Origin of the sequence: Castellaniella defragrans 65Phen (assembly GCF_000612685.1) — a bacterium.
GTDB classification, from domain to species: domain Bacteria; phylum Pseudomonadota; class Gammaproteobacteria; order Burkholderiales; family Burkholderiaceae_B; genus Castellaniella; species Castellaniella defragrans.
In genome coordinates, this window is sequence record NZ_HG916765.1 from 3,510,144 (window position 1) to 3,565,765 (window position 55,622).

Genomic DNA, 55,622 nt, shown 5'->3' on the forward strand with positions numbered 1-55,622 from the left:
ACCGGCGGCGGGCGCGAGTCCGGGTCCGACGCCTGGAAGGCCTACATGCGCCGCGCCACCAACACCGTCAACTATTCCCGAGACCTGCCCCTGGCGCAGGGCATCCGATTTGGATGAGTCAGGACATAGGTCAGTCCCTGCGGACTGACCTATGCCTGACGAATCGGAGCGGCCTGCAGGCCGCGACGTGGAAGACCCCCGCCTACCGCAGCAGGCGGGCGAGATCGACCGCCGTCCGGACGCCCATCTTCTCCAGGACGTGCGCGCGGTGCACCTCCACGGTGCGCATGCTGATGCCGAGGATGTCCGCGATCACCTTGTTCATCTTGCCCTCCAGGATCAGGTCCAGCACCTCGCGCTCGCGCGCCGACAGCGCGGCCAGGCGCCGGTCCACCTGGGCGCGGTCGCCCGCCTCGCGCGAGGCCTGCAGGGCCTCCTGCACGCGGTCCATCAGCTTGTTGTCGTTGAAGGGCTTCTCGAAGAAGTCGAAGGCGCCGCGCTTCAGACTGTCGACGGCCATCGGCACGTCGCCATGGCCGGTCAGGAAGATGACCGGCACGCGCCGGGTGTAGCCGCGCTCGGCGAGCGTGTCGAACAGCAGCGTGCCGCTCATGTCGGGCATGCGCACGTCCAGCAGCAGGCAGTCGCCGGCCGGATCGAACGGATCGTCCGCCTCCAGCGCGCGCAGGAAGGCGTCGGCGCTGCCGTAGCTCGCCGCGGGAATGGCGCGCGAGTACGCCAGCCAGCTCAGGGAGTCTCGGATGACTTCTTCGTCATCGACGATGTGCAACATGGGTGTCCCTCGGGAAGTCCGCTTGGCGCCGGCCGGCCGGCCGCCTCCGCGGTTTCTTGTCATGAAAACATGGAAACATGGAAAGAAGGCCGCCGGCCGCTCCTGCGGCCGCCGACGGGTCTATTTTTCACCGGGAAGGGGTGTTTGCGCCAGCCCGCGTCCCGGCGCGCCGCCCGCCGGACGCCGGCACGGCCCGAAAACGCTCCGGCAGGCGATCCGGGACGCGGCCCCTCAGGCGGCCCCGCCCGCGTCCCGCACCGGCAGCGAGAAATGGAACACCGTGCCTCCCCCCGGATTGTCGCGATAGGCCAGCGTGCCGCCATGGAATTCGATCGTGGTGCGGCAGATCTTCAGGCCCATGCCCATCCCGTCGGCCTTGGTCGAGAAGAAGGGCGAGAACAGCCGCTCGCCGACCTCGGGCGCGATGCCGTGCCCCCGGTCGGCGACGCTGACGGCCACGCTGCCGCGGGCCTGCGGATCGACGCCCGCGCCGATGCGCAGCAGGCGGCGCGCCGGCTCCACGTCGCGCATGGCCTCGATGGCGTTGCGCGTGAGATTGAGCAGGACCTGTTCCAGCATGGCCGGATCGGCCAGCACCTGCGGCAGGCCGGGCTCGATCTCGGTCTGGATGGCGACGAAGTGCTGGCGGGCCTGCAGTTCGGCCAGCTGGATCACGTCCGCGATCAGCGCGGCCAGGTCGACCGGCTCGCGCTTGGGCTCGCGCCGCTTGACGAAGGTGTGGACGCTGCGGATGATGTGGCCGGCGCGCTGGATCTGCGCATGGGCCTTCTCCAGCGCCGTCCTGATCGGGCCGACTTCCTCCAGCCCGGCCAGCCGCGCATGGCTTTCCAGCAGATTGAGCGCGCCGGTGGTGTAGCTGGAAATCGCCGCGAGGGGCTGGTTCAGCTCGTGCGCCAGGGTCGAGGCGATTTCTCCCATGGTCGCCAGCCGCGCGCTGGCCTGCAGCTTCTCCTGCTGGCGGCGGTTCAGTTCCTCGAAGCGCCTGCGGTCGGAAATGTCCAGGATCGATCCCATCCAGCCCGTCTGCCGGCCGCTTTCGTCCAGCAGCGGCGATTCGTAGACCAGCACCGGGATGCGCTCGCCGTCGCTGCGCTGGAAGATCGTCTCGAATCCCTGCGAATTCCCGACCCCGGCCTTGCGCTCGGCCAGGCGGTGCTCGTATTCGTTCATCACTTCCGGCGCCCAGTACGGCATCGGCGGCATGCGTCCGACCAGTTCCTCGGCCGGCATCCCGACCATGCGGCAGAAGGCCGGGTTCACGTAGGTCATGCGGCCTTCCAGGTCGCGCGCGCGCAGGCCCGTGACCAGGGAATCCTCCATCGCCGCGCGGAAGGCCGCCTGCGCCCGCAGCGCGTCCTCGGCGGCCATGCGGCGGTTGATGTCGCGCCACAGCGCCGCCAGGCTCCAGATCAGGCCGAGCGAGAGCGCGATCACGGAACCCACCAGCAGATTGGGCAGCAGGTGCGGCGCGCTCTTGACGCTGTTGGTGCGCAGCGTGATGTCGGCGTAGGGCAGGTGCAGGTCGCGCGAATGCGTGTAGACGCCGCGCCCGGGCCCGCCGGCCGCGCGCAGCCCGAGCACGTTCTCGTGGCGGTCGATGAGCAGGATCTCGTTGTCCTGGGCGAACCACCAGGGCACCATCTGCTCCAGGATGCCGGCCACCGAATAGGTGGCCACCAGGCTGCCCAGGTAGCGGTCCCCCTGGAACAGCGGCACGTAGTAGTCCATCAGGACCGGCCGCTCCAGGCCGGGCGGCGGCGCGGGCTGGCCGTACTGCGGCGTGCGCGTGCCGCGCGCGCGTTCCAGGCCGGAGGGCGAAGGCGGCGGCAGCAGGGCGCCCGCGCCGCGGCCGCCGTCGCTGGCGACCTCGATGCGCCCGTCGGCGTCCAGCCGGGCGATGCGCATCAGTTCCGGATGGCTGCGGCCGAGGAAGTCCATGCGCGCGCGCAGGCGCTCGTCCGGCAGGCCGCCGGCCGCGATCTCGTTGGCCATGAGGCGCAGGTTGTCCTCGTTGCGGCCGAGCTGGAAACGGATCGTCTGTTCCAGCCAGAGCGTATCGGCGATCAGCTGCTCCTGGCGCTCGTCGGCCTCCATCTGGCGCGCCCGGCCCGGCAGCCACAGCAGGGACGCCAGGATCAGCAGCACGAACAGCATGGGCACCAGCCACAGCAGCACGCCGCGGCGGGTGAACGAGAGGCGGGTCGGACGGGCGTTCATGCGGGATGATCGGCGAGGATGTCCTGGGGGGCCGATTCGCGCGCGTCCCGCGGCGCGCGAGGCGGCCGGGACGAACCGGAATCCCAGTGTAGCCGAGGCGGCGCGGCGGCCGCGCCGCGCCGGCATTGTGGTTATCCACAGTTGATGCCCGCCCCGCGGCTGCAGACAATGGCTCGCGCACGGCGGTGGCGCGGATCCCACGCGGATTCCCCGCGCGCCTCCGCCCTCTTCTTCCGGATCGTCCCATGAAGCCGTTCTTCCTCCTGCTGGCCTGCGTCCTCGCCTGGGCGTCCTTCCCCGCGCGCGCCCAGGAGCCGATCCTCATCCGGTTCAGCCACGTGGTGGCGCCGGACACGCCCAAGGGCAAGGCGGCGGAGCGGTTCAAGGAACTGGCCGAGCAGGCGACCGAGGGGCGGGTGCGCGTGCTCGTCCACCCGAACAGCGAGCTCTACCAGGACCGCGAGGAGCTGGAGGCGCTGCAGCTGGGCGCCGTGCAGATGCTGGCGCCCTCGCTGTCCAAGTTCAGTCCGCTGGGCGTGCGCGAATTCGAGGTGTTCGACCTGCCCTTCTTCTTTCCCGACAAGGACGCGCTGCACCGGGTCACCGAGGGGCCGGTCGGCAGGGAGCTGCTGCGCCGCCTGCAGCCCAAGGGGCTGATCGGCCTGGCCTTCTGGGACAACGGCTTCAAGGTCATGTCGGCGAACCGGCCCCTGCGCCTGCCGGCCGACTTCCAGGGCCTGCGCATGCGCATCCAGCCCTCGCGGGTGCTCGACGCGCAGATGCGGGCGCTCGGCGCCAGCCCCATGATCCTGCGGTTCGGCGAGGTCTACCACGCGCTGCGCTCGGGCGTGGTGGACGGCACCGAGAACCCGCCGTCCAATTTCTACACCCAGAGCATGCAGGACGTGCAATCCCACCTGACGGTGTCCCGCCATGGCTATCTCGGCTATGCGGTGGTGGTCAACCGGAAATTCTGGGAAGGCCTGCCTCCGGGGATCCGCTCGGCGCTGGAGGAAGCCATGCGCGAGGCCACGCGCTACGCCAACACGATCGCGCAGGAGGAAAACGACCGGGCGCTGCAGGCGGTGCGCGCATCCGGCAAGACCGAGATCCACATGCTGAGCGACGAGGAACGCCGCCAGTGGCGCGACGCGCTGGCCGCGACGACCGCCGAAATGGAGGCGCGCATCGGCAAGGACCTGGTCGAGGAGATCCGCCGCGAGATCGGCCGCTGAGCCGGGGGCGATTGCGGATGTCCACAATTGCCCCGCCGGCGGCGGCCTGGGCATAATCGCCCCGGAGGCTCGCCCCGCAGAGCGCGGCCGCGATGGGTTCCAACGCAGTTCCCACACGAATCATTCCGGAGAGGAGTCAAGCACATGAAGATCAAGTCCATCGGTTTGCTCGCAGGCCTCGCGCTGGTCGCGAGTTCCGGCGCCTTCGCCCAGAAGTACCCCGACAAGACGATCACGATGATCGTCCCCTTCTCGGCGGGCGGGCCCACCGACACGGTCGCGCGGCTGATCGCCCAGTCCATGTCCAACGACCTCGGCCAGCAGATCATCGTCGAGAACGTGGGCGGGGCCGGCGGCACCATCGGCGCGGCGCGCGTCGCCAAGGCCGAGCCGGACGGCTACACCGTGCTGCTGCACCACATCGGCATGTCCACCGCGCCCAGCCTGTACCGCAAGCTGAGCTTCAATCCGCTCACCGACTTCGAGCCCGTGGGCCTGGTCACCGACGTGCCGATGACCCTCATCGCGCGCAGCGACTTCCCGGCGCAGAACTTCGGCGAGCTGGTCTCCTACATCAAGACCAACAAGGACAAGGTCTCCTACGCCAACGCCGGCCTGGGCGCCGCCTCGCACCTGTGCGGGATGCTGTTCATGAGCGCGCTGGACACCAACATGACCACCGTCCCGTACAAGGGCACCGGTCCCGCCATGAACGACATGCTGGGCGGCCAGGTGGACGTGATGTGCGACCAGACCACCAACACCACCAGCCAGATCAAGGCGGGCAAGGTCAAGGTCTACGCGGTCACCACCCCGACCCGCGTGCCGTCGCTGCCGGACGTGCCCACCACCAAGGAAGCCGGCCTGCCGAACTTCGAGGTCGCCGTCTGGCACGGCGTGTACGCGCCCAAGGGCACCCCGAAGGACGCGGTCGCGCGCCTGTCCAAGTCCCTGCAGGTCGCGCTCGCGGACCCGAACGTGGTGAAGCGCTTCGCCGAACTGGGCACCGAGCCCGTCGCCCAGGACCGCGCCACGCCCGAGGCGCTCGGCTCCCACCTGAAGGCCGAGATCGACAAGTGGGCGCCCGTCATCAAGGCCGCGGGCACGTTCGCCGACTGACGCGCCAGCCCCCGCCCCAGGGGCGGGCCGCCGGACGCGCCGCCGCGCGCCGGGCGGCCCGCCGCTCCCCTTCCGTCCGCAACGGCCCGGCTCCGCGGCGCCGGCCGTGCGCAAGGAGTTCATCGTGTTCCAATTCATCCGCCACCCCAAGGATTTCTGGTCCGGGGTCATGTTCATGTTCTTCGGCCTGGCGGCCGTGGTGATCGGACAGGACTACCCGATGGGCACGGCCGGCCGCATGGGCCCCGCCTACTTCCCCATCGTCCTGGGCGGACTGCTGTCCCTGATCGGCCTGGCCACCACCCTGCGCGCCCTCTGGCTGCGCGGCGAGGCGATCCAGCGCTTCTCCGTCCGCGACCTGGCCCTGATCCTGTTCGCGGTCTTCCTGTTCGGCCTGCTGGTGCGCAACGCGGGCATCGTGGCCGCCGTGGCCGCCCTGGTCATGGTCAGCGCCTACGCCAGCGACAAATTCCACTTCAGGGCCTCGCTCATCCTCTCGGTCGGGGCCATCTTGTTCTGCGTCCTGGTGTTCGTGAAAGCCCTGGGCCTGCCGCTGCCCGTGTTCGGCCCCTGGCTCGCCTGGCTCGGCCGGTAAGGAGAGACATCCATGGAACTGCTCGGCAATCTCGCCCTCGGCCTGGACGCCACCCTCACGGCCGCCAACCTCTTCTACTGCCTGGCCGGCGTCTTCCTCGGCACCGCGGTGGGCGTGCTGCCCGGCCTGGGGCCCATCGCCACCATCGCCATGCTGCTGCCGGCGACGTTCTCGCTGCCGCCGATCACCTCGCTGATCATGCTCGCGGGGATCTACTACGGCGCCTCCTACGGCGGCTCGACCACCGCCATCCTGGTGAACCTGCCGGGCGAGTCGTCCTCCGTGGTGACGGCCATCGACGGCTACCAGATGGCGCGCAAGGGGCAGGCCGGCAAGGCGCTGGCCATCGCCGCCATCGGTTCGTTCTTCGCCGGCACCGTGGCCACGCTGGTGCTGGCCATGTTCGCGCCGCCGCTGGCCGAATTGGCGCTGAAGTTCGGCCCCGCCGAATACTTCTCGCTGATGACGCTGGGCCTGGTGGCCGCCGTCGTGCTGGCGCGCGGCTCGCTGCTCAAGGCGATCGGCATGACGGTGCTGGGCCTGCTGCTGGGCCTGATCGGCACCGACGTGAATTCCGGCATGGCGCGCTATACGTTCGACCTGCCCGAACTCGCCGACGGGATCGATTTCGTCATCGTCGCCATGGGCATCTACGGCCTGGGCGAGATCATCCTCAACCTGGAAAACAAGGAAGCCCGCTCGCTGGTGATGAAGAAGGTGACCGGCCTGATGCCTTCCCTGGCCGACCTGAAGCGCTCGGTCGCCCCGATCCTGCGCGGCACCGGCATCGGCTGCGTCCTCGGCATCCTGCCGGGCGGCGGCACGATGCTGTCCTCCTTCGCCGCCTACTCGATCGAGAAGAAGCTGTCGAAGAACTCCGCCGAATTCGGCAGCGGGGCGATCGAGGGCGTGGCCGCGCCCGAATCGGCCAACAACGCCGGCGCCCAGACCTCGTTCATCCCGATGCTGACGCTGGGCATCCCGTCCAACCCCGTGATGGCGCTGATGATCGGCGCGCTGATCATCCAGGGCATCCAGCCCGGCCCGGCCGTGATGACCGAGCAGCCGGCGCTGTTCTGGGGCATCATCGTCTCGATGTGGATCGGCAACCTGTTCCTGATCGTGCTCAACCTGCCGATGATCGGGCTGTGGGCGCGCATGATCCTGGTGCCCTACCAGTACCTGTATCCGCTCATCCTGATGTTCTGCGCCATCGGCGTGTTCAGCCTGAAGAACAGCACCTTCGACATCTACCTGATGGGGCTGTTCGGCCTGTTCGGCTACCTCTGCGCCAAGCTCGAATGCGAGCCCGCGCCGCTGCTGCTGGGCTACATCCTCGGGCCGATGATGGAGGAATACCTGCGCCGCGCGCTGCTGCTGTCGCGCAGCGACCCGATGGTCTTCATCGAACGCCCCATCAGCGCGACCATGCTCGGGCTTTCCGCCATCGCCCTGCTCGTGGTCCTGAGCCCGGCGCTGCGCAGGAAGCGCGAGGACGTATTCGTGGAATGACCCTCCGGGCGGGCGCCCGCGCGGGGCGCCCGCCCCGCCTCACTGCCATCCCCAGCGGCGGACGTAGTAGCCCTTCATCGCCTGCACCAGGCCCATGTAGCCCAGCAGGATCAGGGGCAGCAGCGCGAAATACAGCGGCGGCAGGGCCTGCAGCCGCAGTTCCGGCGCAAGCGGCCCCATCGGCAGGAACACGCCCGCCGCCATGATGGCCGCCGTCATCGCCAGCAGCGGCCAGGCCGCCCGGCTCTGCACGAAAGGCACCTTGGGCGTGCGGATCATGTGCACGATCAGGGTCTGGGTCAGCAGGCCGACCACGAACCAGCCCGACTGGAACAAGGTCTGCCGCGCCGGCGTGTCCGCGCCGAACACGAACCACATCATGGCGAAGGTCAGGATGTCGAACACCGAGCTGATCGGACCGAAGAACAGCATGAAGCGGCCGATCTCGCCGGGCTGCCAGCGCTGCGGGCGGCGCAATTGCTCCTCGTCCACGCGGTCGAAGGGGATGGCCGACTGGGACACGTCGTACAGCAGGTTCTGCACCAGCAGGTGGATCGGCAGCATCGGCAGGAAGGGAATGAAGGCGCTTGCGACCAGCACCGAGAAGACGTTGCCGAAGTTCGAGCTGGCCGTCATCTTGATGTATTTCAGCATGTTGGCGAAGGTGCGGCGGCCCTCGACCACGCCCTCCTCCAGGACCATCAGGCTCTTTTCCAGCAGGATGATGTCGGCCGCCTCGCGGGCGATGTCCACGGCCGTGTCCACCGAGATCCCGACGTCGGCCGCGCGCAGCGCGGGCGCGTCGTTGATGCCGTCGCCCAGGAAGCCGACGACGTGGCCGTTGGCCTTCAGCCGCCGCACGATGCGCTCCTTGTGCATGGGCGTGAGCTGGGCGAACACGTCGTGCGACTCCACGGCCCGCGCCAGCGCGGCGTCGTCCATGGCCTCCACGTCCCCGCCCAGCAGCACGCCGCGCGGGGCCAGGCCCACGTCGCTGCAGACCTTGGCCGCGACCCGCTCGTTGTCGCCGGTCAGCACCTTGACCGGCACGCCGTGCGCGGCCAGGGCCGCCAGGGCCTGGGGCACGGACTCCTTCGGCGGATCCAGGAAGGCGACGGTGCCCGCCAGCACCAGCCCTTGCTCGTCGGCCACGCCATAGGCTTCGCGCGCGGGCTCCGGCATCCGGTACGCCACCGCGACCACCAGCAGGCCTTCGTCGTTCAGCGCCGAGGCCACCGCCCGCACCCGTTCCAGCCGTTCGGGCGTCAGCGGCGTTTCCACCCCGTCGTGCAGCACCCGGTCGCAGGCCTTCAGGATCCCTTCCACGGCGCCCTTGGAGATCAGCAGGTGCCGGCCGTCGGCGCCGGCCACCACCACCGACATGCGGCGGCGCTCGAAGTCGAAGGGAATCTCGTCGATCTTGCGGTACGACGCGGCCTGGCCGGGCGGCGCGCCGGTCCCCACCCGTTCCAGGACGGCCTCGTCCAGCGGATTCCTGAGCCCGGTCTGGTGGCGGCTGTTGAGCCAGGCCAGTTCCAGCACCCGGTCCGAGGCGGCGCCCCAGGCGTCCTCGTGCCGCGCCAGGACGATCCGGTCCTCGGTGAGCGTGCCCGTCTTGTCGGTGCACAGCACGTCCATGGCGCCGAGGTTCTGGATCGCGTCCAGGCGCTTGACCACGACCTTGCGGCGCGACAGCGCGACCGCCCCCTTGGCCAGGGTGGAGGTGGCGATCATGGGCAGCATCTCGGGCGTCAGCCCCACCGCGATGGACAGCGCGAACAGCAGGGCCTCGCCCCAGTCGCCCTTGGTGTAGCCGTTGATGAGCAGCACCAGCGGCGCCATCACCAGCATGAAGCGGATCAGCAGCCAGCTCACCTGGTTCACGCCCATCTGGAACGAGGTCGGCCCGCGGTCCACGGCCTGCACGCGGCCGGCCAGGGCGCCGAAGTACGTCCGGTCGCCGGTGGCGAGCACCACGGCCGTCGCCGAGCCGGACACCACGTTCGTGCCCATGAAGAGGATGTCGTCCAGTTCCAGGGGGTTGCGGGTCGACGCGCCGGCCTGTTCAGCGAACTTTTCCACCGGCAGGGATTCGCCCGTCATCGCGGCCTGCGCCACGAACAGGTCCTTGGCCGACAGCACCCGGCAATCGGCCGGGATCATGTCCCCCGCCGCCAGCCGCACGATGTCGCCCGGCACCAGCATCCGGACCGGCATTTCGACGTCGCGCCCCGGGTCCACCGCCAGCCGCACGCCGAAATAGGTCTCGGCATGGGGCGCGGCATCGGCCGAGGCCGGGCGCCGCGCGACGGTCGCGGTGTTGCCCACCAGCGCCTTCAGCGCATCGGCCGCCCGGCTGGAGCGGGCTTCCTGCCAGAAGCGCAGCAGCGTGGAAAACACCACCATCGTGCCGATCACGGTCACGGCCTCCAGGTCTCCGGTCCACCAGGAGATCGCGGCCAGCAGGGTCAGCAGCAGGTTGAAGGGATTGCGGTAGCAGTGCCACAGGTGCCGCCACCACGGCAGCGGCTTCTCGTGGCCGACCTCGTTGAAGCCGGTCCGCGCGCGGATCGCCTCGGCCTGCCGTTCGGTCAGGCCGTCGGCATGGCTGCCGAGCCGGGCGAGCAGCGCGTCGCGGTCGGCCAGGGCCGCTTCGGCAAGGGTGCGGGACAGCGTGTCCGGCGCTTCGCGGCCGACACCCGTGCGGACGACGGTATCCAGCATGATCCGCCGGCCGAAATGCCGGGTCATGCGGCGGGCGCGCAGAAAGCCCGCGAAGAGGTTCTTCAGGATGGTGATGTGCATTCTTGTTCTCCTTGGGCTCTCCCGGACGCGTCACCGCGCCGCATGCGGCCGTACGGGTCCGGGAAATTCCTTTGACGCCACCATCCCGCGGAAATCAGGACGGTGGCTTGCGAGGCTGAGGGTCGGGGTTCATGGCATTCGTGGGGTTCTGGATTTAGGGGAAGTACGCGGGACGCCCGCACGCCGGCACCGCCCGGACGCGCGGCGCCCGGGCGCATTCCATGGAACGCGGCCATCCGGCCCGGGACGCGCCGGGGCGGACGGAAGCGCTTCCGGGGAAGCGGCGATACGGATTCAGGGGGAAAGAACCGGAGGCCTGGAAGGGCCGTCCGGACTGCCGCCCTGCCCTGCGGGCAAGGCGGCGAGAAGACTCGCGGTTACCTTGCCTGCGGGAAGTCGACCAGGAATCGACAACTGGGTAAGTCCACAGGAGGAACTCCGGAAAGTGAAGACGGCGGAATTTTAATGCGGGCCGGGGCGCGCGGGCAAGGAAAACTCGGACAGGAAAACTCGGGCACACTCAGTCCGACCCATGCACGAACCGCTCGAACAGGTCGGGCGTCCCCATCTGCCCGCCCTTGAGCATCACCTCCATGCCGTCCAGGGCGGGCGCGTCGCTGTGCAGCCGGCACAGGGCGACGCCCGGCGCGATCCGCCGCAGGTAGGACAGTCCCCAGGCGTCCAGGGCCTGCATCGCCAGGCTGGAGCTGTCCCCGCCCGCCACGCCCAGGCGCGCCGGCGGCGTTTCGCGCAGCACCGCGTCCAGCAGCCGGCCGCCGGCGCGAGCCAGCCGATGGCTCTGGACGCCGGCCGTGCGCATGCCCCGCGCATTGCCGATCCAGGCGAGCACATGATCGCCGTCCCGCAGATGGGCGGCCAGTCGGCGGGCGGTCCGGTCACAGTAAACGGGATCCTCGTCCGCCAGCCGCCGCGGGTCCAGACGGACCCGGCGATAGGATCCGGCGGCCGCCACCTGCCGCGCCGTCATGGGCGACAGGCTGCCCGCCAGCAGCAGGACCGGTCCTTGCGCCGGCGACACGCCATCGGCCGCCGCGTCCGCGCCCGCGCTCCACTGGGTGCCCAAGGCCTCGATCACGCTGCTGGGCCCGACCGCCAGCACGGGCTCGCGGCCGGCCAGTCCGGCCAGCGCCGCGCCGATCGGCGCCAGATCCCCGGCCTGCGCCACATCGAACAGGACGGCCGCCGCGCCGGCCGCGCGCAGTGCGCCCAGGCGCTCGATCACGGCGGACGCGCCCGCGGCGCAGGTCCGATAGTCCAGCGATGCCACGCCCTCCAGGCCCAGGCGGGAGAAATGGCGCCGCAGGTCGGCCTCGTCCATGGGCGTGACCGGATGGCGGCTCATGGTGGGATGGCGGTCGATCCGGTAGACCTCGCCGTCCGCGGCCGCGAACAGCTGGGCGTACAGGCAATAGCGCCCCAGGCTGGGCTGGCCGCCCACGACGAGCACGGGACCGGCCCCGGGCGCCGCCGATCGCAGCGCCTCCACGGCCACGGCGATGTTGCCCGCCTGCGGCGCGCTGTCGAACGTGGAGCAGACCTTGTAATGGATCACGCCCGGCGCCAGTTCGCGGAAGAACGCCGCGACGGGAAGCAGGGCCGCCCGCATCGCCTCGGGCGCCAGGGCCCGCGTCGCCCCGGCGATCCCCAGGCAGTCGAGGGGGCCCACGCGCCGCAGCTGCGCGGGAGTCGGCACGCCGAAGAACAGCAGGGCGCGCAGGCCCGCGCGCGCGGCCGTGGCCAGCGCGTCGGTGGCGCCCGTGAAATCGTCGCCGTAGAACGCCAGGCGCGGCGCGGCCGCGCTCATCGGGAGCCGAAGAACGCCAGCGCCCGGGCCAGTTCCGGCGCCTGGCGGGCCTGCTCGGCCAGCGGCACGCCGGCACGGACCGCCGCCCAGGCCTGGCGGATGCTGGCCACCCCCGCGGCGGGCCCGTCCGGATGGGCCAGGATGCCGCCGCCCGCCATGAACAGCAGGTCGTCGCGGCCGATCGCCTCCCAGGTGGCCGGCACGGTGCCGGCCCACTGGCCGGACGAGAATGCCGGCATCACCGTATCGTCGCGCGCCGATCCCCGCGCCAGCGGCGTGTAGCAGTCGCGCGCCGCCTCGACGACTTCCGCGTCCGACTGGGAAAACTTGCCCCGCAGGCCATGGACGTGCATGTGGTCCACCCCCGCCAGGCGCCACAGCGTCTGGTAGGCCTGGAAGCCGATGCCCAGCAGCGGATGGCGCGACAGGGCGCCGAAACCGTTGCGATGGCCGTGCAGGGCCAGCGGCGTATGGCGGCGCAGGCTCTGGATGGCGGAATAGCCGCAGGCGTTCAGGCTGGCCATGACGCAGGAGCCGCCTTCCCGTTCGACCAGGTCGGCATGGCGCCGCATCGCATCGGTTTCGCCGGTGATGTTGAACGCCACCATGACCCGCTTGCCGGTGCGCTCGGCATGCGCGCGCACCACCCGCATGACGGCGGGAATGCGCTCGGCCAGCGGCGCATGCGCCGGGTCGGCGCAGACTTCGTCGTCCTTGATGAAATCCACGCCCGCCGCGCACAGGCGCCCCACCAGTTCGGCGGTCTGTCCGGCCGAGAGGCCGACGTTGGGCTTGATGATGGTGCCCACCAGCGCGCCCTCGGGCAGCCCCACGGCGCGGCGCGTGCCGGCGATGCCGGCGCGCGGAAAGTCGAAGCCGGCCCGATAGGCCGCCGGCACGCGCAGGGTCTCCAGGCGCAGGCCCGTGACTTCGCCCAGGTCGTACAGATTGCCCGCCACGGTGCTGGCGAGCGTCGGCAGGTTGGCGCCGATGTTGGCCGTCGGAAACGAGATCTCGATGCGCGCCCGGCGCCACGGCCCCTGCACCCCCCGGCGCTCCAGGAAGGCATTGGACAGGCTCGGCCGGTCCGCTTCGTCGAGCGGCCGGACCGATTCCACCGTGGCGCGCGCCCGCGCGCGCAGTTCGTCGGTCTCCCCGGCCACGCGGGTGAAGGTGCCGCAGGACTGTTCGCCGGCCATGACCTCCGCCACGGCGGCGGGATCCAGGGGCGTCTCGATCACGTAGCCGGCCAGGATGCGGTCTTCATTACAGCTCATGTTGCCCCCTTGGCGCTACGCGCCTTCCCCCCGAGGGGGAATTCGCGCTTGGGGCGGCCCGGCGCGCTCATGCCACCCCCAGATCGGGAAACGGGCGCACCGGGTCGCGGCCGTCCCACCCTTCCGCCGCCTCGCGGATCGTCTGGAACAGGCGGCCTTTCGGGCCCGCGACCTCCGACAGCTCGATCACGGTCCCCGGGTGGTATTCCGTGTCGAAATAGACGAAGCGCCCGCGTTCGCCGACCTCGCCGCTCATCTTCGGCCGGAAGCCCTGCGCCAGGAGGCGTTCGAGGTCGGCGTCGTACTCTTCCGTCCAGTAGGCCACGTGCTGCAGGCCGATGCGTCCGGCGCGCAGGAAGTCGCGGTACATCGACGGCACGTCGTTGCGCGTCTGGATCAGCTCCACCTGGACGAAGCCGGAATTGGCCAGGGCCACGGAATTGTGCGGCTCGTAGGCCTCGCCGCCATAGCGGTAGTTGGCGATGGGCACGCGCGGGTTGTAGTACCAGGGGCCGACGCCCAGCGTCTTGCTCCAGTATTCCATGGCCGCCTCGATGTCGGGCACCACGTAGCCCAGCTGGCGGATCTGGCCGAAGAACCGGCTCATAGACATGCTCCCAGAAAAGGAATCAGGAATCGAAAATCGGGAATCAAAAATCGGAAATCGGAAATCGGGAGGAATCAGGAATCGAGGAAGCCGATGGAGATCCACGGAATGGCCGCGACCAGGATCAGGCCGACGATCAGGGCGGACATGTATCCCCAGATCGGCCCGACTCCTTCCTCGGGGTCCACCTTCCCCACGGCGCAGGCGCCGTAATAGCCCACCCCGAACGGCGGCGCGAACAGCCCCACGCCCATCGCCAGGACCACGACCATGGCGTACTGCACCTCATGGATGCCCACCGCCCGCGCAATGGGAAACATCAGCGGGCCGAACAGCACGATGGCGGGAATGCCCTCCAGCACGCTGCCCAGCACGATGAACACCACCAGGGAAACCGCCATGAAGGTGTATTTCCCGCCCGGCAGCCCGGTCATGGCCTCCGCCAGGTCGTGGGCGAAGCCCGATTGCGTCAGCGCCCAGGCCATGCCCGTGGCGCAGCCGATGATGAAGAGGATCGCGCCCGAGAGGGTCGCGGTCTCGACCAGGATGGCGGGCAGGCGGGAGAAATCGAACTGGCGGTACAGCAGCAGCCCCGCCAGCACGGCATAGGCAATGCCGATGGTGGACACCTCCGTGGCCGTCGCCACGCCTTCGACCACCGCGGCGCGGATCACGAACGGCAGGGCCAGCGCCGGCAGCGCGACGAGGAAGGTCCGGCCGATCTGGCTGCGGGAAATCGGCGGCACATTGCTCAGATCCTCGTTCCGGTAGCGCCGCCGCACGATGACGCACAGCGCCAGGCCCAGCACCAGCCCCGGCAGCATGCCGCCCGTGAACAGCGCGGAAATCGACACGCCCGTGACCGAGCCGATGGTGATCAGCACGATGGACGGCGGAATGGTCTCGGTCTGCGCGCCGGTGGTCGACAGCAGGGCGATCAGGTCGCCGGGCCTGGCGCCCCGCTTCTTCATCTCGGGCAGCAGCACCGGCGCGATCGCCGCCATGTCGGCCGTCTTGGACCCCGAGATCCCCGACACCAGGTACATGCCGCCGATCAGCACGTAGTTCAGGCCGCCGCGCACGTGGCCCAGCAGGCTGGCCAGGAACTGGACCATGGCGCGGGCCATGCCGGTCATCTCGATCAGCATGCTCAGCAGCACGAACAATGGCACCGCCAGCAGGATCAGGTGCGACATGCCCTCGTCCAGCCGGCCCGCCAGGACCACCATTGGCGTGCGCGTGGTCAGCGCCAGGAAGCCGAAGGTCGCCAGGGCGAAGGAAAACGCGATAGGCACGCCGGCAAAGACGCAGGCGCCGACCACCCCGGCAAAAAAGATCACCAGGTTGAGCTTGCCCAGCGGCATCAGCAGCGGCCCCATCAGCCAGAAGGCCAGCGCCAGCGCCACGGCCGCCAGCACCGCCGGCAGCACCTTGCCGGCCGGCCCGCAGCGCAGCAGCCGCACCACGCATACCGCCAGCATCAGCACGGTCCCCGCCGGCAGGGCCGAGGCCCGCCAGGCGTTGCTGATCTCCATCGCCGGAGTCACGATGACGGCCTCTTCCGCCGCGTACTCCCAGGCCGGCATCAGCAGCAGCGCCAGGAACACCAGGGCGGCGGCCAGGGCGAAGGCGTCCAGGAACAGGCGCGTCCCGGGCGCGCAGCGCGATACCAGCGCGGTCATGCGCATGTGCGCGCCGCGCCGCAGCGCGATGACGGCGCCCAGCATCGACAGCCACAGGAACAGGATGGCCGCGAGCTCGTCGGACCAGACGATCGGCTCGTGAAAGACGTAGCGCGCCACGACGCCCGACAGCAGGACGCAGACTTCGGCCAGCACCAGCAGCATCGCCGGCCATTCGGAGACGATGCCCAGGGCGCGGTCCAGCCAGGCCAGCGCGCCGGCGCCGGCCGACGCCGCCTCCCTTCCAGGATCGCCCGCCTCCCAGGCGGCGGGGCGTCGTGGCTCGCCATCATCAGGACACCTTGCCGACCGAGGATTCCAGCAGGCCCCAGGCCTCGTCGCCGAACTTCTGCTTCCACTCGGCGTAGAACCCGGCCTTGCGCAGCTGCTCGCGGAAGCTCTGCGCGTCGGCGGCGTTGAACTGCATGCCGCTGGCGCTCAGCTTGTCCTGCAGCGTGGTGTTGAGCCGGGCTAGGTCGGCGCGCTGCTGCAGGCCCGCCTCGTTGAAGGCGCGCGTGTAGATCGTCTTCAGGTCGTCGGGCAGGGCGCGCCAGGCGCGGCCGTTGATCACCAGATGGTAGCCATCCCAGCTGTGGTTGGTCAGCGAGCAGTATTTCTGCACCTCGTACAGCTTGGCGGTCTCCACGATGGCCAGGGGATTTTCCTGGGCATCGACGACCTTGGTCTGCAAGGCGGAATAGACCTCGCTGAACTGCAGGCTGGTCGGCGCTGCCGACAGCGCCTTGAACAGCGAAATGCCCATCGGGCTGACCGGCACCCGGATCTTCATGCCTTCCAGGTCGGCCGCGGTCGCCACCGGCCGCGTGCTGGTGGTGATCTGGCGGAATCCGTTGTCCCACATCTTTTCCAGCGTATGCAGGCCGACCTTGGCGAAGGCGGCCCGGATGCCATTGCCCAGATCGCCATCGACGGTCTTCCAGACCTCCGCATCGTCGGCGAAGGCGAAGCCGATGGCCGTGATCGCGCTGATCGGCGCCAGGGTGGCGATCACCATGGTGCCGGCATTGAACATCTCGATCCCGCCGCTGCGGACCTGGGCCAGCATGTCGGTGTCCCCGCCCAGCTGGTTGTTGGGGAACACCTTGACCGCCATCCGCCCCTTGCTTTCCTCCGCGACGCGGGCGGCCGCCTCCAGCGCGCGGATGTTCAGCGGATGGCTGGTGGGCAGGTTGTTGCCGAACTTGAACTCGTATTCGGGCGCGGCGGCGCGCACGAACCGGGGCAGTCCGATCATCGAGGCGGCCAGCGGCAGGCCCGCCAGCGTGCGCAGCGCGCCGCGGCGCGTGTAGGTCTTCCGGGATTGATTCATGTCTCCGTCTCCTGTGGGGTACCGCGTGCCGGCGTCGAGGCCGGCGATATCGAAAGTTGCAAGGCATCCGGTCCGGCCATCCGGCGCCGGCCGGGATCTCCTCGATGGATGTGAACGGGCCCTAGTTGCAGCGGGCGTGCAGGCCGCCGTCCACGAACAGCTCCACGCCGTTGATGTAGCGCGCCTCGTCCGAAGCCAGGAACACGGCCGCATGGGCCACGTCCCAGCCGTCGCCCATGCGGCCGGTGGGCGAAAGCCGGTTGCGCGCCGCCACCATGTCCTCCGCATCCGGGTAGAACCCGGCGATCTGCTGGTAGATGTGCGGCGTGTCCATGACGCCGGGCAGGATGCAGTTGGCCCGGATGCCCTTGGCCGCGTACTGCAGGGCCACGCTCTGGGTCAGCGAATTGACCGCCCCCTTGGAGGCCGCATAGGCGCAATAGGCATAGCCGGCCCAGCGGACCCCGCCCAGGGCGCCGATATTGACGATGGCGCCGCGGCCGCGCGCCTCCATGTGCGGCAGCACCGCCTTGCAGGTCAGGAACATGCTCTTGACGTTGACCGCCATCACCCGGTCCCAGACGTCCTCGCCGGTTTCGACCGGCCCGCCCCGGGAGGTGATGCCGACATTGTTGTGCAGCACGTCGATCCGGCCGTAGCGCGCCAGCGCCTGGTCCACCACCGAGCGGATCTGGTCCAGGTCGATCACGTCGGCCTGCAGGTCCAGGGCGTCGCCGCCTTCGGCCCGGATCAGCTCGCAGGTCGATTGCGCAGCCTGCGGATCGCGGTCGACGGCCACGACCCGCGCCCCCGCCCGCGCATAGGCGACGGCCGCCGCCTTGCCGTTGCCCCAGCCTTCGCCCACCGATCCCGCGCCGAACACCAGCGCCACCCGGTCCGCCAGCCTGCCTTGTGTCTCCATCCTGCTTTCCTTGTCTGCCTCGTCTCGCGTCCCGCTGTCGTCCCGGGACTGTTGTGGTTAGGATAGGGGCGCCGCGGCCAAAACGGAAAGCCGGTTTCTTGATGTGTTTTGAGGTGTTCATCGCGGATCGCGGTATTCTGTCCCGGGGCGGCATCGGTGCAACACCGGTACGGTATCGGTGCTGCGCCGGTGCCGTCCCGCCCGCGGGCCGCCGCGTCCGCGGGCGCATCGATCGACAGGAGCCGCCCCATGCCCTCTTCCCTGCCCACCCTGCTCGACGTCGCCCGGCTGGCCGGCGTTTCCCCGGCCACGGTGGACCGCGTCCTGCATCGGCGGCCGGGCGTGCGGCACGCCACCCTGCAGCGCGTCATGAAAGCCGCCGCCGAGCTGGAATACCTGCCGCAGGCGCAGCTGTACGCCGCCATGGCGCCGCCGCCCATGCGCCTGCTGTTCATCCTGCCGGACCGCAGCAGCCGGTTCCTGCAGATGCTCGGGGAATGGGTGCGGCACTCCCAGGAGCACTGGGCGCCCTTCAACGTCGGCTGCCGCGTCGCGCCGGTGGACAGCTTCGATCCCGACGCCCTGGCCCGCATCCTGCGGCGGCGCGGCCGGCAGAGCGACGGCGTGGCCTTCATCGCCCTGGAGGATCCCAAGGTGCGGGACGCCGTGGCCGAGCTGGCCGAACGCGGCATCCCCAGCGTGACGCTGGTGTCGGACCTGACGCACTCGCGCCGCGCCGCCTACGTCGGCCTCGACAACCGGGCGGCCGGGCGCACGGCCGCGCACCTGATCGCCCGCTTCGTCGGGCCGTCGCGGCCCGCCAGGATCGCCCTGATCGCTGGCTCGCTCAGCTACCGCGCGCACGAAGAGCGCGAGGCCGGCTTCCTGAGCCTGTTCGCCGAACAGTACCCGCACATGCGCGTGCTCGGCCTGCGGGAAGGCTACGACGACACGCGGGCCAACTACCGCCAGACCGCCGCCCTGCTGAAGGAGCACCCGGACCTGGCCGCCATCTACAACATCGGCGGCGGCGCGGAAGGCATCGGCCAGGCGCTGAAGGAAGGCGGCCGGCAGCACGACATCGTCTTCATCGGCCACGGCCTGACGCCTGACACCCGCGCCCTGCTGATCGACGGCAGCATGGATGCCGTCATCAACCAGACGCCGCTGACCACCCTGCTCAACAGCATCCGCATCTTCACCAACCTGCGCGAGCACCGCAGCGTGCTGTCCGGCGTCGAAGCCACGCGCATGGACGTGATCTTCCGGGAAAATCTGCCGTAGTATCTGTCCAGTTCCCGCGCACCCGAACGGAGCCTCCCTTGTCCATCAGCCCGATCACCAACGAACTCCTGCACGCCCTGTTTCTCATCGCCATCGCCGCCGAGGCCATGACCGCCGCGCTCGCGGCCGGGCGGCGCGAAATGGACTGGCTGGGCGTGTGCCTGCTGGGCTGCATCACCGCGCTGGGCGGCGGCTCGGTGCGCGATCTGCTGCTGGACCACCACCCCCTGTCCTGGATCGCTCACCCGTCCTACCTGCTGATCACCGGCGGCGCGGCCCTGGTCACCATCGCGCTGGCCCGCTTCATCCATCCGCTGCGGCACCTGTTCCTGTTCCTCGACGCCGTCGGTCTGGTGGTCTTCACCGTGATCGGCTGCGACATCGCCCTGGGCCTGGGCCTGCCCTGGAGCATCGCCATCGTCTCGGGCATGATCACCGGCTGCGTGGGCGGCGTGCTGCGCGACGTGCTGTGCAACGAAGTCCCGCTGCTGTTCCGCGCCGAGCTCTACGCCACGGTGTCCATCGTCGCGGGCGCCCTGTACGTCGGCGGCCTGGCGCTCGACCTGCACCAGGAGACCGTCACCGCCGGCGCGCTGGCGGTCGGCCTGGCGCTGCGGCTGCTGGCCCTGCGCTTCGGCTGGAGCATGCCCAAATTCGTCTACACGCGCGACCTGCATTGACGCGGGGCGCGCCGGGCGCCAGTACCGCCCCCCGGTGCGCCGCGCAGTCCGCAGCGCGCGGCCGGCGTCGCGCATCGGGTGCCGACCCGGGCGGCGCGGGATGTGACGGCGCCCGATGCGCCGGAGCGGCGTTTGCGCGACAATCATTCCTTGTCCGCCCTTCCCGTCCCTGGGGATCCCCATGTTTCTGCACACCCTGCTGCTCGTCATGACGATCCACGCCGTGGCCCTGGTCTCGCCCGGCCCCGACTTCGCCGTCGTCACCCGCCTGTCCATCGTCTCGGGCCGGCGCGCCGGCCTGTGGGCGGCGGCGGGGGTCGCCAGCGCCATCGGCGTCTACACCCTGGTCAGCCTGCTGGGCCTGACCCTGGTGCTGGCCGCCCTGCCGGGCCTGTCGCGCGCCCTGTCCATCGCCGGCGCGCTCTACCTCATGTGGCTGGGCATCCAGTGCCTGCGCTCCAAGGGCCACATGCCCGAGTCGGGCTCCGCCGCCCTGGGCGGACGGCGCGCCTACGTGACCGGCTTCTTCACCAACCTGCTCAACCCCAAGGCCATGCTGTATTTCGGCTCCATCCTGTCCCAGGCGGTCACGCCGGACCTGGGCGGAGCCCACCTGGCCGTGGTCTGGACCGTGCTGGTGGCCGAATCCCTGCTGTGGTTCGCCCTGGTCGCCACCCTGTTCTCGGCCCCGCGCATGCTGCAATGGCTGCGCACCCGCCTGCGCTGGTTCGACCGCGCCATCGGCGTGGTGCTGCTGGGCCTGGCGGCCAAGGTCGGCAGTTCGGGGATGTAGCGCGCGCGGCGCCGGCGCGCCGGCGCCGGACGCCCTGCCTTGGGCGGGCGCCGCGGCGGGGCTGGTCCGTGCCGCGCCGCTGGCCCGGTCCGCGCCGCCTCAGGCCACCCTGCCGTCCCGGCCCGCTTCCATGGCGGCCGGGCAGCCGCTGTGAAAGCGGAATTCCGCGTCCGGCGACTCGATCAGCTCCTGTTCCACCGCGCGGATCCGAAGCACCGCGCGCTCCACGTCGCGCGCCTCGCCGAAGCGGCGGGCGAACCGCAGATAGCCCTGGTAGTGGCGACTTTCCGATTGCAGCAGCCCGGCGTAGAACGCGGCCAGTCCCTCGTCCAGGTGCGGCACCAGCGCGGCGAAGCGCTCGCAGGAGCGGGCCTCGATGAAGGCCCCGACGATCAGCGTATCGATCAGTTTCGCCGGCTCGTGCGTACGCACCGCCGCCCGCAGGCCCGACGCATAGCGGCTGGCCGTCAGCGGCCGCAGCGCGATGCCGCGCCGCTTCAGGATGCGCAGCACCTGCTCGTGGTGCACCAGTTCTTCGCGGGCCAGCTTCGACAGCGCCGCCGACAGCTCGGCGTCCTGGCCGTAGCGCGCGATCAGGCTCATCGCGGTCGCGGCCGCCTTCAGCTCGCAGTTGCGGTGGTCCAGCAGCAGCACATCCTGCTGCGCCAGGGCGGCCTCGACCCAGGCGGCGGGCGTGGGGCACGGCAGGAATTCAATCAGATCGGCGGGCAGTTCGGGCAGGTTCATCCGGGACTCGGGATTCAACGGTCGGTGGAGGATCCGGGGCGAGGCGCCCCGCTCGCCACAGGCGACGGCGCGGGTCCGGGCATGAAGCGCCAGGCGATCAGCCACCCCAGCGCCTGCACCGCGCACAGCGTGGCCACGGTGCCGGGCCAGCCCCCCAGGGTATAGGCGACGCCGCAGCTCCAGGCGCCCGCGAAGCCGCCGCAGTAATACGCCCCGTAGTACAGGCCGCTGGCCAGCGAGCGGCCGCTGGTGACCCGGTGGGCGATGAAGCTCATCGTCGCCGACTGCGTCACGAACACCCCGCAGGCCGTCACGGCCAGCGCAGCCACGATGGCCCAGACCGGCGCCGCCAGCGAGCCCAGCACGCCCAGCGCCGACACGGCCACCGCCGCCAGCACCGTGCGCCGCGAGCCGATGCGCGGGATCACCTGCCCCGCCAGCGGCGTGATCACCACCCCCAGCAGATAGACGCTGAAGATGTTGGCCAGGTCGCCCGGGCTGAAACGATAAGGCGCCGCCGCCAGGTGCAGGTTGACGAAGGTGAACAGCCCGACCAGCGCGAACAGTACCGTGAAGCCCAGCGCGCACGCCACCTGCAGCGCGGGATTGCGCAGCAGCCGGCCCAGCGACGCCAGGTTGTCGGCGATCCGGACATTGGCCACGAAATGGCGCGAAGGCGGCAGGCCGCGCCACACCAGCCAGGCGCCCACCAGATTGATCGCCGTCATCGCCCCGAACGCCGTGCGCCAGGCCATGAACTCGGTCAGGTGCCCCATCAGGAAACGCCCCAGGAAACCGCCCAGCACCGAACCGGTGACGTATCCGGTGACCAGCCGCACCATCGCGGCGCCGCGGAACTCCTCGCCGATGTAGGCGATCGCCACCACCGACACGCCCGGCACCGCCAGCCCCTGCAGGAAGCGCAGCACCAGCAATCCGTGCACGGACTGCACCTGCGTCATCAGCGCCGTGGGCACGGCCAGCGCGAACACCGACACCGTGATCAGCCATTTGCGCCCCAAGGCGTCGGACAGCATGCCGATGAAGGGCGAGATCAGCGCCACCGCCAGCACCGTCATCCCCACGGCATTGCCGATCTCGACCACCGTGGCGTTCAGGTCCCGCTGCAATTCGGGCAGGATCGACTGCACCGAGTACACCTGGATGAAGGCGAACACGCCCACCAGCGCCACGGTCAGCAGCAGGGGCACGGTGAGGCGATAGTGGTCGTCGGCGTCGGGGGATGGAGAGGCGGGCATGGAGAAAGGGCCTGGGAATGCGGGCGCGGGTTCGTTCGCCCGCAGCCCTTGGACCGTTAGATTAACAGTTGGCGCGGCCCGCTCGCTGACGACACCCTGACGCCCGTGGCCCGGGGTAAGCTCATGCTCGACATCCCGCAACCACCCCGCCCGGACCGGACCGACACGCCATGCTGACCATTCTCGGAAAACGCGCCTCCATCAACGTCCGCAAGGTCATGTGGACCTGCGACGAACTCGGCCTGGACTGGCGGCAGGAAGACTGGGGCGCGGGGTTCCGCGATACCCATGTCGATGAATTCAGGGCGCTCAACCCCAACGCGATGGTGCCGGTGCTGCTCGACGGGGATTTCGTGCTCTGGGAATCGAACAGCATCATCCGCTATCTCGCCAACCGCCAGGGCGACGAGGCCCTGTACCCGCGCGAGGCCCGGGCGCGCGCCCGGGTGGACCAGTGGCTGGACTGGCAGGCTTCCGACCTGAACCGGTCCTGGAGCTATGCGTTCATGGCGCTGGTCCGGCGATCGCCCAGCCATACGGATGCCGATCAGGTCGAGGCATCCCTGCAAGCCTGGACCGGCTTCATGAAAATCCTGGACGGCCGCCTGACCGAGACTGGAGCCTTCGTGGCCGGCACCGATTTCAGCCTGGCCGACATCGCCATCGGCCTGTCCGTGAACCGCTGGTTCGAGACGCCCTTCGACCATCCTCCGCTGCCGGCGGTCGAGGCTTATTACCGGCGGCTGGGGGAGCGGCCCGGGTTCAGGGAACATGGGGGGAATGGGGTGGCTTGAGGGGAGGCATGGTCACTGCGGTTCATGATGTGCCTCAATCGATCACGCCCAAGAACTCTCCGACCACACGATAACGATGTTCGTCGTCGCTGCTGATCTCGAGCGTCGCCATGTTGGGATTGTATGAGCGGGGTTTCAAGAGAATTCTCTGGTGCTGCCATCCATCTTCGGTGTCAATCTTGAGGCTCTGGTATTCCTTGACGGTATATCGTGAACCTGAATCATCATCCTGGACCTCGGCGCACTCGACCAGCACGATCTTTCCGTTCCGGCTGCCGCCAGGGTTCAGACGGAAAAGGCAGATGGCACCGTTCGGAATGATCTTGTTCATCGACTCTCCGACCACCCGACAGGCGAAAATATCTCTTCCCACCGGCAAGCCCTGCGGCACGGCGACCCAGTTTTCATGCTCGACATGCTGAAGCCCGCTGAAACCGCCTGCGGCGGCCTGCAAGTCGTAGAGAGGAACCGCATTGACGTAGTCGTCCCTGAAAAATTCATTTGTCCTGTTTCAGGCCGAATTTCCGGCGATCCGAGGCCACGGATTTCGATAGGGCAGGCAGCCCACCGGATCAACCCAATCGCCTCTTGAGCCCATCATGGGCATCAGGCGTTGAATCTGACGACCAATCCACGCAATAAATCGGCACAAAAATAAAGGGCCGATGCCCTTGCGGGCAATCATGCGCAGCAGCCACTTGATATTGAAGCCTGCCGCGCACAACACCGCATGGATCGCATCACCCGTTTGGCCTTTCAAATGACAGCGATTCATTCCATGATCGCTTTTCAGATGCCCAATGACCGGCTCCACCGCCTGGCGCCGTTTAAGCATTCGGCGCTCCTGGTCGGTGAGACGTTTGAATTTGCCTCGGTGTTTAAGGCTATATTCCGGGATCTCGGCATCAACGCCTCGATAGCCCAGATCCGTGTAGACGGTCTGCGGAGCCACGTCCACCGCCTCCATCAGGATGCGGGACTGCTCCAACTGCTCGGCCAGTGTGTGGCCATCGTACGGATTGCCAGGGAAGCTGCGTGCTCCCACGATCAGATTCCCCTTCAAGGTGGTGACAATGCCCACCTTCACTCCAAACTCATAGGGCGTACGGGCCTTGCCCTTGCTGATGCACTCCACCTCATCGGCGTGCCAGCTGTAGACCTTGTCTTTTCCCTTCACCTTCGCGCCCCGACGGCTCTGAGCCGCGATCTTATGTGCGCGAGCCAATAACGGGTCCAAGGCGTCCTGGATGCTCTGCGCCAGCACCGTCTTGTTGCGCTCAATGTCACGCGCCAGACGGCCCAGAATCGTGCGCTGGCGCTTGATCGTCTTATGCATGCGCCGATACTGCTTGGCATGCGCATAGCGGCCCGCTTTCCTGGCCAGCTCCCGGCCTTCCTTGGCGTAGCTCTGCTTTAACGCAATGCCGTGCGCCTTGGCCGCGCAGGCGATCTTCTGGCGCGCCACCTCCAGCAAACGGCTGTCGGTGGGATGCGCCACCGCCTTGGCTTGCACGGTGCTGTCCACTATCACCGACTGCATCGCCGTGCGCTCGATCAGCCCCAGCTTGATGGCCACCACCAAAGTCTGCACCAGCAGCTCTTCGACGCCTTCCTCACCCAACAGCCCCCGGAATCGGCTGATGGCGCTGGGATCGCACGGCAGGCGATTCTCGAAATACTCCTGCCCCGAAAAATACTGCCAGGTGGGTGCATCGCTCCAGCGTTCGCAGACGCCTTCATCGCTCTCGTTGAAGGTGTGCTTCAGATACAGCAGCGAAATCATCAGCCGCATCGGCAGCCGGGGACGCCCCGCGTTTGAATGGCCGGCCCCTACCACGGCCATCGTCGGGCCAAACAGATCAATATCCTCAACCTGCCGGCCGGTGCGCACCTGACGCGCAAAACGGTGTGCGACAGCCGCCTCCAGTTCCTGCCAAGGAATATGCGTGGCAAGCACCGCCAGGGGTTTACGCAGATCAATCATCTGGTCCAGGCGGCTGCGGAAAAAATCGTCAATCTGACTCATGCGGTTTCGGGGCAATCTCCCAGAAAATGAGCCCCAGCGGGCTGTTTTTGGGGGATTTGATAGTCTGGAGTGGCTTTATTTTACAATAAAATCAATGAGTTATTTATAATTCAGGGCCGATGATGTAGCGGCCCACGGCATAGTCGAACTGGTAGAGCAGCAGCAAGGTCAACAGGCGAGACATGCGACCGTTACCGTCGGGGAAGGGGTGGATGCACAGGAAGTCGAGCATCGCCAGTGGCACCAGCACCAACGGGTCAGCCAGGTGCTGGTCCAATGCGGTGGCGTAGCGCCCGGCCAGATCGGCCATGGCCATGGGCGTGAGGTGCGCAGCGACCGGCTGAAAGCACAGCCGTGACGTTCCATTGGGATGGCGCTCGATGATGTCGTTGTTGGTCGCCTTCCAGCGGCCGCCCGCCTGCGGCATGTAGCGGTACAGCAGGATGTGCAATTGCAGCACCACGCCCTCATTGAAGGGCATGTGTGCGGCGGACTCGTGGATCAGCGCCAGGGCATCGCGGTAGCCGGCGATCTCCTGCTCCGAGCGGTTCTTTGGCGTTGCGTTGCGGATGACCAGAGACTTCAACCGCGAAGGCGCAACCACAACGCCTTCCAGCCGGTTGGATGACTTGGTGGATTCGACCGCAGCAGCCTGGCGCAAACCTTTGAGGGCTTCAGGAGACTGCGCAGCATAGAGCAACTGCTTACCCCGGCACTCACCCAGTGAGCGCAATGTGGCTACCTGAGTGCTGTCAAAGCGAAGCGCAGCAAGATACTCGACGGTAAGCGAGTGCATCTACCTGTAACCCCAAGCCACTCAAATGGGGTAATCATAGCCTCAAATGGGGCATTGTCTCTGAAAATGCCCTATTAAACCCACCCGATTACCCCATTCTCACACATTAAACGGGAAGAACGGGCTGAAAACCGCATCATTGCTTGCTGTACTGGCTGGCATGGTGATTTCATACCCTCTTTCATACCCGCTTTTGAAAATCCCCCCTGTTCAAGCCAGGGCTTCGATCACAGCTTGCGGGTTGTGTTCGATGACGTTGAGCAACACCAGTGCCGGGCCATGCGGGGTGCGGTCGCCGCGTTCCCAGTGCCGCAGGGTGGCCGTGGAGAATCCGAATCGGGCCGCGAACTGCTCCTGAGTCATGCCCACCTTGGCGCGCACGGCCTTCACGTCGATGGCACGCGGGCGATTCATGCGCACGCCGCTCTCGTCGCCCTTGGCGTGAGCAATAGCCTCTTGCAGGCCCTGCTTGATGCTTTCAAATGCGGTGGTCATGATTTTTCTCGTCCTTTCCAGAGGTTCACCAGCACGTCTACCAAACCGGCCAACTCGTTGCGTTCGGCCTTGGTCAGGTTGGCCTTGTCGCCCTTGGCGAAGAGCGTCAGCAGGTACAGTGGCATGAGGTCGTCGTGGTAGTAATAGATGATCCGTACGCCGCCGCTCTTGCCTTGTCCGCCACGGCGCCAGCGCAGCTTGCGCACACCGCCCGTGCCTTCCATGATGTCCCCGGCCTTGGGATGCTCGGCCAGGTAGCCGATCAGGTCTTGACGCTCTTCGACGCTCAGGAGCTTGTTGACCAGCCGGATATAGGTTGGCAGCTCGGCGATACCGTGCAGGATTTCATTCATGATCCATAGTAATCCATTGGATTAGTCATGGCAAGAAAAGAAGTCATTGGGCAGCCAAAAATGGGAACTCAGCGTAGGCCATACGGCTGATCTCATCGTGAATTTTCTGGTCGCCGGCCTTGTCGCGTGGATGGATGTCCAGCGTCAGATAGTAGTTTTGACCGTGATGCCGGGCGAACACAATCCATTCGCCGGTTAGGTTGCCATGGTTCGCCCGCTCCTCAAGGGCACCGTGCGACAAAGCATGCGCCCACTCCTCAATCATCTCTCGGGTAACCGTCGGCGACCGTGCAGGGTCGAAAATGCGCTCGGCAAGCTCACGCAACCGCTTCTTGGGCATCTGGACAGCGATGTTGTGAGGGATAAAACGAGCATCGAAGAAGTGTTTATGCCAGAGGCCTTTGAGTGGCACATTCGTGAATTGGCTTTCCGGCTTGGTACACATGTCAATGTGAGGCAAACCTTCCAGCGCCTTCAGTTCCTCAACGATGCATTCAGGCCCAACGCCTTGCCATTGATAGAACGCCATCTTAAGCATGAACAGCCTGGAATAACGGCCCGGTGCAATGCTGTCCAACCCAAGGAAAGCCGCAAGTTTAGCCAGACTCTCTTCCGTTGCACGAAATACCTTGCCGTCGTCCATATTGATACCGTAGGTGCCCATTTTTGCTTTACCGAAGCATTGCGACTTCATTCTCCGTACAACTCTTCCGCCGTGGGCGCCTGCGCGTAGATCGCTGCCAGGCTATGGCATTCGCTCAGGGCCACGCTCATCAAACCCACGGCCTCGTCCAGTTGGCCCCCAAGTTCCAAGGTGCGTTTGTCGCTCACTTGATATCCGCCGCCGGACTCGTTCTCGCGGGTCGCCTCCATTGCGACGCTGCGCTGTACCTCTTCAACCAGAGCAAGACCCCTGGCAAGACGATGGGCTGCCCGGCCATCCATAGGGATCAGGTGCGCCAGCATGTCTAGGGAAATGTCGGTCGCAGCGGCATCCAACTCACGCTTGAAGCGGATGAAATTGGGGGTATGGTGCTCCAGGTCGTCGAAAAAAACCCCGGTGCTGGCCGTCCTCAAGGCATCCATATATCGCTCCAGCTTCGCGGCAATGTAGGCGGCATACAGTCCAGCCCGATCTTTCGCCTGTTCCTTTTGTATATGTCTACCCCATAGCGCGGCCCACAGAGCGACGATGACGGCGCCGACGGTTCCCACGCCGTGAGTGCGTTGAACCATTGCGTGGATTGCTGTGTGGCGGCCGCCATCAGCAGCGCCCCGGCAAGGCCGCCCAGGGCGAGTGCGAATCCTTCCCGTGCAGAAACCTTGGGGAGGCGGAGCCGTATCACGTCCCGGCCCTCAGCACGGCGCGGTTGATTTCGAATCCTTCGCGCACCACTTGGCCGCAACAGGGGCACACGGCTTTGTCCTGCCGGCGCCCAAGCGCCCGGTACACCGTACTGGGGGCAATCCCCATTTCCTGAGCGGCGGCATAGGGCGTCTTGCCCTTGTCGATGAGTTCCAGGGCGGCCTGGGTCTTCGATTTCGTCATGAGTTCGGCTCCTTCGTCGGTAGAAGTATGCCAGTAGCAGGAAGTGCTTGACAAATATATATGCCAGTTCCTACTATAGGCACTCAAGTCAATAAAGAAGAGGGCCTGTCATGGCACGAAACAAAAGCACGTCGGACGACACCCAGGCTGCACGGGAACAAGCGGAAATGGTGGGCCTGGTGACGCCTGCACCTCGCAACCAATCCGTCGCCCGTGCGGAAAAGGGGGTTCAGGATTTGCGCTGGGTTTAATGGGTATTCTGAACTTGTCTGAACGTGGATAAACAGTACGTTCTACTTAGACATTAAACAAAAAATTCATCACATCCCCATCCTTCACCACGTATTCCTTCCCTTCCGCCCGCATCTTCCCGGCTTCCTTCGCGCCCTGCTCGCCCTTGCAGGCGATGAAGTCGTCGAAGGCGATGGTCTGGGCGCGGATGAAGCCGCGCTCGAAGTCGGTGTGGATGACGCCGGCCGCCTGGGGGGCGGTGGCGCCGACGGGGATGGTCCAGGCGCGGACTTCCTTGACACCGGCGGTGAAGTAGGTCTGCAGGCCCAGCAGCTGGTAGCCGGCGCGGATGACGCGGTCCAGGCCGGGCTCGGTCATGCCCATGTCTTCGAGGAAGACGGCCTTGTCCTCGTCGTCCAGGTCGGCGATCTCGGCCTCGATGGCGGCGCAGACGGCGACCACGGGGGCGTGTTCGGCCGCGGCGTAGTCCTGCACCGCCTTCAGGTGCGGGTTGTCCGTGAAGCCGTCGTCCTTGACGTTGGCGACGTACATGGCGCGCTTGGCGGTGATGAAGCAGTAGCCCTTGATCAGGGCCTGCTCGTCCTCGTCCAGGCCCAGGCCGCGCACGGACTTGCCCTGGTCCAGGGCGGCCACGATGCGCTCCAGCAGGGCGACCAGGCGGATGGCTTCCTTGTCGCCGGAATTGGCGAGCTTGCGGTTCTTCTGCAGGGCCTTGTCGGCGGTGGCCAGATCGGCCAGGGCGAGCTCGGTGTTGATGACTTCGATGTCGGAGATCGGGTCGATGCGGCCGGCGACGTGGACGACGTTCTCGTCCTCGAAGCAGCGCACGACGTGGACGATGGCGTCGGTCTCGCGGATGTTGGCCAGGAACTGGTTGCCCAGGCCTTCGCCCTTGGAGGCGCCCGCCACCAGGCCGGCGATGTCGACGAATTCGACCACGGCAGGCACGATGCGCTCAGGCTTGACGATGGCGGCCAGCTGCGTGAGGCGCGGATCCGGGACCTCGACCACGCCGACGTTGGGTTCGATGGTGCAGAACGGATAGTTTTCCGCCGCGATGCCGGCCTTGGTCAGGGCGTTGAACAGGGTGGATTTGCCGACGTTGGGCAGGCCAACGATGCCGCATTGCAGTGCCATGAATTCGATTATCCTTGTGTTCGGAAGGCGGGATCGGGGTCCGGCCCGGAGGAAACTGCGATTGTACCCCGCCCATCGACACCCTCCCCCCTCTGAAGGCAGGGGGTTCCGGCCGCGTCGAAGTGCTGCCCGAAATCGCCTGACCCTTCCTCGATCCTTCCACCATCCTTCCACCCATCGCCATGCCCGGACATCCCATGCTGCCCACCCTCACCGCTCTGCAAGCCGCCCTGGACCGGGGCGAGACCACGTCCGTCGACCTGACGCGGGCCGCCCTGGCGCGCATCGCCGACCCGGACGGCGAAGGCGCGCGCACCTTCACCGCGGTCTGGGCGGAGCAGGCCCTGGCCGCCGCCCGGACTTCCGACACCCTGCGTGCGGCCGGACAGGCCCGCTCGCCGCTGGAGGGCCTGCCCGTCTCGATCAAGGACCTGTTCGACGTCGCCGGACACGTCACGCGCGCGGGTTCCCGGATCCGCGAGCACGCCGCCCCCGCCGCGCGCCATGCCGAGCCGGTGCGGCGCCTGGCGCGGGCCGGCGCCGTGCTGGTCGGGCACACCAACATGACGGAATTCGCCTTCTCCGGCCTGGGCCTCAACCCGCACTACGGCACGCCCAGCAGTCCCTGGGACCGCGCCCGCCGCCGGATTCCGGGCGGCTCGTCCTCGGGCGCGGGGGTCTCGGTCGCCGACGGCATGGCGGTGGCCGCCCTGGGCACGGACACGGGCGGCTCGATCCGCATCCCTTCGGCGTTCTGCGGGCTGACGGGCTTCAAGCCCACCGCCGCGCGGGTGCCCGCCGCCGGCGCCTTCCCGCTGGCGACCAGCCTGGACTCGGTGGGGCCGCTGGCGGCCTCGGTGACGTGCTGCGCGATCCTGGACGGCATTCTTGCGGGCGACGAGGCGCGCCGGCTGCCGGCCGCCCCGCCGCCCGCCCGGCTGCGGCTGGCCGTGACGGACACCCTGGTCCTGGACGGCGCCGACGACACCGTGCGCGGCACCTTCGGCGCCGCGGTGGCGCGGCTGCGCGCGGCCGGCATCGCCATCGACACGCTGGAGATCCCGGAATTCCAGGAACTGGCGCACATCAACCGCAAGGGCGGCCTGGTCTGCGCGGAAGCCTACGCCGTCCACCGCGACCTGCTGGACGGGCAGATCGAGCGCTACGATCCCCGGGTGTCCTCGCGCATCCTGCGGGGCCGCGACATCGACGCCGCCGACTACATCGAACTGCACGCCCGGCGCGCGCGCTGGATCGCCGCCGTCGAGGCCCGGCTGCAGGGCTACGACGCGCTGCTGCTGCCCACCGTGCCGGTGATCGCCCCCACCATCGAATCGCTGCAGGCCTCGGACGAGGCCTATTTCGCCGCGAACGGGCTGATCCTGCGCAATCCCACCCTGATCAATTTCCTGGACGGCTGCGCCCTGAGCCTGCCCTGCCACGCCCCGGGCGAGGCGCCGGTCGGCCTGATGGTCGCGGGCCCCGCCCACGCCGACGCGCGCATCCTGGACGCCGGCCTGGCGATCGAGCGCATCCTGGGCGCGCGCTGAGCCGGGCGCGGCGCGGCGGCGGGCTCAGCCCACCGCCAGCTCCGGCGCCCAGTGCAGCACCAGCCCGATCAGCAGCAGCGGTCCGCCGTTGAAGATGGCGTGCAAGGCGATCGAGGCGCCCAGGCCCCGGCGCACGCGCATCCAGCCCAGCACCAGGCCGGTGACCCACTGCGGCAGCACCAGCAGCGGCAGCAGCACCAGCGCCATGGCGTTGAGGCGGAAATTGAACAGGTGCACGGCGGCGAAGGCCAGCGCGGCGCCGTGGAAGAGCCAGGGGTAGGCGCGCCGCGCCAGCCGGCGGCCGCGCCAGGACGTGCGCCAGCCGGCCCGCCAGCGGTGGTCGGCCGGGTACCAGGCCGGCGCCAGCGCCAGCAGCGCCGCGGCCGCGGCCATCAGGCCCGAGGCGATGCCGGCGCCCTGGACCAGGATGGCGGCCATCAGGGGAACGAACCACCACAGCATGGCCGGGCGGCGCAGCGCGTGGCGGAAGGTCAGTTCCTCGACGATGGGCGCCCAGATCAGCGCCGTCATCCAGGGCAGGTTGTGGATGTCCAGCCGGTGCTGCGCCCCGCCCGCGTCGGCCGCCGACAGGGCCAGCGGGGCGAACACGAAGACGTTCACCGTCCACAGCAGCACGGCCCAGTGGGCCAGGCGCCACCAGGGCGCGTTCAGGCTGAGGTCCACCCGCATGCCGGAGCCGGCGCGCCGCCCGCCCAGGCGCGGACCGGGGCGCGGACGCACGACGAAGCGCAGGAAATCGACGATTTCCTGGCCCATGGTGGGCAGGCCGGCGGGACGCTGGAAAAGGGGCATGGCCGCCGCGTCAGGAGTGGTTGGCCTGGTGCAGGCGTTCGGTGGCGCGGTCGAAGGCGCCGTCCAGCAGCTGCGGCAGGATCACGCGGCAGCGGTTGATGACGTCCTCGATGCCGGGCATGTCGTCCTTGCGCGGCGGATGCAGCACGAAGTTGACCACCTGCTGGGCCAGGCCCAGGCTGCGCGGATGGCCGATGCCGATGCGCAGACGCCAGAAGTCCGGGCTGCCCAGCGCGGACTGGATGTCGCGCAGGCCGTTGTGGCCGGCATGGCCGCCGCCCAGCTTGAGCTTGACCGCGCCCGGCGGCAGGTCGAGCTCGTCGTGCAGGACGAGGATTTCCTCGGGCCGCAGCTTGTAGAAGCGCGCCAGCGCGCCGACCGCCTGGCCGGACTTGTTCATGAAGGTGACCGGCTTGGCCAGGATCACGGCCTGGCCCGCGTGGCGCGCGCGCGCGACCCAGGCGAAGAACGGCTTTTCCAGGGTGAAGGAGGCCCGCAGGTCGTCGGCGAAATGGTCCGCCAGCCAGAATCCGGCGTTGTGGCGCGTGGCTTCGTATTCGGGGCCGGGGTTGCCCAGCCCCACGATGAGGCGGATGGGCGCTGTCGTCATCGGGAGGGGTGGTCCGAAGAAAAGCACCCATCATACGACAAAACCCCCGCCGGCCTTGCGGCCGCGCGGGGGTTCCGTAGGGTCTTGCCGGGGCTTGCGGACGGCGGCTTATTCGGCGGCCGGCACGTCGGCGGCGCCTTCGGCAGCCGTGCCCTTGGGCGCGGACGCCTGGGCCAGCAGCGGGTTGGTGTCCTCGCCGTGGGGGACGTACTTCACGCCCATCGGCAGGGTGACGTCCGACAGGTGCAGGCGGGCATTGCCCACCAGGCCGCCCAGGTCGACTTCGATGAACTTCGGCAGGTTGGCCGGCAGGCAGGTGATGTCGAGTTCGGTCGGGCCGTGGGTGACGATCTGGCCGGCCAGCTTGACGGCCGGGCTGATGTCGGCGTTCAGGTAGTGCACCGGGACCTTGGTGGTGACGGCCTGGGAGGCGTCCACGCGCTGGAAGTCGACGTGCAGGACCAGGGGCTTGTAGGGGTGCCATTGGGCGGCACGCACCAGGACCGGCTCGGTCTTGCCGTCCAGGACCATGTCCAGGATGGAGGCGTGGAACTCTTCCTTGTTCAGGGCGTGGTAGATCTCGTTGTGGTCGAGCTCGATATTGGCCGGGGCGGACTTGCCGCCGTAGACGATGGCGGGCACCCGACCGGCGCGGCGCAGGCGGCGGCTCGCACTCGAACCCTGGACGCTACGCGAAGTGGCGGTGAATTTCATGGAAAACTCCAAAACGGGGCCTACGGACGGCCCCTGACAGCACAGCAGCCGAAGCTGCGAAACGGCCCCGCGCCGCGACCAGCGCGGGGCCACAAAAAATACGTCGCGGCCGCCGTCAGTCGGCGAACAGCGAGCTGACCGATTCCGCCGTGGAAATGCGCAGGATGGTCTCCCCCAGCAGCGAGGCGCAGGAGAGCTGGCGGATCTTCGCGCAGGCGCGCGCGGCTTCGTTCAGCGGAATGGTGTCGGTGACGACGAGCTCGTCCAGGGCGGAGTCCTGGATGCGCTTGATGGCCTCGCCCGACAGCACGGGGTGCGTGCAATAGGCGTAGACGGAACCCGCGCCCCGGTCCTTCAGGGCCTGCGCGGCCTTGCACAGCGTGCCGGCGGTGTCGACCATGTCGTCCATGATCAGGCAGGTGCGGCCGTTGACGTCGCCGATGATGTTCATGACCTCGGAGACATTGGCGCGCGGGCGGCGCTTGTCGATGATGGCCAGGTCGGATTCGAGCTGCTTGGCCAGGGCCCGGGCGCGCACCACGCCGCCGATGTCGGGCGAGACGACCACCAGGTTCTGGAAGTTGCGGCTCCAGATGTCGCCCAGCAGGATCGGCCCGGCGTAGATGTTGTCCACGGGGATGTCGAAGAAGCCCTGGATCTGGTCGGCGTGCAGGTCCATGGTCAGGACGCGGTCCACGCCCACGACCTGCAGCATGTTGGCCACGACCTTGGCCGAGATCGCCACGCGGGCCGAACGCGGCCGGCGGTCCTGGCGGGCATAGCCGAAATACGGGATGGCGGCGGTGATGTTGCGCGCGGAAGCGCGGCGCAGGGCATCGACCATCACCATGATTTCCATCAGGTTGTCGTTGGTCGGCGCACAGGTGGGCTGCAGCACGAAGACGTCCTTGCCGCGGACGTTTTCGTTGATCTCGACCATGACCTCGCCGTCGGAGAAGCGGCCGACGGTCATCTTGCCCAGCGACATGTCCAGGTGATTCACGACATCGACGGCCAGACGAGGATTGGCCGTGCCGGTGAAGATCATGAATCTGTCTTGTGCCATGGTGTCGAACCAATGTGTCAAATGACAAGGCTGTTGACAGCCTTCCCGCGGGAAGCGGGGCGGTTCAACAGCCTGGTAGCATGCGCGCCGGCGCGGAAAGGATGGCTGGGGAAGAAGGATTCGAACCTTCGCATGCCGGAATCAAAATCCGGTGCCTTAACCAGCTTGGCGATTCCCCAATATTCAATCTGCGACCCAGCCAAGCAAGGGGTGATCCGCCAGGCCCCGGCAGATCCAGGACCCTTCGATCGCCCCATCGGGCGGGCTTTCCATTTTACCGATTATTCGGTCCCGATGCATCCCGGCCTGGGCCAGGTCGGGGAATTCCGCGAACAGGCACGAACCCGAACCCGTCATGCGGACTTCGACCCCCGCGCCCTCTGTGCCTCGTATCGCCCGCGCAAGCGCGGCGATATCCGGATGCTGCCGAAAGACCACGGCTTCCAGGTCGTTGCGGCCAAATAACGGCCCGGCGCGCTGCCCTGTCTGCCAATCAGTAAAGACCGCAATTTTTACCGATTCGGAATTTCTTGTCAAATCGGGATCGCGGAAAACGTCCGCCGTGGCCACGTGCGCGGGCGGGCGCACGATCCAGTAGGCCCGCTCGGGCAGGTCCACGGCCGTGAGATCCTCGCCGACGCCCTGGGCGAAGGCGGCGCGGCCGAAGACGAAGACCGGCACGTCGGCCCCCAGCGGCAGGGCCAGGCGCATCAGCTCGGCGCGCGTCAGGCCGGTGCCCCACAGGCGGTTCAGGGCGATCAGGGTGGTGGCCGCGTCGCTGGAGCCGCCGCCCAGGCCGCCACCGGCCGGGATGCGCTTGCGGTAGCGGATGCGCGCGCCCTGGCGCGCGCCCGTGGCGCGCTGCAGCGCGCGCGCGGCGCGCAGCACCAGGTCCTGGTCCGGCGCCAGCCCCGCCAGGCCCTCGCCTTCGCGCGCCAGCGAGCCGTCGGCCGTGGCGTCGAAATCGAGGGTGTCGCACAGGTCCACGAAGCGGAAGACCGTCTGCAGCAGGTGGTAGCCGTCCGCACGCCGCCCCACCACGTGCAGGAACAGGTTGAGCTTGGCCGGGGCCGGCACGTCGTACAGGGCCGCCATGCGCATCAGGGCCGGTGCATGGGCCTAGGGCCGGTCCACGATCAGCTGCAGGCGCCACTGCCCCTGGCTGTCCAGGCGCGAGAGGCGCACGCGCCCGGGACCCTGGGCGTCGTAGGCCGACAGGCTGACTTCCCAGCCGTCCTGGCGCAGCGCCGTCAGCCGGTCCTGCGCGTCCCGCTGCGCATCGACGACGAGGCCGGGCGCGGCCTCGCCACGGATCCAGCGGCGCAGCCCGGACACCGGCATGGGATGGCCCCAGACCAGGGCCAGCAGGTCGTCGGGCGTGGGCGCCGATTCGCGGCTGCCGTCGGCGCGCTCCAGCTCGGAGCGGCCGGGCTCCACCCGGATCCGCGCCAGCACGCTGCCCAGCGGGGAGACGAGATCCAGGCGCAGGACGCGGCCGTCGTCGCGCCAGGAGAAGCCGCCCTGGGCCGCGGTGGGCGCGGCGCCCGCCGGCTGCAGGTTGACGGCGAAGCGGCCCTGCCGCTCGAAGGCGGGGCCGGCGCCGCCGATGCGCTGGGGCGCGGCGCAGGCGGCCAGCAGGCCCGCCAGGACCAGCGTCAGCCAGACGTGCCGCAGGCGCACGAGGTACGCCGCGAGGCCGCGCGACGCCGCGGTGCCGCGCGCGCGGAAGGATGCCGCCGGGGACGCCGCCGCGGGCATCCGCCCGGATCGCCGGGCAGGACCGGACGGCCTCATGGCAGCCTGACCCCCAGGCGGTTCAGCGTTTCCCGCAGGGTCGCGTTGTCGGGATCGGCCTTGCGCCCTTCGGCCCAGATGCGCCGGGCCTCGTCGCGGCGGTCCAGCGCCCACAGGGTCTCGCCCAGGTGCGCGGCCACGTCGGCGGCGGGCATCTGGTCGTAGGAACGGCGCAGGTATTCCAGCGCCCCCTGGTAGTCGCGGATGCGGAACAGGTACCAGCCCACGCTGTCCAGGATGTAGGCGTTGTCGGGATCGAGGTCGAGCGCGCGCTCCAGCAGGTCGCGCGCCTCGGTCAGGTTGCGGTTCTGCTCGACGAAGGTGTAGCCCAGCGAGTTGTAGGCGTTGGCGTTGTCGGGATCGAGCTCGATCACGCGGCGCATCAGGGCCTCGAATTCGGCCGTCTTGCCCTGCTGGTGCAGCAGCATGCCCAGGTCGTACTTGATTTCCGGGGTGTCGGGCATTTCCAGGTCGGTCGCCTTGAGCAGCTCGACCGCCTGGTCGGTGCGCCCCGCGTCCCGGTAGATGGAGGCCAGGGTCAGGCGCACGACGACGCGCTCGCGGCGGTCGGCCGGCTTGATGGCGTCCAGGATCGCCCGCGCCTGGTTCAGCTCGCCCAGCTTGCCGTAGAGCACGGCCTCGTGCGTGCGCGCCTGGAACTGCAGGGACGGCTCGTCGATGCTGCGCAGCTGGCGGATGGCTTCGCGCAGGTCGTTCTGGCGTTCGGCGATCTGCACCAGCAGCAGCCGCGCGTCGGACACGTCGGCCTGGGCGTTGGTGGCGTCGTCGCGCACGGCCTGGCGCCGCTGCTGCTGGATCGTGATGTACTGGCCCAGCAGCGCCTTGGCGGCATCGTAGCGGCCGGCGCGGGCGTTGACCTCGGCCTCGGTGTAGAGCAGGTCGAAGTCCTCGGGGGCACGGCGGCGCATGCGGTCGAGCAGGCCCAGGGCCTCGTCGAACGCGCCCCGGCCCGTCAGGCGGCTGACCAGCAGCAGCTGCAGGCCGTGCCGGTCCGGGTGGCGCTCCAGGTAGGCGTAGGTGTCCTTGATGGCCTGCGAGGGCTCGACCCGCAAGCCGTATTCGAGCACCCGCTGGGCGGCGTCCTGGGAATCCGGGTCCAGCGCCTGGGCGCGGCGCGCCTCGTCCACGGCGCGCACGGGCTCGCCCGCCGCCCAGGCGGCGTCGGCCAGGGCCAGCCGGGCCAGCGCCGAGGTGCCCGACACGCCCGCCAGCGCCTTGTCCAGCACGTCCAGGCCGAGGCGCTTGTCGGTCATCTTGGACACGATGCCGGCCGCCTGGACGATGGCCTGGTCGGGATCGTCGGCCGAGGCGATGCGGCGCGCCAGCGTCTGGGCCAGGCCGTCGGTCTGGCCGCTGGAGGCCGACAGCGCGAGGGACGCGGCCACCGCCTCGGGGTTGGACGGGTCCAGGGCGGCCCATTCGCGGGCCGAGCGCAGCGCCAGCGCCAGGTTGCGCCCGGTCATGGACATCTGGAAGGCGCGCCGCGCCAGCCGGGGATCCAGGGTGTCGTGCGCCAGGGACAGGAGCTCCTGGGCGGCGTCGTCGAACTGCCCGCGCTGGGCGGACAGCTCGGCCACCAGCAGGCGGTACAGCAGTTCGGGAGTGAGCGTGACGGCCGGCGGCTCGCCGCTACGCAAATGGATGGTTTCGACCGGATCGGCCGGCGCGGCTGCGGGGGGCGCAGCCCACGCCGTCTCGTGTGCGGCGGCCAGCGCCAGCACCACGGGAATCACGGAAGCGGGAAATCTCATTTGCGGTAACCATGGCCGGAACGCAGGAAGAAACCGCGTCTGGTGGCAAAATTGCGTCATCGAAAGTGGATGTTATCACCCTGCCATGCCGGAACTGCCAGAAGTCGAAACAACCCGTCGTGGAATTGCCACGGTCATGCCCGGGCGCGTCCTGCGCCGCCTGATCGTGCACGAATCCCGGCTGCGCTGGCCGGTGCCGGCCGACCTGCCCGCCCTGGTGCGCGACGCCGAGGTGCTGGCCTGCGAGCGGCGGGGCAAGTACCTGCTGATCCGCTTTCCGCGGGGCACGCAGATCGTGCACCTGGGCATGTCGGGCTCGCTGCGGCGGGTGCCGATGGACGAGCCGCCGCGCAAGCACGACCACGTGGAATGGCTGTTCGACGAGGCGCGCTTCCTGCTGCACGACCCGCGCCGCTTCGGCGCCGTCCTGTGGCATCCGGCCGGCGCCGGCCCGATCGAGGCCCATCCGCTGCTCGCCGGGCTGGGCATCGAGCCCTTCGACCCGGCCTTCACCCCCGAGCTCCTGCACGCGGGGCTGCGGGGCAGCCGCCAGACGGTCAAGCAGCTGCTGCTGGGCGGGCGGATCGTCGTGGGCGTGGGCAACATCTATGCGTCCGAATCGCTCTTTCTGGCCGGCATCGACCCGCGCCTGCCCGGCGCGCGCCTGTCGCGCCCGCGCAGCGCCCGGCTGCACGCGGCGATCCTGCAGACCCTGGGCCAGGCGCTGGAATCGGGCGGCAGCACGCTGCGCGACTACGTCAACGCCCAGGGCGCCCCGGGCGCGTATTTCACGCTGCACGCGGCCGTCTACGAACGCGAGGGCCAGCCCTGCCCGCGCTGCGCCACGCCGATCCGGCGCATCGTCCAGGGCCAGCGGGCGACCTATTTCTGCCCGGGATGCCAGAAGCGCTAGCGCGGGGCCGGGCCTGCGGCCCGGCGCGGCCTGCGAGGCGTGCCGTCCAGAATCCGGAACGCGGCCCGGCGAGCCCGGGCGCGGGATCTCAATCGTTGAGGGCGGCGACGACGATCACCTCGAACTTCAGGCCGGGCGCGGCCAGGCGCGCCTCGCCCGTGGCGCGGGCCGGCGGGTTGGCCGGGTCGATCCAGGCCTCCCAGACCGGGTTCATGGCCGGGAAATCGGCCATGTCGGCCAGCCAGAGGGTGGCCTGCAGGATGCGGGACTTGTGGCTGCCGGCCTTCTCCAGCAGGCGATCGACCTCGGCCAGCGCCGTGCGCGCCTGGGTCTGGACGTCGTCGCCCTCGCGGCCCACCTGGCCCGACAGGTAGACGATGTTGCCGTGGACGACGGCGCCGCTCATGCGGGCGCCGGGTTCGATGCGCTGGATGGTCATGACGACAGCTTCCAAAGGGAGTGGAGGAAGGCGCCATCATAGCCCGGAAGCAGGGCCGGATCCCGCGCGCCCTACCCCGCCAGGACCTTGCCCGGATTCATGATGCCCTGGGGATCCAGGGCCGCCTTGATGCGATGCATCAGCGCCATCTCCACCGGGTCCTTGTAGCGCGGCAGCACGTCGCGCTTGAGCTGCCCCACCCCGTGCTCGGCGCTGATCGAGCCGCCCACCGCGTGCACGCGGTCATGCACCAGCTCGTAGACCGCGTCCTGGCACGCCAGCAGCCGGCCTTCGGCCCAGTCCGGCCCGCGCGCGACGTTGTAGTGCAGGTTGCCGTCGCCCAGGTGGCCGAAGATCACGTGCCGGATGCCGGGGAACGCGGCCTGCAGCGCGGCGTTGGTGCCCAGCACGAACTCGGCCATGCGCGACACCGGGATCGAGACATCGTGCTTGATGCTCTTGCCGGATTCCTTTTCCGCCAGGGGGATGCTTTCGCGCAGGTGCCACAGCGCGTGGCTCTGCGCCATGGATTCGGCGATCACGGCATCCAGGACGACGCCGGCCTCGATCGCCTCGCCCACCACGACCTCGAAGCGCTCGCGGGCGTGGGCCTCGGATTCGCTGTCCGACAGTTCGAGCAGCGCGTACCAGGGCCTGTCGGCCGACGGGCCCTCGAAGGGCAGGCGCTGCTGCGGAAAGCAGCGCACCACGTCCTGGAGGCAGTTGCCGGCCATCAGCTCGAAGCCGGTCAGCGAGGCGCCCAGTCCCGCGCGGGCGCGGCCCAGCATGGCGATGCCCGCCTCGATCGAATCCAGGGCCAGCAGCGCGGTGCAGCGCGCCACCGGCAGCGGATGCAGCTTCAGCGTGGCCGCCGTGATCACGCCCAGCGTGCCTTCGCTGCCGATGAACAGGTCGCGCAGGTCGTAGCCGGTGTTGTCCTTGCGCAGGCCGCGCAGGCCGTGCCAGACGTCCCCCTGGGCGGTGACGACCTCCAGCCCCAGGGTGAGTTCGCGCATGTTGCCGTAGCGCAGGACCTGCGTGCCGCCCGCGTTGGTGGCCAGGTTGCCGCCGATCGTGCAGCTGCCCTCGGCCGCCAGGCTGAGCGGAAACAGCCGGCCGGCCTCGCGCGCGGCCTGCTGCACGGACTGCAGCACGCAGCCGGCCTCGACTTCCATCGTGTCGTTGTCGGTGTCGATGCCGCGGACGCGGTTCAGGCGCTGCAGCGACAGGATCACCGCCCGGCCGGAATCGTCGGGCGTGGCCCCGCCGCACAGCCCGGTATTGCCGCCCTGCGGGATCACGGGCAGCCCGGCCTGCGCGCACAGGCGCACCACCGCCGCGACCTCGTCGGTCGTGCCCGGCCGCACCACGGCCAGCGCCCGGCCGCGGTAGCGCTCGCGCCAGTCCGTTTCCCAGGGCAGCGCGTCCGCGCCGGTCAGCACCTGCGCGGCGCCGACCGTCGCGCGCAAAGCATCCAGATGATCCATGGCCTTCGTCGTTGCGCCGCGTGCCGCGGCGCGGATAAGAAGTGAAAAGAACCTCCGATTGTAATCGGCGATAATGAGGAAAGGTCTGAACCGGTCCTCACGCCGCGGGCATCTGCGGTGTCGGGCGGTCGCCGCGCCCGCTTTCCGCTCGACCGGCTCGAACCTTCCCTAGCGATCTTTACGCCGGAATCTTCCATGAACGCACCCCTGCCTTCCGCCGTCTTCAAAGCCTACGACATCCGCGGCACCGTGCCCGGACAGATCAACGAGCCCTTCGCCCACCGCCTGGGGCTGGCCCTGGCCGCCCAGGCCCGGCGCGAGGGCGTGCGCAGCCTGGCGGTCGGCTACGACGGGCGCCTGAGCAGCCGCGGGCTGGCCCACGCCGTCAAGACCGGCCTGCACGCCGGCGGGATCGACACGGTGGACCTGGGCCTGGCGCACACGCCGCTGGTGTACTACGCCGCCCACCGCGACGGCAGCGGCTCGGGGGTCGCCATCACCGGCAGCCACAATCCGCCCGACTACAACGGCTTCAAGATGATGATGGCGGGGCGCACGCTCCATGGCGACGAGATCCAGGCCCTGCGCCAGGCCATGGACGGAATCGAGGCGCCCGTGGGCACGATCCCCGGCCTGAGCGTCGCCACCGACCTGATGGACGCCTACATCCGCGAGATCGCCGGCCACGTCCGCCTCGCGCGCCCCATGCGCATCGCCATCGACTGCGGCAACGGCGTGGGCGGCGTGGCCGCCGCCCGCCTGTTCCGCGCGCTGGGCTGCACGGTCGACGAACAGTACTGCGAGGTCGATGGGCTGTTTCCCAACCACCACCCCGATCCGGCGGACCCGGCCAATCTCCAGGACCTGATCGCGCACCTGCGCGACACCGACTGCGAGCTGGGCCTGGCCTTCGACGGCGACGCCGACCGCCTGGGCGTGGTCACCCGCTCCGGCCAGATCGTCTGGCCCGACCGCCAGATGATCCTGTTCGCCCGCGACATCCTGCAGCGCCAGCCGGGCGCCTCGATCATCTTCGACGTCAAGTGCAGCCGCCACCTGGGCCGGGCCGTGCGCGAGGCCGGCGGGACGCCGCTGATGTCGCAGACCGGGCATTCGCTGATCAAGGCGCGCCTGGCCGAGACCGGCGCGCCGCTGGCCGGCGAGATGAGCGGCCACATCTTCTTCAAGGAACGCTGGTACGGCTTCGACGACGGCCTCTACGCCGGCGCGCGCCTGCTGGAAATCCTGTCGCGCGGCGACGATCCGAGCCGGGTGCTGGAATCCCTGCCGCAGGGCCTCTCCACGCCGGAGCTGAAACTGCCCATGGCCGAGGGCGAGCCGCACGCCTTCATCCATCGCCTGCAGTCCGAGGGCCGCTTCCCCGGCGCCACGGACCTCGTCACGATCGACGGCGTCCGCGCCGAATACCCCGACGGCTTCGGCCTGGCGCGGGCGTCCAACACGACGCCCGTGGTGGTGCTGCGCTTCGAGGGCGACACGCCCGAGGCCCTGGCGCGCATCCAGGACGAATTCCGCGCCGCCTTCGCCGAGCTCCTGCCCGGGCGGACGCTGCCGTTCTAGGCCCCGCCGGCCGGGCGCCGCGGCGCCGGCCCCGGCTCAGTACCCGGCGCCGGCCGCCTGGGCGGCGCCGGCATGGAAGGCCTGCACCAGGCCGGCGGCCGATTGGCGCAGCAGCAGGGTGTCCGTGCCCAGGGCCACGAAGCGGGCCCCCGCCTGGCAATAGAGGCGGGCGGTGTCCAGCCGGGTGGCGAACACGCCGGCGGCCTTGCCGCTGCGGACGACCTTCTCCAGGGCGCCGAGCACGGCGGCGCGCACCTCGGGATGCTCCGGCTGGCCCAGGTGCCCCATCGAGGCGGCCAGGTCCGAAGGGCCGATGAACACGGCGTCCACGCCCTCCACCGTCAGGATGTCGTCCAGCGCGTCCAGGCTGGCGCGGGATTCCGCCTGGACGATCAGGCAGATCTCGTCGTCGGCCCGCTTCAGGTAGTCGGGCACGCCGTTCCAGCGCGCCGCGCGCGCCAGCGCCGAGCCCACCCCGCGGATGCCGGCGGGCGGATAGCGGGTGGCCCGCACCAGGGCGCGCGCCTGTTCGGCCGACTCCACCATCGGCACCAGCAGGGACTGGACGCCGATGTCCAGCATCTGCTTGATGAGCGCCGGGTCGTGATCGACGATGCGCACCAGGACGTCGGCCCGGCAGGCTTCGAGCGCCCGCAGCTGCGCGAGGACGGTGCGCAGGTCGTTCGGGCCGTGCTCGCCGTCGATCAGCAGCCAGTCCAGGCCGGTGTCGCCGAGCAGCTCGGCCACGCCGGGATCGCACAGCCCCATGAACAGGCCGATGCGCGGCGCCGGGTCGCCGCGCAGGGCGGCCTTGAACGAATTGTGGAGCGCGGCCATGCGTATCCTCCGAAAGAAAGGGCCGGACGGAGAGAAATCGGACGAATCAGGCGAAACGGTTGGAGATGCTGCCCAGCGGGCCGTAATCGATGTGGAAGGTGTCCCCCGGCTGCGCGGCCACCGGCCGCGTGAAGGAGCCCGCCAGGATCAGCTGCCCCGCCTCCAGGCCGGCGCCGTGCCGGGCCAGCTTGCGCGCCAGCCAGACGATGCCGTTGGCCGGATGGTTCAGCACCCCGGCGGCCACGCCGGTCTCCTCGATCACGCCGTTGCGCATCAGCAGCGCGCCGGCCCAGCGCAGGTCCAGGTCCATGGGGCGGATGGCGCGCCCGCCCAGCACCAGCCCGGCGTTGGCGGCATTGTCCGAGATCGTGTCCATCACCAGGCGCGGCCGCCCGCTCGCCGGATCGACGCGGTGGCAGCGCGCGTCGATGAGCTCGATGGCGGGCATGACGTAGTCGGTGGCGTCCAGCACGTCGAACAGCGTGACCTCGGGCCCGGCCAGGTCGCGGGTCAGGTGGAACACCAGCTCGACCTCGACCATGGGGACGATGAAGCGGTCGAAGGGAATGTCCTGGCCGTTCTCGAACAGCATGTCGTCGAGCAGCACGCCGTAGTCGGGCTCCTCGATCTGCGAGGACCGCTGCATGGCGCGCGAGGTCAGGCCGATCTTGCGGCCGATGATGCGCCGGCCTTCCTGCAGCTTCAGGCGGATGCCCTCGCTCTGGATGGCGTAGGCGTCCTCGATGGTGATGCCGGGATGGTCCAGGGACGGCGCGCGCACCTGGACGCGGGCGCGTTCGGCCTCGTGCAGGGAAGCGGCGATGCGGGCGATGGCGTCGCGCGGCAGGGACTCCGCGGCGGACGCGCGCGGGCGGTCGGCGGTGGCGGTATCAGTGTTTGGCATAGCGGGCATGGATGTTGTTGTGCTTGAGCGTGCCCGCCTCGGAAAATTCGGATAATTCCAGAGACAGGGCCAGGGTGCGGCGCTGGAACAGCGGATCGAAATGCTGCTTCATCATGTCGAACAGCGCCTGGGCGGTGTCGCGCACGGCCTGGGGCGCGCGGCCCGCGCCGATCTTGACGGTGGCGTGCACGAAGGCGTCGTCGTGGTCGCCCTCGGCGACGCAGTATTCGTCCAGGCGCAGGGCGCGCGAGCGGATGCCGCCCGGGGGGAACAGGCCGGTGTCGATCAGGATGTGGTTGGCCTTGCGCAGCAGGCCGGGAATGTCGCCTTCCTGGGCGAGATTGCCTGAATATTCAAAGATCAGATGTGCCATGGTATGAGACCCAGGATGCGGAAATGTCGGCCCCCCGCCCTCGCAGGGCGGAGGGGTGGCCCGCGCGGCGGCCGGCCGGGGCCGTCCGCGCGGGGCCGGAAGCGCCGGGATTTACTGCACCGGCAAGACCACGTTGATCTGGCCGGTGCCCGAGCTGCCGAAATAGGGCGTGACCACTTCGGCCTTGCCGCGGTACTGGTCCCAGCCCAGGGCGCCCAGCAGCATGGCGGTGTCGTGCATGTTGCCTTCGCCGTGGCACTTGGCGTTGTACTCGGGCAGCATGTCGCAGAACGTCGCCCAGTCGCCGCGCTGCCACATGTCGATCACGGCGTGATCGACGGTTTCCAGGAACGGGCTCCAGACCTTGAAGAGGTAGTCTTCCGCCACGCCGTTCTGGGCGAAGCGGTGCGACAGCGAGCCGCTGGCGAGGAAGGCCACCGTTCCATCGTACTGCTCCTCGACCGCGCGGCGCATGGCGGCGCCGATCCTGGCGGAGTCCTCCATGTTGTGGACGGTGCACAGCGCCGCCACCGACACCACCTTGAACGCACGGTCCTCGTTCATGTAGCGCATCGGCACCAGCGTGCCGTATTCCAGTTCCAGGCTGGCGATCTCGTGCGAGCGGGTGCGCACGCCGGCCGCCGTGCTGGCATCGGCCAGCAGCCGGCCCAGTTCCGGATTGCCGTCGTACTCGTAGGCCATGTCCTTGATGAAGTGCGGCAGTTCGTTGCTGGTGTAGATGCCCTTGAAATGCGGCGCGCAATTGATGTGGTAGCCGGAATTCACCAGCCAGTGCGTGTCGAAGACGACGATCGTGTCCACGCCGAGTTCGCGGCAGCGGCGGCCGATCTCCTTGTGGCCGTCGATGGCGGCCTGGCGGCAGCCTTTGTGCGGTCCGTCCAGCTCGGACAGATACATCGACGGCACGTGCGTGATTTTCGCGGTCAAAGCGAGCTTACCCATGGTGTCTCCTCCGTAAGGGGGTCATGATGCAACGTTGGCCGGGGTTCAGACGCCCCAGCGAGGGATCGGATGATCCCCGTATGAGATGCAGATGTTCTTGGCTTCGCAGAACACCTCGTAGCTGTAATGCCCGCCCTCGCGTCCGGTGCCCGAGGCCTTGACGCCGCCGAAGGGCTGGCGCAGGTCGCGCACGTTCTGGCTGTTGACGAACACCATGCCGGCCTCGATGCCGCGCGCCATGCGCAGGGCCCGCCCGGTGCTTTCGGTCCAGACGTAGGACGACAGGCCGTAGGCCGTGTCGTTGGCGATGGCCAGGGCCTGGGCTTCGTCGTCGAAGGGGATCAGGCAGGCCACCGGGCCGAAGATCTCGTCCTGGGCGATGCTCATCGCGTTGTCCACATCGGCGAAGACGGTGGGCTGGACCCAGTTGCCGCCGCGGAAGGCCGCGCCCACGTCCGGGGTGCCGCCGCCGCACAGCAGGCGGGCGCCTTCGCGCCGGCCGGCCTCGATGTAGCCCGTGACCTTGGCCAGGTGGCCGGCCGAGATCATCGGCCCGACGATGGTCTTGGGATCCAGCGGATCGCCCACCGTCAGGCGCTGCGCCCGGGCGGCGAAGTCGGCCTGGAAACGCTCGTAGATGCCGCGCTGGACCAGGATGCGGCTGCCCGCCGTGCAGCGTTCGCCGTTGTTCGAGAAGATCATGAACAGGGCGGCGTCCAGCGCGCGCTCGTAGTCGGCGTCGTCGAACACGACGAACGGCGACTTGCCGCCCAGTTCCATGGAGAACTTCTTCAGGCCGGCGGCGCGCACGATGCGGTGGCCGGTGGCGGTCGAGCCGGTGAAGGACACGGCGCGCACGCCGGCGTGCGACACCAGCGCCTCGCCCGCCGTGGCGCCGTAGCCGTGGACGATGTTGAACACCCCCGGCGGCACGCCGGCTTCCAGGGCGAGCTGCCCCAGGCGGTCGGCGGTCAGGGGCGAGAGCTCGCTCATCTTCATGACGGCCGTGTTGCCGAACGCCAGGCAGGGGGCGAGCTTCCAGGTCGCCGTCATGAACGGCACGTTCCAGGGCGAGATCAGGGCGCAGACGCCCACCGGCTGCCACATCGTGACGTTCAGGTGGCCCGTGTCCGAGGGATAGCTTTCCCCGTCCATGCGCTTGACCTGCTCGGCGAAGAAATGGAAGTTGTTGGCCGCGCGCGGCACCAGCGCCTTGCCGGTCTGGCCGATGACCTGGCCGGTGTCCTGCGTTTCCAGGCGGGAGAGCTCGGGCACGTCGCGCGTGATCAGCTCGCCCAGGCGGTGCATGATGGCCGCGCGGTCGGCGGCCGGGCGCGCGGCCCAGGCCGGGAAGGCTTCCTGGGCGGCCCGCACCGCCTGATCGACCTCGTCGGCGCCGCCGCTGGCGACCTCGGCCAGGACTTCGCCCGTCGCGGGATTCAGGGTTTCAAAAACGTCGGCGCTTTCGACTTCGCGCCCGGCGATCAGATGCTTGATCATGAAAGATTCATCCCTAGTCAGCGGTTTGAGAATGGCCGGCCTCGTCGCCCACGATGGTGTTGACCAGGCAGCCCACGGATTCGATCTCGGTCTCGACCACGTCGCCGGGCCGGGTCTCGGCCAGCCCTTGCGGGGTGCCGGTCAGGATCACGTCGCCCGGCGACAGGGTCATGAAGGCCGACAGGTATTCGATCAGGAACGGCACGTCGAAGATCATGTCGGCGGTCGTGCCCTGCTGCACGACCTGGCCGTTGATGCGCGTGCACAGCTTCAGGGCCATGGGATCGGGCACGTCGTCGCGGTCGACCATCCAGGGCCCGATGGGCGTGCAGCCGTCGCGGTTCTTGACCCGCAGGTTGGGGCGGTACCAGTTTTCCAGGTAGTCGCGGATGGCGTAGTCGTTGGCCACGGTGTAGCCGGCGACGTGCTCGTAAGCGTGCTCGCGGCGGATGCCGCGCCCGCCGCGCCCGATGACCACGGCCAGCTCGCACTCGTAGTGCATGCTTTTCACCCCGTCCGGCCGGTGGGTGGCGGCGCGGTGGCCGATGAAGGTATTGGGGCCTTTCAGGAAGACCAGCGGGACCTCGGGCGCCTTGAAGGCGAGCTCCGCGGCGTGGTCGGCGTAGTTCAGCCCGAGCGCGAAGGCCGTGCAGATCCGCACCGGCGGCAGCCAGATGACTTCCTCCGCGGGCGCCGCGCGGCCATCGGCCAGGCGCAGCGTGCCGTCGTCCTCGACCGTGGCCGGGCGGACCGCCCCCTGCCAGGCGATGCGTGCGTGTTTCATGCCGATTCCTCCTCGGTCCGCACGGTGAATTCCAGCCGGGCCAGGCCCGGCGCTTCGACGCGTACGGTGGAGCCCGTGCGAGCCACGGGCGATTGATAGACGACCCCGGTCAGCAGCACGTCGCCCCGGCGCAAGGTCATGAATTCGGTCACGTCGGCCAGCAGCCGGGCCGGCGCGCGCAGCAGGTCGGCCAGGCGGCGCTCGTCGCACCGGACGCCGTCGATCCAGGTCTGGAGCGTCAGGGACTGCAGCGCGCCCGCCTGCGCCGGCAGCAGCCGCATGGGCAGGGACCCGTCGAAGCATTTCTGGCGGATGGCCGGGCGGTAGTAGTCGGCGTGCGGCAGGCTCAGGTCGGCGGCCAGCAGGCAGGCGTCGACGGCCTCCAGGGCCGATTCCGGCCGCAGCCGGGCGGCGTCGCGGCCCATGCGCAGGCCGACGACGGCGCCGACCTCGACCGCGGACTCGCCGCGCGGCAGGCGCACCACGCTGCCGTCCGCCGCCCAGGTGTTGCGCGGCTTGATGTACAGCACCGGGGCGGCGGGCAGGCCCTTGTAGGGCGGCTGCAGCGCGGCCTCGCCCAGCCGCGACACGCTGGCGGAGTCGTTCATGATGACGCCGTACACGGCGGCGTCGGAAGGCAGGAGGGTTTCGGTTTCGATCATGTCTCGTCTACGGAAGCGGGTTTGCCGGGAGCCGCGCGCATGCGCCCTAGCCCAGCGCGTGGATCAGCCACAGGGTGATGCCCGGGAACAGCGCCAGCACGATGATCCGCAGGAAATCGGACGCCAGGAAGGGCATCACCCCCAGCGCCGTCTCCTTCATGGGCACGTCCTTGGCCAGCTTGTTGATGATGTACAGGTTCATGCCCACCGGCGGGTGCACCAGCCCGATCTCCACCACCATCAGCGTCATGATGCCGAACCACACCGACTTGTCGCCCGCCGACAGGCCGAAGAAATCCAGCCCCATGATCATCGGATAGAAGATCGGGATCGTCAGCAGGATCATCGCCAGCGAGTCCATCACGCAGCCCAGCAGAATGTAGATCAGCAGGATCGCAAACAGCACCATCATCGGCGACAGCCCGCTGTCGATCACCCACTGCGCCAGCTCGTGCGGCATCTGCGACAGCGCCAGCGAGGAATTGAGCAGGTCCGCGCCGATCAGCACCATGAAGATCATGCCCGTCACCCGCGCCGTGCCCAGCAGGCTCTGGCGCGTGCCCTCCCAGCGCATGCCGCCGGCCAGCGCGATCAGCCCGCAGGCCCCCGCCCCGATCGAGGCCGCCTCGGTCGGATTGGCCCAGCCGCCGTAGATCCCCACCACCACCACCACGAACACCAGCATGATCGGCACCGTGCGCAGCAGCGCGGCCAGCGCCTCGGCCCGCGGCGCCTTGGTCCCCGTGGGGCCGGAGGCCGGATCGCGCGTGACCAGGATGCGGATCACGATCAGGTAGCCCAGCGCGGCCAGGATGCCCGGGATCACCGCCGCCATGAACAGCTTGCCGATGGAATCCTGCACCAGCACCGCGTAGATGATCAGCGGCACCGAGGGCGGAATCAGGATGCCCAGCGTGCCGCTGGCCGCCAGCGTGCCCGTGGCCAGGCGCCCCGAGTAGCCGTGCGCGCGCAGCTCGGGCAGCGCCACCTGCCCCATCGTGGCGGCGGTCGCCAGCGAGGAGCCGCAGATCGCCCCGAACGAGGCGCACGCCGCCACCGAGGCCATCGCCATGCCCCCGCGCCAGTGCCCGATCAGCTTGCCGGCCGCATCGAACAGCGCCTTGGACAGCCCGCCGTGCGTGGCGAACTGCCCCATCAGGATGAACAGCGGCACCACCGCCAGGTCGTAGTTCGACAGGCGCGCGTAGACCAGGTCGCTGAGCGTGTACAGCAGCCCGTTCAAGGCCCAGTCGCTGGAGGCCACATAGATCACCGCCCCGGCCAGCAGCATCGCCACCGCGATCTGCACCCGGAACACCAGCAATACCAACAGCCCTGCGAGACCGCTCAGGCCCACCGCCATCCCGCTCATGCCGACACCCCATGATCGACGGCCATCTGCTCGCGCCGGCCCAGGTAGCGCGCATGCCCGAGCGCCGCGCGCACGCGCCACAGCGCGCACAGTGTCGTCAGCAGCAGGCTGGGCACGATGGCGGCCACGGGAATCCAGATCGGCAGGCCCAGCAGGGTGGTGAAGTCGCCCGTCTCGCGCAGGTGCGCGGCCGACAGCGCGGTGCGCCAGGCCAGCACCAGCATGGCCGCCACCAGCAGGCACTCGCAGGCGGCGTCGATGCGGCTCTTGGTGGTGGCCGGCAGCCGCTCGGTGAACAGATCGACGCGCAGGTGATCGCCCACCAGCGTGCAGTACGGCAGGAAGGCGGCGGCGGCCACCGCCGTGCCCACCTGCATCATCTCCACGTCGCCGGTGATCGAGCCGAAGCCCAGCTTGCGCCCGACGATGGAAACCAGCGACATGCCCACCAGCAGGATGAACAGCGCCCCGCCGCCCAGGGCCAGCCCCGTGGCCAGCCGATTCAGGATCGGCCAGCCCCGGCTGCAGCGGGCCAGTTCGGTTCCGGTGTAGTCCATGATCTGAACCCGGTTCGGTTATTGGCGCGCCAGCGCGTGCGCGGCTTCGGACAGCTTCGTGCCGTCCAGGCCCTTCTTGTCCATCTCCGCGCGCCACTCGGTATCGACCGCGCGGGCGGCGTTCTTCATGGCGCTGAGATCGGCTTCGCTGATGTCGACCACCTGGCCGCCGGCGGCGCGCACCTTGGCCTGCGTCTGCGCGGCCACGTCGTCCCAGACCTTGCCGAAGCGCTCGACCAGGGCCGGGCCGCTGTTGCGGTCGATGACCGCCTTCAGGTCAGGCGCCAGGCCATCGTACTTCTGCCGGTTCATCAGCAGCACCAGCACCGTGGCAGCGGGATAGGCCTGGCCGGCGGCCGGCTGCGTATGATATTTGGTCACCTCGTCGAGCTTGGTGGGCAGCACGACTTCCCAGGCGCCCATGGCGCCGTCGACCACGCCCTTGGAAATGGCCTCGGTGACCTGGCCCGGCGGCATGGAAACCGGCTCGCCGCCCAGGGCGGCCAGGGTCTTGGAGGCCATGCGCGTGGGCGTGCGCAGCTTCAGGCCCTTGAAGTCTTCGAGGCTGGCGATGGCCTGCTTGGAGGTGTGCAGGGCCACGCCGCCGTCCACGTGCACGGCCAGCACCTTGTACTTGGAGAATTCCTGCTGGGCGTACTGCTCGTAGAAATTCCAGGCGGCGCGGCTGCCGCTGGCGGCATCCCTGACGACGAAGGGCAGTTCCATGGCTTCGATGGCCGGGAAGCGGCCCGCCGAATAGCCGGGCGCCGTCCAGACGATGTCGGCCACGCCGCGCAGGGCCTGGTCGGCCAGCTGGCCCGGCGTGCCGCCCAGCTGCATGGCGGGGTAGATCTGGCAGCCGATGCGGCCGGACGATTCCTGGGCCAGCGTGGCGCACCAGGGTTCGAGTACCATTTGCTGTGCCGCGGCGGCCGACGGCAGGAAATGGGCGATCTTGAGGGTGACTTCCTGGGCGGCGGCGGCGGGGTTGCCGATGGAGGCGCCCAGGGCCAGGGCCAGTACGGCGAGTCGTCGTTGCATGTGTCTTCTCCGAAGGGAACGGGTTCTATGGACGTTCTATGAGCATCGGCTGGATACAGCCAAGGATTCACTAACATGTTATTGTTATTTTCAGCCACTATAAAGCTAACATATTAGCAAGTCAAGTATGGAAACCACCCTGGGAACGGGAGACACATGAGCACACCGAAAATCCACCGCAACCTGCCGCAACTGCTGCTGAAGGCACGCGATGCGCTGCTGGGGCATTTCCGGGGAATCCTGACGCACTACGGCCTGACCGAGCAGCAATGGCGGATCGTGCGCAGCCTGCGCGAGCAGGGTCCCCTGGAACCCAATCAGCTGTGCGACGCCTGCCAGATCCTCAGCCCGAGCATGGTCGGCGTGCTGAACCGGATGCAGATGCAGGAACTGGTGGTGCGCGAGCGCGCGCCGCACGACCAGCGCCGGATCATCATCAGCCTGACGCCGCAGGGCGAGGCGGTCTACGACCGGATCGCCCCGCTGGTCGAGGCCCAGTACCAGCTGATCGAGGCCGCCATCGGGCGCGACCTCATCGACCAGACCTACGCCCAGATCGACCGCCTGCTGAGCGCGCCGCTGGACCGGGTTCCGGCCGTCGAGCTGCCGCCGCTGGATACGGAAGACTGAAGCCGCGCGCCGCACGCCCCGCCGGCGGCGCGCCGGGTCACGCAGCGCGGGGCGGCGGCACGCGGGCCGGCGCGGCGCGGATCACCGTCCGGCCAGGGCCCGGTACACGTCCAGGTGCGCCCGGACGATCCGGTCCAGGCCGAAATCGCGCTCCGCCAGCGCCCGGCCCGCGGCGCCCATGCGGACGCGCAAGGCCTCGTCCCGCGCCAGGGCCGCGACCGCGTCGGCCAGGGCGCGCGCGTCCCGGGGCGGCACCAGCACGCCGCTGACGCCGGACTCGATCGCATCCCGGCAGCCCGGCACGTCGGTGGTCACCACCGGCCGGCCGCAGGCGGCCGCCTCGATCAGGGACTTGGGCAGACCCTCGCGGTAGGACGGCAGCGTCACGATGTGGGCCTGGGCGTAGAAGCCGGCGACGTCCGCGCATTCGCCCACGTACTCGATCGCGCCTTCCGCGCGCCAGGCTTCCAGCTCCCCGACCGTCACCGACGCGGGATTGTCCGGATCCAGGCTGCCGGCCAGGCGCCAGCGCAGCCCGTCGCCGCGCGCCGCGGACATCCGGGCCGCCTCGACGAATTCCCGCACGCCCTTGTCGTGCAGCAGCCTGCTGGCCATCGCGACGGTCACGGGCCCTGCGGGCCAGGGCCGCGGCGCGAACCGGTCCAGATCGACGCCCGAGCCGCGCACCAGCACCGCCTGGCCGGGGCGCACGGCGCCGGCCCGCTCCAGCACGTCGCGGTCGGCGGTGTTCTGGAAGATCACCCGGCTGTTCGGGTGCCCCAGGGCCAGGCGGTACAGGACCAGGGCCAGGCGCTTGAGGACGCCGCGCACGCCCGATCCCTGGATGAACACGTAGCCCAGGCCGGAAATCGCCGCGACGTAGGCGGGCACGCCGGCCAGGCGCGCGGCGATGCCGCCGTAGAGCACGGACTTGAGGGTGACGGCGTGCACCAGGCCGGGCCGCAGCCGGCGGAACAGGCGCCAGACCGCCCACAGGCTGCGGGCCTCGGTCCAGGGCCGCATGCTGGTGCGCGACAGGGGCAGGACGTGGTGCGCGAGGCCCAGCGCCTCGATCTGCGCCACCGCCGGCCCGCCCATGGACGCGACGTGGACTTCGTAGCCCGCGTCCCGGGCGGCCAGGGCGACCGGCAGCCGGTGCGACAGCAGGAACGCCGGATTGGTGATGAAGAAGAGCAGCCGGGGGGGCGGACCGCCCGCCGGCGCCGCACTCGCCTGCGCCGTGGTCCTGGCCCCTGCTGCCCCGGCGGCGTCGCGGGACGCCGCGGAATCGGCCGGACCGACGGCCGTCGGCCGCCCCGCCCCGCCCGCCGGGAAATCGGCGGCCAGCCGGCGCCAGACGGTCTCGTAGCGCTCCACCATGGCCTGCAGGCTGTAGCGCCGTTCGACGGAGGCGCGCGCCGCGTCGCGCCGCGCCGGCCACTGCGGCTCGCGCACCGCGCGCGCCGCCTGGTCGATGGCGCCCGCCAGGGCCACCGCGTCGCCCGGCGGCACCACCCAGCCATGTTCGCCCACGATGTCCGCCGCGTCGCCCACGTCGGTCACCACGCAGGCCACGCCGGAGGCCATGGCCTCGGAGACCACGTTGGGAAAGCCTTCGGCCTTGCTCGACAGCACGTGGATGTCCAGCGCCCGCATCAGTTCCGGGACGTCGTCGCGCCGCCCCAGGAAGATCAGGTGGTCCAGCAGGCCGTAGTGCCGCGCCAGGGCGATCAGTTCGGCGTTGTCGCGCGACATGCCCAGCCCGATCAGCACGCAGCGCAGGTCCGGATGGGCGCGCACGCACAGGGCCAGCGCCGCCAGCAGGTTTTCATGGTCCTTCAGGGGATTCCAGCGCGCCACGCTGCCCAGCAGCGGCGCGCCCTCGGGCACGCCCCAGCGGGCGCGCAGTTCGGCAGCGCCTGCCGCATCCGGATGCCAGACGTCCAGGTCGTAGCCGTTGGGCACCACCAGCACCCGGTCGGCGCGGTAGCCCCAGGCCCGGTGGACCTCGGCCGCCTTGCGCGCGCAGGCGACGATGACACCCGGCACCCAGGCCGACACCCGCGCGCAGGCCCAGGCCGCGATACGGGAGGAGCGGCTGCTCTCGCCCAGGCTGACGCCCGAATTGCGCACGCCCCAGGCCACGGCGCGGATGCCGGCCAGGCGCGCCGCGAGGCCGCCGATCAGGTCGGCGTGGTACATCCAGGTCTGCACCACGTCGGGACGGCGCTCGCGCAGCAGCCGGTAGAGCCGCCACAGGCCCCGCAGGCCGCCGGCCCAGCCCTGCATGTCCAGGCAGACCACCTCGACGCCGGCCGCGCGCAGCCGCGCGCCCATGACGCCTTCGCCGCGCATGGACACCACCGTGTGCCGGACCGTGCCGCCCGGGGCCGTGGCCAGGCGCAACAGCACGGTCTCGGCGCCGCCGTGCAGCAGGCCGGAAATCACGTGCATGACTTGCAGGGGGGCCTGCCGCGCCGCAGAGGCCTGCTGCGCCGCGGGCGCGGACTCGCCGTCCGGCGAGGGAGTGGCGGGCAGGCCCGCTTCGTTTCCATTCATGAGGTTTCCTCGACCATCGGAGCCATCGGGCGGCATCAAGGCGCCGGGCGGGGCGCATCGTCCCCGTCCGCCGCGCCGATCGTCCCGTCCGCCTCCGTCCAGGCATCATCCCAGGCCCGCAGGACGGCGTCCAGCCCGTAGCGGGACCGCACCGACCCGGCCGCCGCCCGGCCGCGGGCCTCGCGCTCGGCGGGGGCGGCACGCATCACCCGCAGCAGGGCCGCGCCCAGGGCCGCCTCGTCGTCCAGGGGCACCAGCTCGGCCAGGCGGCCGCCCAGCGTCAGCTCCGACGGCCCCGAGGGGCAGTCCGTCGCCACGCAGGGCAGGCCCAGGGCCATGGCTTCGAGCAGCGCGTTGGGGAAGCCCTCGACGCGGGAATTCAGCACGAAGGCATGGGCCGCGGCCAGGTCCTCCCAGGGGGTCCGGCTGAAGCCGGGCAGCCGGATGCGGGATTCCAGCCCCAGTTCGCGGACGCGCCGCAGGCAGGCGTCGCGCTGGGCGCCGTCGCCCCAGATGCACAGGTCCCAGTCCGGGCACTGCGGGGCGAGCGCGGCGAAGCACTCGATCAGCCGGTCGAACTGCTTGACGGGATTGAA

General features: G+C 69.4%; 52 protein-coding genes, 1 tRNA gene and 3 pseudogenes (2 of these 56 cut by a window edge). 13 read left to right on the top strand and 43 right to left on the bottom strand.

The genetic code is table 11. From position 1 onward, the window contains the following. Positions 1-117: the final stretch of an L-piperidine-6-carboxylate dehydrogenase gene (gene amaB, locus BN940_RS15610; protein ID WP_043684471.1), read on the top strand. Its footprint begins 1,395 nt before the window's first position; only the last 117 of its 1,512 coding nucleotides appear in the window; its start codon lies beyond the left edge, outside the window; the stop codon is at positions 115-117. Positions 118-202: 85 nt separating this feature from the next. On the opposite strand, the gene BN940_RS15615 is transcribed toward amaB, so the two are convergent. After that, positions 203-793 (bottom strand): response regulator transcription factor, encoded by a 591-nt coding sequence (locus BN940_RS15615; protein WP_043684475.1) that lies wholly within the window; start codon positions 791-793, stop codon positions 203-205. 231 nt (positions 794-1,024) lie between these two features. Further along, complete coding sequence (locus BN940_RS15625) at positions 1,025-3,031, bottom strand: PAS domain S-box protein (RefSeq protein WP_043684480.1); 2,007 nt, start codon at positions 3,029-3,031, stop codon at positions 1,025-1,027. Positions 3,032-3,276: 245 nt separating this feature from the next. Between BN940_RS15625 and BN940_RS15630 the strand changes: the two genes are divergently transcribed. The 4 genes from BN940_RS15630 to BN940_RS15645 all read left to right on the top strand — a co-directional run bounded on the left by BN940_RS15630 (position 3,277) and on the right by BN940_RS15645 (position 7,492). Further along, on the top strand, positions 3,277-4,266 hold the full coding sequence (locus BN940_RS15630) for a TRAP transporter substrate-binding protein (protein ID WP_043684484.1): 990 nt from the start codon (positions 3,277-3,279) through the stop codon (positions 4,264-4,266). 144 nt (positions 4,267-4,410) lie between these two features. Beyond that, complete coding sequence (locus tag BN940_RS15635; protein WP_148304991.1) at positions 4,411-5,385, top strand: tripartite tricarboxylate transporter substrate binding protein BugD; 975 nt, start codon at positions 4,411-4,413, stop codon at positions 5,383-5,385. A 124-nt stretch (positions 5,386-5,509) separates the two neighbouring features. Continuing rightward, entirely contained in the window at positions 5,510-5,980 is a 471-nt protein-coding gene (locus BN940_RS15640) for a tripartite tricarboxylate transporter TctB family protein (RefSeq protein WP_148304992.1), read from the top strand. A gap of 12 nt (positions 5,981-5,992) precedes the next feature. Beyond that, on the top strand, positions 5,993-7,492 hold the full coding sequence (locus BN940_RS15645; RefSeq protein WP_043684486.1) for a tripartite tricarboxylate transporter permease: 1,500 nt from the start codon (positions 5,993-5,995) through the stop codon (positions 7,490-7,492). Positions 7,493-7,531: 39 nt separating this feature from the next. Here the strand turns inward: BN940_RS15645 and mgtA are convergent, their stop codons facing one another. From mgtA to BN940_RS15680, 7 genes are all read right to left on the bottom strand, one after another. Continuing rightward, the gene (gene mgtA / locus BN940_RS15650) at positions 7,532-10,297 is read right to left on the bottom strand and encodes a magnesium-translocating P-type ATPase (RefSeq protein WP_043684489.1); all 2,766 of its coding nucleotides are present in this window, start codon (positions 10,295-10,297) and stop codon (positions 7,532-7,534) included. Positions 10,298-10,817: 520 nt separating this feature from the next. Beyond that, positions 10,818-12,122, bottom strand: coding sequence for a four-carbon acid sugar kinase family protein (locus BN940_RS15655; protein WP_043684492.1), 1,305 nt, complete (start codon positions 12,120-12,122; stop codon positions 10,818-10,820). After that, positions 12,119-13,399: a ribulose-bisphosphate carboxylase large subunit family protein gene (locus tag BN940_RS15660; protein ID WP_043684494.1), complete on the bottom strand. Its 1,281-nt coding sequence runs from the start codon at positions 13,397-13,399 to the stop codon at positions 12,119-12,121. Before BN940_RS15660 ends, BN940_RS15655 begins: the two co-directional genes overlap by 4 nt. Before the next feature lie 67 nt (positions 13,400-13,466). Continuing rightward, a complete protein-coding gene (locus BN940_RS15665; protein WP_043684496.1) occupies positions 13,467-14,006 on the bottom strand; it encodes a VOC family protein in 540 nt (179 codons plus the stop codon). Between the two features lie 74 nt (positions 14,007-14,080). After that, on the bottom strand, positions 14,081-15,853 hold the full coding sequence (locus BN940_RS15670) for a TRAP transporter large permease (RefSeq protein WP_084330734.1): 1,773 nt from the start codon (positions 15,851-15,853) through the stop codon (positions 14,081-14,083). 127 nt (positions 15,854-15,980) lie between these two features. Then, positions 15,981-17,018: a TRAP transporter substrate-binding protein gene (locus BN940_RS15675; RefSeq protein ID WP_043684499.1), complete on the bottom strand. Its 1,038-nt coding sequence runs from the start codon at positions 17,016-17,018 to the stop codon at positions 15,981-15,983. A 121-nt stretch (positions 17,019-17,139) separates the two neighbouring features. Beyond that, entirely contained in the window at positions 17,140-17,940 is an 801-nt protein-coding gene (locus BN940_RS15680) for an SDR family NAD(P)-dependent oxidoreductase (protein ID WP_043684501.1), read from the bottom strand. 249 nt (positions 17,941-18,189) lie between these two features. Between BN940_RS15680 and BN940_RS15685 the strand changes: the two genes are divergently transcribed. The 3 genes from BN940_RS15685 to BN940_RS15695 all read left to right on the top strand — a co-directional run bounded on the left by BN940_RS15685 (position 18,190) and on the right by BN940_RS15695 (position 20,697). Further along, positions 18,190-19,224 carry a LacI family DNA-binding transcriptional regulator gene (locus BN940_RS15685; protein ID WP_043684504.1) on the top strand — a complete coding sequence of 345 codons (1,035 nt, stop codon included), beginning with the start codon at positions 18,190-18,192 and terminating at the stop codon, positions 19,222-19,224. A 44-nt stretch (positions 19,225-19,268) separates the two neighbouring features. Continuing rightward, positions 19,269-19,904 carry a trimeric intracellular cation channel family protein gene (locus BN940_RS15690; protein WP_277355910.1) on the top strand — a complete coding sequence of 212 codons (636 nt, stop codon included), beginning with the start codon at positions 19,269-19,271 and terminating at the stop codon, positions 19,902-19,904. A gap of 181 nt (positions 19,905-20,085) precedes the next feature. Further along, positions 20,086-20,697, top strand: a complete 612-nt coding sequence (locus BN940_RS15695; RefSeq protein WP_043684506.1) for a LysE family translocator — start codon at positions 20,086-20,088, stop codon at positions 20,695-20,697. 99 nt (positions 20,698-20,796) lie between these two features. Here BN940_RS15695 and BN940_RS15700 read toward each other — a convergent pair whose 3' ends face one another. Together BN940_RS15700 and BN940_RS15705 are read right to left on the bottom strand one after the other, a co-directional pair. Further along, positions 20,797-21,444 (bottom strand): MiaE family protein, encoded by a 648-nt coding sequence (locus tag BN940_RS15700; protein WP_043684509.1) that lies wholly within the window; start codon positions 21,442-21,444, stop codon positions 20,797-20,799. 14 nt (positions 21,445-21,458) lie between these two features. Continuing rightward, the gene (locus BN940_RS15705; RefSeq protein WP_052355953.1) at positions 21,459-22,703 is read right to left on the bottom strand and encodes an MFS transporter; all 1,245 of its coding nucleotides are present in this window, start codon (positions 22,701-22,703) and stop codon (positions 21,459-21,461) included. A 170-nt stretch (positions 22,704-22,873) separates the two neighbouring features. Between BN940_RS15705 and BN940_RS15710 the strand changes: the two genes are divergently transcribed. After that, positions 22,874-23,497 (top strand): glutathione S-transferase family protein, encoded by a 624-nt coding sequence (locus tag BN940_RS15710; protein WP_043684512.1) that lies wholly within the window; start codon positions 22,874-22,876, stop codon positions 23,495-23,497. A 34-nt stretch (positions 23,498-23,531) separates the two neighbouring features. On the opposite strand, the gene BN940_RS15715 is transcribed toward BN940_RS15710, so the two are convergent. The 9 genes and pseudogenes from BN940_RS15715 to ychF all read right to left on the bottom strand — a co-directional run bounded on the left by BN940_RS15715 (position 23,532) and on the right by ychF (position 30,105). After that, entirely contained in the window at positions 23,532-23,951 is a 420-nt protein-coding gene (locus tag BN940_RS15715) for a S24 family peptidase (protein WP_193786171.1), read from the bottom strand. A 57-nt stretch (positions 23,952-24,008) separates the two neighbouring features. Beyond that, on the bottom strand, positions 24,009-25,523 hold the full coding sequence (locus BN940_RS15720) for an IS5 family transposase (RefSeq protein WP_148304855.1): 1,515 nt from the start codon (positions 25,521-25,523) through the stop codon (positions 24,009-24,011). 121 nt (positions 25,524-25,644) lie between these two features. Then, positions 25,645-26,319, bottom strand: a pseudogene (locus BN940_RS15725) (Fic family protein); the annotation flags it as partial. Positions 26,320-26,529: 210 nt separating this feature from the next. Then, on the bottom strand, positions 26,530-26,814 hold the full coding sequence (locus BN940_RS15730; protein WP_043684518.1) for a helix-turn-helix domain-containing protein: 285 nt from the start codon (positions 26,812-26,814) through the stop codon (positions 26,530-26,532). Beyond that, positions 26,811-27,167, bottom strand: coding sequence for a type II toxin-antitoxin system RelE/ParE family toxin (locus tag BN940_RS15735; RefSeq protein ID WP_043684521.1), 357 nt, complete (start codon positions 27,165-27,167; stop codon positions 26,811-26,813). Before BN940_RS15735 ends, BN940_RS15730 begins: the two co-directional genes overlap by 4 nt. Positions 27,168-27,210: 43 nt before the next feature. Continuing rightward, positions 27,211-27,861: a hypothetical protein gene (locus BN940_RS15740; protein WP_148304993.1), complete on the bottom strand. Its 651-nt coding sequence runs from the start codon at positions 27,859-27,861 to the stop codon at positions 27,211-27,213. Beyond that, positions 27,858-28,403, bottom strand: a complete 546-nt coding sequence (locus BN940_RS15745; RefSeq protein WP_148304994.1) for a hypothetical protein — start codon at positions 28,401-28,403, stop codon at positions 27,858-27,860. The genes BN940_RS15740 and BN940_RS15745 overlap by 4 nt, the downstream gene beginning before the upstream one ends. Positions 28,404-28,509: 106 nt before the next feature. Further along, on the bottom strand, positions 28,510-28,716 hold the full coding sequence (locus BN940_RS15750) for a helix-turn-helix domain-containing protein (RefSeq protein ID WP_043684529.1): 207 nt from the start codon (positions 28,714-28,716) through the stop codon (positions 28,510-28,512). Between the two features lie 297 nt (positions 28,717-29,013). Beyond that, on the bottom strand, positions 29,014-30,105 hold the full coding sequence (ychF, locus tag BN940_RS15755) for a redox-regulated ATPase YchF (protein WP_043684531.1): 1,092 nt from the start codon (positions 30,103-30,105) through the stop codon (positions 29,014-29,016). A 197-nt stretch (positions 30,106-30,302) separates the two neighbouring features. Here ychF and BN940_RS15760 point away from each other — a divergent pair, with 197 nt between their 5' ends. After that, positions 30,303-31,655 carry an amidase gene (locus tag BN940_RS15760; protein ID WP_043684533.1) on the top strand — a complete coding sequence of 451 codons (1,353 nt, stop codon included), beginning with the start codon at positions 30,303-30,305 and terminating at the stop codon, positions 31,653-31,655. A gap of 24 nt (positions 31,656-31,679) precedes the next feature. Here BN940_RS15760 and BN940_RS15765 read toward each other — a convergent pair whose 3' ends face one another. The 8 genes from BN940_RS15765 to BN940_RS15800 form a co-directional block, all read right to left on the bottom strand. Then, positions 31,680-32,468, bottom strand: a complete 789-nt coding sequence (locus BN940_RS15765; RefSeq protein ID WP_052355954.1) for a CPBP family glutamic-type intramembrane protease — start codon at positions 32,466-32,468, stop codon at positions 31,680-31,682. A 10-nt stretch (positions 32,469-32,478) separates the two neighbouring features. Then, positions 32,479-33,078 carry an aminoacyl-tRNA hydrolase gene (gene pth / locus BN940_RS15770; protein WP_043684536.1) on the bottom strand — a complete coding sequence of 200 codons (600 nt, stop codon included), beginning with the start codon at positions 33,076-33,078 and terminating at the stop codon, positions 32,479-32,481. A 108-nt stretch (positions 33,079-33,186) separates the two neighbouring features. Next, the gene (locus BN940_RS15775; protein WP_043684539.1) at positions 33,187-33,792 is read right to left on the bottom strand and encodes a 50S ribosomal protein L25/general stress protein Ctc; all 606 of its coding nucleotides are present in this window, start codon (positions 33,790-33,792) and stop codon (positions 33,187-33,189) included. A gap of 115 nt (positions 33,793-33,907) precedes the next feature. Beyond that, complete coding sequence (locus BN940_RS15780) at positions 33,908-34,858, bottom strand: ribose-phosphate pyrophosphokinase (protein WP_043684541.1); 951 nt, start codon at positions 34,856-34,858, stop codon at positions 33,908-33,910. 102 nt (positions 34,859-34,960) lie between these two features. Next, positions 34,961-35,037, bottom strand: a tRNA-Gln gene (locus BN940_RS15785). Positions 35,038-35,041: 4 nt separating this feature from the next. Next, on the bottom strand, positions 35,042-35,959 hold the full coding sequence (gene ispE / locus BN940_RS15790) for a 4-(cytidine 5'-diphospho)-2-C-methyl-D-erythritol kinase (protein ID WP_084330736.1): 918 nt from the start codon (positions 35,957-35,959) through the stop codon (positions 35,042-35,044). Positions 35,960-35,977: 18 nt separating this feature from the next. After that, the gene (locus tag BN940_RS15795) at positions 35,978-36,538 is read right to left on the bottom strand and encodes an outer membrane lipoprotein LolB (RefSeq protein WP_043687757.1); all 561 of its coding nucleotides are present in this window, start codon (positions 36,536-36,538) and stop codon (positions 35,978-35,980) included. Between the two features lie 110 nt (positions 36,539-36,648). Further along, the gene (locus BN940_RS15800) at positions 36,649-38,424 is read right to left on the bottom strand and encodes a tetratricopeptide repeat protein (protein WP_084330738.1); all 1,776 of its coding nucleotides are present in this window, start codon (positions 38,422-38,424) and stop codon (positions 36,649-36,651) included. Positions 38,425-38,509: 85 nt separating this feature from the next. Here BN940_RS15800 and mutM point away from each other — a divergent pair, with 85 nt between their 5' ends. Then, the gene (gene mutM, locus BN940_RS15805; protein ID WP_043684544.1) at positions 38,510-39,337 is read left to right on the top strand and encodes a bifunctional DNA-formamidopyrimidine glycosylase/DNA-(apurinic or apyrimidinic site) lyase; all 828 of its coding nucleotides are present in this window, start codon (positions 38,510-38,512) and stop codon (positions 39,335-39,337) included. A gap of 88 nt (positions 39,338-39,425) precedes the next feature. Here mutM and BN940_RS15810 read toward each other — a convergent pair whose 3' ends face one another. After that, positions 39,426-39,776, bottom strand: coding sequence for a RidA family protein (locus tag BN940_RS15810; RefSeq protein WP_043684547.1), 351 nt, complete (start codon positions 39,774-39,776; stop codon positions 39,426-39,428). A 71-nt stretch (positions 39,777-39,847) separates the two neighbouring features. Next, positions 39,848-41,263: an FAD-binding oxidoreductase gene (locus tag BN940_RS15815; RefSeq protein WP_043684550.1), complete on the bottom strand. Its 1,416-nt coding sequence runs from the start codon at positions 41,261-41,263 to the stop codon at positions 39,848-39,850. 195 nt (positions 41,264-41,458) lie between these two features. Between BN940_RS15815 and BN940_RS15820 the strand changes: the two genes are divergently transcribed. Continuing rightward, positions 41,459-42,844 (top strand): phosphomannomutase/phosphoglucomutase, encoded by a 1,386-nt coding sequence (locus BN940_RS15820; RefSeq protein ID WP_043684553.1) that lies wholly within the window; start codon positions 41,459-41,461, stop codon positions 42,842-42,844. A 36-nt stretch (positions 42,845-42,880) separates the two neighbouring features. Here BN940_RS15820 and BN940_RS15825 read toward each other — a convergent pair whose 3' ends face one another. From BN940_RS15825 to BN940_RS15870, 10 genes and pseudogenes are all read right to left on the bottom strand, one after another. Next, entirely contained in the window at positions 42,881-43,681 is an 801-nt protein-coding gene (locus BN940_RS15825) for an aldolase/citrate lyase family protein (RefSeq protein WP_043684555.1), read from the bottom strand. Positions 43,682-43,727: 46 nt separating this feature from the next. Further along, positions 43,728-44,585, bottom strand: a complete 858-nt coding sequence (gene hpaH / locus BN940_RS15830) for a 2-oxo-hept-4-ene-1,7-dioate hydratase (protein WP_052355955.1) — start codon at positions 44,583-44,585, stop codon at positions 43,728-43,730. Then, positions 44,572-44,958, bottom strand: a complete 387-nt coding sequence (locus BN940_RS15835; protein WP_043684558.1) for a 5-carboxymethyl-2-hydroxymuconate Delta-isomerase — start codon at positions 44,956-44,958, stop codon at positions 44,572-44,574. The genes hpaH and BN940_RS15835 overlap by 14 nt, the downstream gene beginning before the upstream one ends. Continuing rightward, positions 44,939-45,921: pseudogene (gene hpaD, locus BN940_RS15840) on the bottom strand (3,4-dihydroxyphenylacetate 2,3-dioxygenase). The gene BN940_RS15835 and the pseudogene hpaD overlap by 20 nt, the downstream one beginning before the upstream one ends. A gap of 45 nt (positions 45,922-45,966) precedes the next feature. Beyond that, the gene (gene hpaE / locus BN940_RS15845; protein ID WP_043684564.1) at positions 45,967-47,421 is read right to left on the bottom strand and encodes a 5-carboxymethyl-2-hydroxymuconate semialdehyde dehydrogenase; all 1,455 of its coding nucleotides are present in this window, start codon (positions 47,419-47,421) and stop codon (positions 45,967-45,969) included. A gap of 13 nt (positions 47,422-47,434) precedes the next feature. Next, a complete protein-coding gene (locus tag BN940_RS15850; protein ID WP_043684567.1) occupies positions 47,435-48,205 on the bottom strand; it encodes a fumarylacetoacetate hydrolase family protein in 771 nt (256 codons plus the stop codon). Further along, the gene (locus BN940_RS15855) at positions 48,202-48,867 is read right to left on the bottom strand and encodes a fumarylacetoacetate hydrolase family protein (protein WP_052355956.1); all 666 of its coding nucleotides are present in this window, start codon (positions 48,865-48,867) and stop codon (positions 48,202-48,204) included. The genes BN940_RS15850 and BN940_RS15855 overlap by 4 nt, the downstream gene beginning before the upstream one ends. Positions 48,868-48,913: 46 nt before the next feature. Continuing rightward, positions 48,914-50,239, bottom strand: a complete 1,326-nt coding sequence (locus BN940_RS15860; RefSeq protein WP_043684570.1) for a TRAP transporter large permease — start codon at positions 50,237-50,239, stop codon at positions 48,914-48,916. After that, positions 50,236-50,796, bottom strand: coding sequence for a TRAP transporter small permease (locus BN940_RS15865; protein WP_052355957.1), 561 nt, complete (start codon positions 50,794-50,796; stop codon positions 50,236-50,238). Before BN940_RS15865 ends, BN940_RS15860 begins: the two co-directional genes overlap by 4 nt. Positions 50,797-50,814: 18 nt before the next feature. Continuing rightward, positions 50,815-51,837 (bottom strand): TRAP transporter substrate-binding protein, encoded by a 1,023-nt coding sequence (locus BN940_RS15870; RefSeq protein ID WP_043684573.1) that lies wholly within the window; start codon positions 51,835-51,837, stop codon positions 50,815-50,817. A 156-nt stretch (positions 51,838-51,993) separates the two neighbouring features. On the opposite strand from BN940_RS15870, the gene hpaR reads away from it, so the two are divergent. Next, on the top strand, positions 51,994-52,467 hold the full coding sequence (gene hpaR / locus BN940_RS15875; protein WP_043684576.1) for a homoprotocatechuate degradation operon regulator HpaR: 474 nt from the start codon (positions 51,994-51,996) through the stop codon (positions 52,465-52,467). An 81-nt stretch (positions 52,468-52,548) separates the two neighbouring features. Here hpaR and BN940_RS20265 read toward each other — a convergent pair whose 3' ends face one another. The 3 genes and pseudogenes from BN940_RS20265 to BN940_RS15885 all read right to left on the bottom strand — a co-directional run. Further along, positions 52,549-53,664, bottom strand: coding sequence for a glycosyltransferase (locus BN940_RS20265; protein WP_043687770.1), 1,116 nt, complete (start codon positions 53,662-53,664; stop codon positions 52,549-52,551). 279 nt (positions 53,665-53,943) lie between these two features. Beyond that, positions 53,944-55,062 (bottom strand): annotated as a pseudogene (locus tag BN940_RS20270) (glycosyltransferase); the annotation flags it as partial. Further along, positions 55,062-55,622, bottom strand: the 3' portion of a protein-coding gene (locus BN940_RS15885; protein ID WP_043687772.1) for a glycosyltransferase. The gene runs 558 nt beyond the window's last position; only the last 561 of its 1,119 coding nucleotides appear in the window; its start codon lies beyond the right edge, outside the window — the gene reads right to left on this strand; the stop codon is at positions 55,062-55,064. The gene BN940_RS15885 and the pseudogene BN940_RS20270, both read right to left, overlap by 1 nt.

Excerpts from the sequence above, each read along its gene's own strand:
- BN940_RS15615 (WP_043684475.1), bottom strand. The coding sequence starts at position 793 with ATGTTGCACATCGTCGATGACGAAGAAGTCATCCGAGACTCCCTGAGC.
- BN940_RS15625 (WP_043684480.1), bottom strand. The coding sequence starts at position 3,031 with ATGAACGCCCGTCCGACCCGCCTCTCGTTCACCCGCCGCGGCGTGCTG.
- BN940_RS15630 (WP_043684484.1), top strand. The coding sequence starts at position 3,277 with ATGAAGCCGTTCTTCCTCCTGCTGGCCTGCGTCCTCGCCTGGGCGTCC.
- BN940_RS15635 (WP_148304991.1), top strand. The coding sequence starts at position 4,411 with ATGAAGATCAAGTCCATCGGTTTGCTCGCAGGCCTCGCGCTGGTCGCG.
- BN940_RS15645 (WP_043684486.1), top strand. The coding sequence starts at position 5,993 with ATGGAACTGCTCGGCAATCTCGCCCTCGGCCTGGACGCCACCCTCACG.
- mgtA (WP_043684489.1), bottom strand. The coding sequence starts at position 10,297 with ATGCACATCACCATCCTGAAGAACCTCTTCGCGGGCTTTCTGCGCGCC.
- BN940_RS15655 (WP_043684492.1), bottom strand. The coding sequence starts at position 12,122 with ATGAGCGCGGCCGCGCCGCGCCTGGCGTTCTACGGCGACGATTTCACG.
- BN940_RS15660 (WP_043684494.1), bottom strand. The coding sequence starts at position 13,399 with ATGAGCTGTAATGAAGACCGCATCCTGGCCGGCTACGTGATCGAGACG.
- BN940_RS15665 (WP_043684496.1), bottom strand. The coding sequence starts at position 14,006 with ATGAGCCGGTTCTTCGGCCAGATCCGCCAGCTGGGCTACGTGGTGCCC.
- BN940_RS15670 (WP_084330734.1), bottom strand. The coding sequence starts at position 15,853 with ATGCTGCTGGTGCTGGCCGAAGTCTGCGTCCTGCTGTCGGGCGTCGTG.
- BN940_RS15675 (WP_043684499.1), bottom strand. The coding sequence starts at position 17,018 with ATGAATCAATCCCGGAAGACCTACACGCGCCGCGGCGCGCTGCGCACG.
- BN940_RS15680 (WP_043684501.1), bottom strand. The coding sequence starts at position 17,940 with ATGGAGACACAAGGCAGGCTGGCGGACCGGGTGGCGCTGGTGTTCGGC.
- BN940_RS15685 (WP_043684504.1), top strand. The coding sequence starts at position 18,190 with ATGCCCTCTTCCCTGCCCACCCTGCTCGACGTCGCCCGGCTGGCCGGC.
- BN940_RS15695 (WP_043684506.1), top strand. The coding sequence starts at position 20,086 with ATGTTTCTGCACACCCTGCTGCTCGTCATGACGATCCACGCCGTGGCC.
- BN940_RS15700 (WP_043684509.1), bottom strand. The coding sequence starts at position 21,444 with ATGAACCTGCCCGAACTGCCCGCCGATCTGATTGAATTCCTGCCGTGC.
- BN940_RS15705 (WP_052355953.1), bottom strand. The coding sequence starts at position 22,703 with ATGCCCGCCTCTCCATCCCCCGACGCCGACGACCACTATCGCCTCACC.
- BN940_RS15710 (WP_043684512.1), top strand. The coding sequence starts at position 22,874 with ATGCTGACCATTCTCGGAAAACGCGCCTCCATCAACGTCCGCAAGGTC.
- BN940_RS15720 (WP_148304855.1), bottom strand. The coding sequence starts at position 25,523 with ATGAGTCAGATTGACGATTTTTTCCGCAGCCGCCTGGACCAGATGATT.
- BN940_RS15730 (WP_043684518.1), bottom strand. The coding sequence starts at position 26,814 with ATGACCACCGCATTTGAAAGCATCAAGCAGGGCCTGCAAGAGGCTATT.
- BN940_RS15735 (WP_043684521.1), bottom strand. The coding sequence starts at position 27,167 with ATGAATGAAATCCTGCACGGTATCGCCGAGCTGCCAACCTATATCCGG.
- BN940_RS15740 (WP_148304993.1), bottom strand. The coding sequence starts at position 27,861 with ATGAAGTCGCAATGCTTCGGTAAAGCAAAAATGGGCACCTACGGTATC.
- BN940_RS15745 (WP_148304994.1), bottom strand. The coding sequence starts at position 28,403 with ATGGTTCAACGCACTCACGGCGTGGGAACCGTCGGCGCCGTCATCGTC.
- BN940_RS15750 (WP_043684529.1), bottom strand. The coding sequence starts at position 28,716 with ATGACGAAATCGAAGACCCAGGCCGCCCTGGAACTCATCGACAAGGGC.
- ychF (WP_043684531.1), bottom strand. The coding sequence starts at position 30,105 with ATGGCACTGCAATGCGGCATCGTTGGCCTGCCCAACGTCGGCAAATCC.
- BN940_RS15760 (WP_043684533.1), top strand. The coding sequence starts at position 30,303 with ATGCTGCCCACCCTCACCGCTCTGCAAGCCGCCCTGGACCGGGGCGAG.
- BN940_RS15765 (WP_052355954.1), bottom strand. The coding sequence starts at position 32,468 with ATGCCCCTTTTCCAGCGTCCCGCCGGCCTGCCCACCATGGGCCAGGAA.
- pth (WP_043684536.1), bottom strand. The coding sequence starts at position 33,078 with ATGACGACAGCGCCCATCCGCCTCATCGTGGGGCTGGGCAACCCCGGC.
- BN940_RS15775 (WP_043684539.1), bottom strand. The coding sequence starts at position 33,792 with ATGAAATTCACCGCCACTTCGCGTAGCGTCCAGGGTTCGAGTGCGAGC.
- BN940_RS15780 (WP_043684541.1), bottom strand. The coding sequence starts at position 34,858 with ATGGCACAAGACAGATTCATGATCTTCACCGGCACGGCCAATCCTCGT.
- ispE (WP_084330736.1), bottom strand. The coding sequence starts at position 35,959 with ATGCGCATGGCGGCCCTGTACGACGTGCCGGCCCCGGCCAAGCTCAAC.
- BN940_RS15800 (WP_084330738.1), bottom strand. The coding sequence starts at position 38,424 with ATGAGATTTCCCGCTTCCGTGATTCCCGTGGTGCTGGCGCTGGCCGCC.
- mutM (WP_043684544.1), top strand. The coding sequence starts at position 38,510 with ATGCCGGAACTGCCAGAAGTCGAAACAACCCGTCGTGGAATTGCCACG.
- BN940_RS15810 (WP_043684547.1), bottom strand. The coding sequence starts at position 39,776 with ATGACCATCCAGCGCATCGAACCCGGCGCCCGCATGAGCGGCGCCGTC.
- BN940_RS15815 (WP_043684550.1), bottom strand. The coding sequence starts at position 41,263 with ATGGATCATCTGGATGCTTTGCGCGCGACGGTCGGCGCCGCGCAGGTG.
- BN940_RS15820 (WP_043684553.1), top strand. The coding sequence starts at position 41,459 with ATGAACGCACCCCTGCCTTCCGCCGTCTTCAAAGCCTACGACATCCGC.
- BN940_RS15825 (WP_043684555.1), bottom strand. The coding sequence starts at position 43,681 with ATGGCCGCGCTCCACAATTCGTTCAAGGCCGCCCTGCGCGGCGACCCG.
- hpaH (WP_052355955.1), bottom strand. The coding sequence starts at position 44,585 with ATGCCAAACACTGATACCGCCACCGCCGACCGCCCGCGCGCGTCCGCC.
- BN940_RS15835 (WP_043684558.1), bottom strand. The coding sequence starts at position 44,958 with ATGGCACATCTGATCTTTGAATATTCAGGCAATCTCGCCCAGGAAGGC.
- hpaE (WP_043684564.1), bottom strand. The coding sequence starts at position 47,421 with ATGATCAAGCATCTGATCGCCGGGCGCGAAGTCGAAAGCGCCGACGTT.
- BN940_RS15850 (WP_043684567.1), bottom strand. The coding sequence starts at position 48,205 with ATGAAACACGCACGCATCGCCTGGCAGGGGGCGGTCCGCCCGGCCACG.
- BN940_RS15855 (WP_052355956.1), bottom strand. The coding sequence starts at position 48,867 with ATGATCGAAACCGAAACCCTCCTGCCTTCCGACGCCGCCGTGTACGGC.
- BN940_RS15860 (WP_043684570.1), bottom strand. The coding sequence starts at position 50,239 with ATGAGCGGGATGGCGGTGGGCCTGAGCGGTCTCGCAGGGCTGTTGGTA.
- BN940_RS15865 (WP_052355957.1), bottom strand. The coding sequence starts at position 50,796 with ATGGACTACACCGGAACCGAACTGGCCCGCTGCAGCCGGGGCTGGCCG.
- BN940_RS15870 (WP_043684573.1), bottom strand. The coding sequence starts at position 51,837 with ATGCAACGACGACTCGCCGTACTGGCCCTGGCCCTGGGCGCCTCCATC.
- hpaR (WP_043684576.1), top strand. The coding sequence starts at position 51,994 with ATGAGCACACCGAAAATCCACCGCAACCTGCCGCAACTGCTGCTGAAG.